Here is a 44,247-nt window from a genome sequence, read left to right on the forward strand (position 1 = left end):
TGACGGAGCGCAGCAGAACGTTGCGCTTGTCGCTGGTATTGGCCACCAGCGCCTTGTCGAGCTTGATGGTGTCGAAGGGGAAGCGGGTGAGATAGGCAAGCGACGAATAGCCGGTGCCGAAATCATCCATGGCGAGGCTGAGGCCTGTTTCCTTGAGCTTGGAAAGCACCAGCCGCGCCTGTTCCGGGTTTTCCATGACGACCGATTCCGTCAGTTCCAGCTTCAGTTGCTGCGGATTGCATCGCGTGCGGGTCAGCATGCCGCGCACATCGTTGTACAATTCGTTGTTCAGCAATTGCGCGCTGGAAATATTGACGGAGATGAAGATCGGCATCTTCTCGATGGCATGCTGCCAGTCCATCAGATCGGTGGCAGCCCGTTCCAGCGCGAACATGCCGAGCGGCTCGATCAGGCCGGAGGCCTCTGCAATCGGAATGAATTCGCTTGGCGGAATATTGCCGCGCTTGGGGTGTTCCCATCGCATCAGCGCTTCGAAACCGGCCAGCTCGCCATCGTCAAGCTTGACGATCGGCTGGTAGGCCAGCGACAGCTCCTTGCGCTCGATGGCGCGGCGAAGATCGCTTTCCATCTGCAGGCGGTCGGTGCCTGAGGTGCGGAAGGCGGGGCGGAACGGCTCGACGCGGTTGCCGCCGGCGCGCTTGGCGCGATACATTGCGAGTTCCGCATCGCTAAGCAGTCCGGCCGCACTTTCCTGCTGGTCGATCCATGAAACGAGGCCGATTGAGGCGGTGAGGATGATTTCGCGATTGGCGAAATTGATCGGCACCATGATCGCCTTGTTCACCGCATCGGCAAAATCGGCCACACGCTGCGGATCGCGCTCGGAGGTCAGGATCAGGCCGAACTCATCACCGCCGAGGCGCGCCAGCGTATCCTGCGGTTTCAAGAGGCGTCGCAGACGCCGTGTCAGCGCGATGAGGATATTGTCGCCGGCGGCAATGCCGAGCGTATCGTTGACCAGCTTGTAACGGTCGATATCGATCGCCATCACGGTCGGGCGCACGCCCTCGCTGTCGGGCGACAGGTTGAGGATTGATTGCAGGCGGTCGAGAAATACCTGCCGGTTCGGAAGCCCGGTCAGATTGTCGTTCATCGCATCCTGCAACAGCCGCTCCACCGAGTTCTTCTGCTCGGTAATATCGGTGATGGTGCCGACGCAGCGGATGATTTCGCCGTTGGAGCCGAGAACCGGACGGGCGCGGATTTGCAGCCAGTGGAAATGCCCGTCTTCGGCGCGAATGCGGAATTCATGGTTGAGGCGGCCCTTGCGATGGTCGAGCAGCACGTCGAGCGTCGCCTTGAACCGGTCGCGATCGTCAGGATGCAGGCGCGGCAGCCAGTTGCGCGCAGCGCCGTGCATGGCGCCGGGTTCCAGCCCCAGCCGGTTGGAAATGTCGGGTGTGGTGACGATGCGGTCACGCGTCACGTCCCAGTCCCACACGGTATCGCCGCTGCCCGTCAGCGCCAGCGATTGACGCTCGAGATCGGAGAAGAGACCCTGTTGATAGGCGCTGCCGGCAAAGGCGTGCTGGATGACGGTAAAGCCGATCAGAAGCACGATCAGCACCAGCCCGCCGCCAAGTGCGGGCTGCACGATGTCGTTGTCCAGCTGCCCCGTCACCGTCAGCCAGCTGCCGAACAGCCAGACGAGGATGAGCGCCCAGGAGGGAACGAGCAGGATCGCCCGGTCGTAACGGTTAAAGCCGAGATAGATGATGAGCGCGATGCCGGCCGTTGCGGTGAGCGCGAAGGACACGCGCGCGATGCCTGATGCGACCGACGGATCGTAGATCGCCACGCCGAACAGCAGCGCCAGACCCACCACCCAGGCAAAGGTCGCATAACCCAGATGCGCATGCCAGCGATTGAGATTGAGATAGGTGAACAGGAAGACCACGAAGCTGGAGGCGAGCGCCACTTCCGCGCCCGCCCTCCATATTCGCTGATCGCTTGAGGTGACGGTTATGAGCTTTTCAAGGAAGCCGAAATCGACGCAGATATAGGCAAGCACCGCCCAGGCGAGCGCGGCCGAGGCCGGCAGGACGGAGGTTCCCTTGACCACGAAGAGAATGGTCAAGAGCACGGCGAGCAGGCCGGCAATGCCGAGCACGATGCCGCGATAAAGCGTAAAGGCGTTGATCGTGTCCTTGTAGGCCTCCGGCTCCCACAGATAAAGCTGCGGCAGCTGCGGCGTGGAAAGCTCGGCGACGAAGGTGATGACGGAGCCGGGGTTGAGCGTGATGCGGAAGACGTCGGCATCCGGGCTCGGCTGCCGGTCAAGCGCAAAGCCTTCACTCGGCGTAATCGCCATGATGCGCTGCGAGCCGAGATCTGGCCAGAACAGCTTGGAATTGACGAGGCGGAAATGCGGCGCGACGATCACGCGCTCCAGCTGCTCTTCGGAGACGTTGGCGAGCGCAAACACCGCCCAGTCGCCCTGGTGATCGGTGGAACTGGCGCGCACTTCGATACGGCGGCGGATGCCGTCGGGGCCCGGCGCGGTCGAAACCTGAAAGGCTTCGCCCTGATTGGCGTAGATATCCGTGGTGGCCGTCAGATCGAGCGCCGTGTCGTCACGGGAAATCTTCACCGGCTCAAAAGCAAAGGAATGGGAAGCAAAAAGCAGGAACAGCAGGAAAAACGGCGCAGCCAGCGCGATTGCCGCCAGACGTTTCGCAAGGCACGGCGCAGAGTGATTGTAGGTCATGTATCGTACTTCGTTCCGCCGGAGCTTTGCTTGTCGGCAAGAAGGGAAAACATCATATGATCCCGCCATTGGCCATTGATTTTCAGATATTCCCGCAAGAGACCTTCCCGCTGGAACCCGGCGTTTTCGAGAAGCCGGATGCTTTTGAAGTTTTCCGGAATACAGGCTGCCTCGATACGGTGCAACTGAAGTCCGTTAAAGATGTATGGTATTACCAATTTTAATGCGGCAGACATATGGCCTTGCGCGGCGTGGCGCTCGCCGATCCAGTATCCGATCATACAGCTTTGCGCCGCACCCCGGCGGATGTATCCGATGGTGATGCCGCCCACCAACAGCGTCTCTTTTTCAAACAGCAGGAAGGAGACTGCGGTGCCGGAGGAAAACTCCTGGCCGTTGCGCACCACGCGCATGCGGAAGGCGCCCTCCGTCAGTTCGTCCGGGCGCCAGGTCGGCTCCCAGGGCTGAAGAAACTGCCGGCTTTCCGAACGCAGCACATGCCATTGCTTGAAATCGCTGTAGCGCGGCAGTCTGAGAAGGTGATTGGCGCTGCGCAGTTCGGGCGTGTCGCTATGTCGGGAAAGAAAACGCAGCATTCACGATCCCTGTGCGGCAGACATCGCCATCCGCAAGCGGGATGGCGAAAAAGGTGAGCGGACTTCGCCTTTAAATCCCGCCCTCATATCGGTTTATCCGTTCGCCTTTATCCTTGCGGGCTGCTGCGCGGAAAGCGCGGCAGTGATGTCGGAAAGAGGCGGCAGATGTTCGAGCGGGCCAATTGCAGACAATGTCGGAACTGTATCGAAAAACAGCCGTCCTGCAAGATCGGTCAGGCGCGCGCGGGTGATGTCGCCCAGCCGTTCCATCATCTCCTCATTGGGGATGGGCCGGCCGTAAAGCATCATCTGCCGGGCGATCTGTCCGGCGCGGGCGGCCGGGCTTTCCTGGCCCATCAGCAATTGGGCGCGGATCTGCGCGCGAGCACGGTCGATTTCCTCCTGGTGGATGACCTGAGAGGACTTGCGCAGCTCCTCGACAATGACGGGCACCAGTTCCGGCAGGTCGTTGCCGCCGGTGGCCGCATGGACGCCGAAGATGCCGGTATCGGAAAAACCCCAATGAAAGGCGTAGACCGAATAGCACAGGCCGCGATATTCGCGCACTTCCTGGAACAGGCGGGAAGACATGCCGCCGCCAAGGATGTTGGCGAGGATCTGCGAGCAATAGAAGTCGCGGGCGTGATAGGCCTTGCCTTCGAAGCCGAGAAGCACCTGCGCGTCCATGAGGTCGCGGGTCTCGCGGATTTCACCGCCGGTATAGATTGCCTTTTCCATGACCGGTGTTGCCGCCGGCAGCTGCGGCAGCGAGGCGAAACGCTCTTCCACCTGCTTCACGAAGCTTTCGTGGTCGACAGCACCTGCCGCCACGACGAAAATGCGGTCCGTCGTGTAGTTGCGGGCGAGATAATGCCTGATCTGGCCTGTCGTGAAGGATTGAACGGTTTCCGGCGTGCCGAGGATCGGGCGGCCGATGGTCTGGTCGCGATAGGCGACGCCGGAGAAATTGTCGAAGATCACGTCGTCGGGCGTGTCGGTCGCTGCACCGATCTCCTGCAGGATGACGTTTTTCTCCCGCTCCAGCTCTTCTTCGTCAAACAGCGATTCCGTCAGGATGTCGGCAAGGATATCGACGGCGAGGGGGACGTGGTCTTTCAGGACGCGGGCGTAGTAGGAGGTGGTTTCCGTCGATGTCGCGGCGTTGACTTCGCCGCCGACATTTTCGATCTCTTCGGCGATCTGGCGGGCGGTGCGGCGCGCCGTACCCTTGAAAGCCATATGTTCGAGAAGATGGGCGATGCCGTGTTCGGCAGTCGTCTCGTTGCGGGATCCGGATTTGATCCACACCCCAAGAGCGACGCTTTCGAGATGCGGCATTTTTTCCGTGACAACGGTCAACCCGGACGAAAGCCGGGTCACATTAACTCTCATACTCAACGTCTTTCCGCGTCTCTATTTGCCGGCGCGTGCATGGCTGCCGATGAAGGTTTCCACGGCTTTCAGCTCTGCATCCAGAATGTCGAAACGCTCCTCCCGGTTCATAATGTCAGCTAACCATACTGGAAGCGCAGGCTCGATTGCGCAAGCGGATTTTACAGCGGCCGGGAATTTAGCCGGATGGGCGGTCGACAGGACAACCATCGGGCTTCCCGCTTTTTCGTGCTTTTCCGCCACGAAAACACCGGTCGCGGTATGCGGATCGATGAGGTAGCCGGTTTTCTCAAGCGTGTCGCGGATCGTTGCCGCCACCTGCTTTTCGGTGGCGCGGCCGGCGCGGAAATCCTTCTTGATGAATTTCAGCGCATGCGGCGGAATTTCAAATGCGCCGGACTGCTTGAGGCCGTCCATCGATGCCTTTACCGCAGAGGAATCACGGCCATAGGCTTCAAACAGCAGCCGTTCGAAATTCGAGGAAATCTGGATGTCCATCGAGGGCGAGGTGGTGGGCTTGACGCCGCGCATCTCGTAACGGCCGGTCTTCAGCGTGCGCGCCAGAATGTCGTTGTCATTGGTGGCGATGACGAGCTTGTCGATCGGCAGGCCCATCTTCTTGGCGACGTAACCCGCGAAAATATCACCGAAATTGCCTGTCGGAACGGTGAAGGAAACCTTTCGGTCGGGACCGCCGAGTGAAAGCGACGCGGTGAAATAATAAACCACCTGCGCCATGATGCGCGCCCAGTTGATGGAATTGACGCCGGAAAGCTTCACGCCATCACGGAACTTCACATCGTTGAACATCTCCTTCACCAGCGTCTGGCAATCGTCGAAATTGCCGTTGATCGCCAGCGCATGCACGTTGGAAGCGGTCGACGTCGTCATCTGGCGCTGCTGCACCGGCGAGACCTTGCCGTTCGGGAAAAGAATGAAGATGTCGGTGCGCTCACGCCCGGCAAAGGCGTCGATCGCCGCACCGCCCGTGTCGCCCGATGTGGCGCCGACAATGGTGGCGCGCTCGCCGCGCTCGGAAAGCGTATAATCCATAAGGCGGGCGAGAAGCTGCATCGCCACATCCTTGAAGGCGAGCGTGGTGCCGTGGAAAAGCTCCAGCACGAAAGTGTTAGGGCCGGTCTGCGTCAGCGGCACGACGGCGGGATGGCGGAAGGTCGCATAGGCGTCATCGATCATCGCCTTGAACTTGTCGGCGGGAATTTCGCCGCCGGTGAAGCGGTAGAGAACCTCGAAGGCGACATCCTGATAGGACTTGCCGCGCAGGTTGCGGATTTCCTTCTTCGACATGGAAGGCCATTTGCGCGGAACATAAAGCCCGCCGTCACGGCCAAGGCCCGCCAGAAGCGCGTCGCAAAAACCAAGCGAAGGGGCCGCACCCCTGGTCGATACATATTCCACGAGATAGTCCCTTATCCACTACCGATTGATCGGCGTCTTTTCCGCAGCACCTTACCGGAATGAAGCGATTGGGCAGCTAATGAAGGGCTTTTTTGAAAATTCAAGCAAAACCGAACATGCCAATCGATTTTTTCCGGCGTCGCTGCTATAGACCATCGCCAACCTGCGTGAAAGGTCAATAAACAGCGTCTCCGGTTCTGTTCCGGGACAATGGAGAGGGATTTAGAAGAGTGTCAGGGAATTTCTTGCGTTTGTCCGCCGCGATGTCGCTTCTCGCCGTTGTTGCAGGATGCAATTCCTCCAACCCGTCGGACTCGCTTGCCGTCAACCCGCCGGCGGCGCAGGCCAATGCGGTCACCCCGGTGGTGCAGGCCAACTGCCCGACGGTCACGGTTCTAGACGCCAACGCCGTGCATCGCGTCTATGCCGGCGGCGCAAAGGATGATCCGCAGAAACTCGCCTATCAGGTCTCGCTGTCAGACACGACGCGCTCCTGCACGGCCAATGAGTCGACGCTGACGGTGAACGTGCTGGCCCAGGGCCGCCTGGTTCCCGGCCCGATGGCCAAGCCCGGTCGCGTCACCGTGCCGATCCGCGTGACGGTGAAGGACGGCGACGGCGAGATTTTCGGCGAAACGACCAACTTCGCCATCGATCTGCCCGCAGGCGGGGCCGGCACCCAGTTCATCTTCAACAACGACCATGTCGCCATCCCCAACGGACCGGGCGGCGCGCCGCGGTCTGTCAGTGTTTATATCGGCTTTGCCGAGCAGGGCGCGAAGGCCAAGACCAAGCGCCGGTGATCTGACGGGCGAAATGTAAAAACCGGAGGCTGCTCTGCCGTCTCCGGTTTCTTGTTGCATGGCAACGAGTTCAAATGCCTGCGGCCTTCCGCAAAGCATCATTGATGCGGCTCTGCCACCCTTTGCCACCCTCGCGGAAACGTTCCACGACATCCTCATCAAGGCGCAACGTTACCTGTTTCTTGGGCTTATCCACCGGCGGACGGCCACGCGTCTTTCTGTATTCATCAATTGCTTCGAAAAAAGCAGGTGGCAAAACGTCTCGGGCGGGGCGCGCATTTTCGAGTTCTTGATCCGTCATTTCAGGGAAATCAACGGCGTTCCAGTCCGCTTCGGTGTAGCCGCGTCCGGGTTTGAATTTTTTTAGTTTTGCAGCTTTGGCCATGGCAACCTCCTTCTTTCCTTGGAACTCGCCCTTCGGAAACTGATAATGGATATCGCTTCTGTTCCGACAGTCGCAAAAACGATAGCCATCGTACCGTCCCGAAAATATCCGATCGCTTTGAAGCGCGAATTTCCGGTCCGGTCAGGCTTTTCTCGATGATGGCGTTCTCCCAGTCGAAGCCATCAATATCTGCGAAGTCGAAGCCGTGCTTCTCGATATTGGCGAGCCGCTTGGGCTCGTCCCATATGATTTTCATGAATTAATGTAGCTACATTTATTAAAATATCAATGCTGCCACTCAGATCACGAAAGAAGTCCCATCACAACTTAAAAAGCGCCTTCCCACTCCGCCATCGCCGCAATCACGGCCGGCAGGTCCTGCATGCGTGAGATCACCGTTTCGGCGCCCGCATCGGTCAGCCGGTCGGCGTGGCTCGGATAGGTGTGGGATGCGCCGGTGAAGCCCACGACCCGCATCCCGGCCGCTCTTGCGCCATGGATGCCGTGCACGGAATCCTCGACCACGACCACGCGGTCAGGGGAAACGCCGAACTGGGCCGCGCCATGCAGGAAGATATCCGGTTTCGGCTTCACGCGGTCGGCCCCGAGATCCTTGGCGGAATAGATATGCGGCGCGAAATAGGGCTTGAGGCCCACCTTCGTCAGCATCATGTCGAGGCGGTGGCTCGAGGAGTTCGAGCAGATGCAGCGTGGCGTGGTCAGACGCGACAGCGCGAATTTCACGCCCTCGATGATCTTCACATCGCGTTCCAGGCGCATGTCGAGCAGCTTTTCGGACTTGTCGAGCAGCGAGGCGGAGAGCGGAATGCTGGCTTCACTTTCCACCTGCAAAAGAATGTTCTTCCAGGTCATGCCGGCGAAACGCTCGCCCATTTCCTCGACGGAGATCGGATAACCGGCCTCGGTCAAGAGGCGGGATTCCACCTGCGCCGCGATGATTTCGGAATCGACCAGAACGCCGTCGCAGTCGAAAATAATGAGGTCGAAGCCGCTCATGGGCGCTCCCTGTATCGGATTTGTTTGGAAGAAAATGATGCCGGGCTTTTAGACCATGTCTGAGCCAAGCTCAACCGGTTCACCCGCAAGGGTCGGTCCCGTCAGGCTCATGGCTGGCAGGGATGCGGCAATTGAGCGGTTTCGAATATTCGGCGTTGCGCCATGCGATGGCGCAAAAACCGCTACACACGGCCGCGCCATATGAGTTATGGGATGTTATGCCCAAGACAGTGAAAAACGCGCCCGAAGACACCATTGCAGCACGCATCAGCCGCACGCTTGCCGACCGTATCGTTCGCGGTGAACTTTCCCCGGGCGAACGTCTGAGGCAGGATCACATCGCCGCCGAATTCGGCGCGTCGCATGTGCCGGTGCGCGAGGCATTCCGCCGGCTGGAGGCGCAGGGGCTGGCGGCCAGCATCCCGCGCCGGGGTGTCCGGGTAGCGGATTTCGGCCTTGACGATGTGCGCGAAGTGGCGGAAATGCGCGCCGCCCTTGAAGTTCTGGCGCTACGCCACGCCATTCCAAACATGACGCCTGCCATTCTCAATCAGGCGGAAGCCGCAACGCTCGAAGGCGATAGCGCCGTTGATGTGCAGCATTGGGAGGAGGCCAATCGCCGCTTCCATCGCCTCATCACCGCGCCTTGCAACATGCCGCGCCTGATGGAGGCGATCGACGGCCTGCATGCGGCAAGCGCCCGCTTCCTGTTTTCCGCCTGGCGCGCCGGCTGGGAACGCCGCACCGATACCGACCACCGGGCCATCATCGATGCGCTGCGCGGCGGCCGCGCCGAGGAGGCGGTGCGAATCCTTGACGGACATGTGCAATGGATTGGCCGCAAGGCCATCCGCACCTCGTCCGGCTCGGTGCGCGACGCCTTCGCCATCGTCGGATAGGGTGGCCCCTTGACCGTCCGTCTCCGGCCCCACCACCTTCTCTGCATGCTCACTTATGTGGGCAAGGGCTATACGTCAGGCTTCGTCGAGAACTACGACGGCGTCGCCGTCCGCCTGAATGCCGGCGAGGAAGATATCGAGCTGGTGGATGGCCCGGACGATATCTGTGAGGGCCTGCTCTGTGAAAGCCATGCCCACTGTTTTAACGAAGGCGTGGTGCAGCGGGACGAGATGGCCCGCCTTTCGGTCTCGGCGCTTTTGGGCGAGACGCTGACCGCCGGCAAGCGGCTGCAGGCGACACCGGACTTTCTTGCAAAGATGCGTCTGGCTTTTGCCGCCGGCGAGATCAGGCAGGCCTGTCGCGGCTGCCAGTGGATAAGGCTGTGCGACCGTATCGCGGCGTCAGGGTTTGCGGGTGTGAAAATCGGCGAGCCGTTAACAACCGTGGCGAAGGATGCGGCGCGTTTTTCGAAGCATCCGATGCTCAGGCCCAAATATGGGTCACCTGGCCGGAAACACTGATGACGTTTTCTCCATCCTCATTCCTGTGCTTGTCACAGCAATCCAGCCAGCCCAAGTCTTTGGGCTGAAAGAACTCTTCCCGTCGCGCAGGCGCACGTCGGCTGGATTCGTGTGACAAGCACAGGGATGAGGGAGGGAGGCAGGCGGAATGAGGAGAGGGGCCGCGCCGTGCCGATTACTCCGGCACACTCGTCTCGGTTCTCTCGGCGGCCTTGACCGTCGCCTTGATCTCCTTCGGTTCGCGGCCGGATTTCTTGTCGTAGCTCACCTTCACCGAATAATCGCCGGGATGCAGGGTTTCCTGATGCTGCGTACCGTAACGGCCGGAAATCTCCTTCTGCGTGCCCTGAAGATCCCTGGTCGTTTCAACGATATCGATCCGTTCAGCGCCGGGGGCCTTGATTGCAAGAACACCCGCGTCGAGATCGATTGTAATTTCGGTTCGTTTTCCGGCGGTCACGGTGAATGGCTGTTCCACAGTCACCTTGCCGAGGCGCGCGCGCATGACGAAATCACCGGCAGGCATTTCCATGATCTTGCCGGCGCCGTAAATGCCGTTGATGGTCTCACGCGTGCCATCCAGCGTTTCCCTGGCGGACATGGCTTCGAAGCGGATATCATCCGTTTCCACCGCCCTGCCGCCTTGCGCATAGACGGCCTTCGCGATCACCACGCCGCTCGGAATGACCAGTTCGTGGCTGATCTTCTCGCCTGCCTTGATGGCCAGCGTCTCCTCAGCCTGCGCCGGGCCGATGCGGCCGGTAAGGAGGACTTCGCCCGCCGGCACGAAGACAGTATTCTGGCCGTAGACGCTATCCTTGAAATCATCCCTGGTGATTTCGGTTTTCGCCTGCGTTTCCACATCGCCGCCCGGGCTGCGTTTCGGCACGACCGTCAATTCCGCCGCATCGAAATTCACCCTCGGCCTCGCAACACCTCCATCCTTCACCTCGAAGGACACTTCGCGGGTCACATTGCCCAGCGCCGCCACGCCGACATATTTGCCCGCCGGCAGCCTCGCCTCGAAGGTGGCGTCATACGAACCGCCGGCATTGTCGTCGGTGCGGCCGCCGGAGCGGTCTGCCTTGTAGAAATCCCAACGCACCTTGTCGCTGTTACCGAGCGAGGGGCCGCCATCGAACAAAACCGCATCGGTGATGACGTTATATTGCGGGGCCGGTTGCTGCGCCTGAGAGGGCGCCGGCAGCGCCGTTGCGAAAAGCGCGGCGCAAGCGACATTCATGGAAAAAGAAGCCATTTTCATCACGGACCCCATTGCGGATTACCCCCTGCCATAATGGCTCTTCCCGCCGCGCCGATATGCGGAGACAGGAGAACCCATTGTGCACAACGTTTTTGCCCGACTTCGGGTTCCCCCGCCGGCCGCCGCAAATCGCGCCTGCGTGCCGCGACAGCCATTTATTTCGCATTTTCCGTGACTTGTTCAGGCTTTGATAACCATCTTCGGTAACCATAAGCATCAGTAGAGAGTAAGCGTATGGAGCGAGTACCAATGGCAGCAGTTTTTCCGCTGGCCGATTTTCGGCGTGCCGGTTTTGATCGTGCGGGCGAGAGTGACGCCTGGAAAGACAGCATCATCAAAGGTGATTGTGTCGCTGCCTTGGATGCCCTCCCGAGCCAGTCGGTGGACGCGATTTTCGCCGATCCGCCCTATAATCTCCAGCTTGGCGGCACGCTTCACCGGCCCGACCAGTCGCTGGTCGATGCGGTCGATGACGAATGGGACCAGTTCGCCTCCTTCGAAGCCTATGACGCCTTCACCCGCGCCTGGCTGCTCGCCTGCCGCCGCGTGCTGAAACCGAACGGCACCATCTGGGTCATAGGCTCCTACCACAATATCTTCCGCGTCGGCTCCATGCTTCAGAACCTGGATTTCTGGATCCTCAACGATATCGTCTGGCGCAAGACCAACCCCATGCCGAATTTCAAGGGCCGCCGGTTCCAGAACGCCCACGAGACCATGATCTGGGCCAGCCGCGATCCGAAAGCCAAGAACTACACCTTCAACTACGATGCGCTGAAGGCCTCCAATGACGACGTGCAGATGCGTTCAGACTGGCTGTTCCCGATCTGCAGCGGCCATGAGCGCCTGAAGGGCGACGACGGCAAGAAGGTACATCCGACCCAGAAGCCGGAAGCTCTGCTGGCGCGCATCATCATGGCTTCCACCAAGCCGGGTGATATCGTGCTCGACCCGTTCTTCGGTTCCGGCACCACGGGTGCCGTTGCAAAACGCCTCGGCCGTCACTTCGTCGGCATAGAGCGCGAACAGGATTACATCGACGCGGCATCGGCCCGCATCGCCGCCGTCGAGCCGCTCGGCAAGGCGGAACTGACCGTCATGACCGGCAAGAAGGCCGAGCCGCGCGTTGCCTTCAACACGCTGGTGGAAAGCGGTCTCGTCCGTCCCGGCCAGGTGCTGACCGATGCCAAGCGCCGTTATAGCGCCATTATTCGTGCGGATGGTACGATTGCATCCGGCGGGACCGCCGGCTCCATTCACCGCCTCGGCGCGAAGGTGCAGGGTCTCGACGCATGCAACGGATGGACGTTCTGGCACTTCGAGGACGGCGACGCGCTGAAGCCTATCGACGATCTCCGGACAATCATCCGCAGTGAACTGGCAAAGGCCGAATAGTCAAAGGTCCCAAAGACCGAAGGCAACGATCCACCGCCCGACCTTGTCAGCATATGTCTCCGTCCGGTTTAGTACCTTCAGTCCCGGATGGAGAACGACCAACGCCCGGCACTTCGGTGTCGGGCGTTGGTATTTTCGAGTATGTTATTTTAGCTAGACAAGTTTCGCGCAAGAGACGAGCAATACTGTCTCAAATCAGAGCAGTGGTTGTGAAAATCCAGTCAGGACAAATCACAAAAAACATTGCGTCCGATGCCGCTTGCGGCAGGACTGGCGCAGGCCGGAGACCGCCATTTCCGCCTGCGCCAATTTCTTTTCCCGATATGTTTTGACAAACTTTGCCAAATTCTTCACTCTCCCATCAAAGGGAGATGAATATGGCGACCATGAACATATCGCTGCCTGCACCCATGAAAGAATGGGTCGAGGCCCAATCCAGGACAGGCCGTTATTCCAATGCGAGCGACTACGTGCGAGACCTGATCCGCAAGGATCAGGAGCGAGGCGAAAAAATCGCGGCGATGCAGCATTTTGTGGATGAGGGATTGCAGAGCGGTGCCGGGCATCGCTCGCAACAGGCCTTGTTCGCCGAGGCTGAAGCTCGTTCCATGAAACGCAAGATCGGTTGATCGTGGGCTTTCGCCTGTCTCTGCTCGCGGAAGAAGACGTCATTCGCATAGCCGAAGAAGGCATCGCGATATTCGGGCTGGCGCAGGCGCAAAAATATCACCGGGAACTCTATGAGATATTTGAGCTGATATCTCTCAACCCACGCATGGCACGCGAGCGGCACGAGTTGTTACCGCCGCTGCGTATCCATCGGTTCAGGGCACACCTGGTTGTTTATGGCGTGGGAGCGGACGATGATGTCTTGATCGTCCGCGTCCGTCACGCACATGAGGACTGGGTCAACGAGTCGTAGCAGGCGGGGCACGCACGTCACCATTTTGCACGGCAGCTCGCTTACGCTTCCACCCCATAGGCCCGCAAATCCTGCTTCAGCTTTTCCGCACCGGTGAAGTGCACGGCCTGCCAGCCCGCCGCCTTCGCGCCTTCGACATTGGCGAGCGTATCATCGATGAAGATGCTTGCGGCGGGGTTGAGGCCGAATTCCTTGGCGTGCAGATCGTAGATCGCCACATCAGGCTTCAGTAGCTTTACATCGCCGGAGACCGTCACGCCGCGCGGCAAAGTGAGGAAGGGGAACATTTTCTGCGCTTCGCGGAAGGTGTCGGAGGCGAAGTTGGTCAGCATCGTCACGTCGTGGCCGCTGTCGATCAGGGCAACCATGATCGCGACGCTGTCATCGTAGGAATGCGAGACCATCTCATGCCAGAACTTGCGGAAGGCGCGGATATGCTCTTCCCGCTCGGGAAACTGCTCCATCAGCAGCGCTTCGGCATCCTCCCAGCGGCGTCCGCGATCCTGTTCGAGGTTCCAGTCATGGGTGCAGACATTCTCGAAGAACCATTGGCGCTCGTCGGCATCGGGAATGAGGCGGCTGTAGGGAATATGCGGATCGTAATGGATCAGCACCTTGCCGATGTCGAATACGATATGCTCAATCTTGGTCATCGAAATTTCCTGCGTTCATCGAATGCGGATGGAATAGCTTGGGCGATGACTTTTTTCATCACCGTTGGCAGCGCCTGCGCGTCAAGATTTGTAACCGGCTCCCACCATCCGTCATCGGGGCCGGTTTCAAGACAGTCCGGCACCTGCGCGCGATAGACCGTGAGCCTGAGTTCGAAATGGGTAAACACATGCACGATGACGCCTGCCGCCTGCCAGGCGGCAGCAAAGGGCGCGTGGGCCGTGTCCGTGCCGCCATCCATCCGCGCGGTCCATGCCGTTGTCGGCACCTCGGTCATGCCGCCGAGAAGCCCGCTTTCGATGCGCCGCCGGAGAAGGATTTCGCCGCTCGCGTTCACCGCCACGAAGGCGGCGCCGAGCCGCACCGGTTTTGCCTTCTTTGCGGCCTTGACCGGAAACCGCTCCGGCTCGTCATGGGCAAGCGCAAGACAGTGGCCGTTGAAGGGACAGAGCGCGCAGGCTGGCCGTTTCGGCGTGCAGATCGTCGCGCCAAGGTCCATCATCGCCTGGGCAAAATCGCCGGGCCGATCAGGGGGCGTAAGCTCGGCCACCTTCGCTTTCATCGCCGGTTTGGAGCCGGGCAGGGGAGCATCGATGGCGAAAAGGCGGGAGATGACGCGCTCGACATTGCCGTCCATGACAGCCGCCTGCCGGTTAAACGCGATGGCAGCGACAGCCGCGGAGGTATAATCGCCGATGCCGGGAAGCTTCTTCAGGCCTTCTTCCGTATCCGGAAAGACGCCGCCATGTTCATTCGCCACGGCTTCCGCGCATTTCTTCAGGTTGCGGGCGCGGGCGTAATAACCAAGCCCCGCCCATGCGGCCATCACATCTTCCACCGGTGCTGCCGCCAGATCGCCGACGCTCGGCCATGCGGCGAGGAACTTCAGGAAATAGGGCTTCACCGCCTGCACGGTCGTCTGCTGCAGCATGACCTCGGAGAGCCAGACATGATAGGGATCGGCGCGTTTTCCCTGTGCCGCCCTGGCGGGAGACGTGCGCCACGGCAACTCGCGATGGTGGCGGTCATACCATGCGAGAAGTCGTTCTGCCGTTGGATGTGATAGGTCTTGGCGAGCATATGTGTTCATTGCCGCTGAACATAGTCGCGACGCGGCAATCTGCAACAGGGCGCGACTGCGGCGAAGTGGAAAATCGCGTCCGGCGATGAATACCGTCGACACCCGTCGTCCAATTTCGAAGAAAGGAAAACCGATGCCGAACGCGCCTCTCGATATGATACCCCAGCCACTCCTGTCCGTTATCGGAGTTCTGCTTTCCCTCTACATTATCGGGCGGCTGCTGAACCATCTTGGCCGTATGTATTTCGGGCTGGAAAACGGCGTGGCTTTTGTGGTGGCGCGCGTGATCCGCGAAATTGGCGAACTGGAGAAAATGCGCTCGAAGCCCTCGCGGCGCTTTCGCATGTTTGAATCTGGTTTCTGGGCGCTTTTTTGTCACGTCCTGTGGATATACATGTTTGTCGTCTTGGCATGCATGTTGGTGATCGCCCTTATGTCGGATAAGCCCGGGATGGCGCATCTGAAGATTTTGGCGGTGGCCTATTTCCTCTTTGGATGTTTGGTGGCGCGAATGATAAGCTTGGGCGCCCGCAGGGACTGGCGGCGATTCCGTGCGCTCCTGCGCGGTGAAGGAGATGACGATGGCGCGATCGTTTGAGGTCGGTTTTTCGCCTCTGCCGAGGAAAGCATGAAAAAACCTGCAAATTCGTTCCGCAAGGGCGTCGTACAGATCGCCGAAGTCGCCAATGGCATCATGGATCCGGTCCTGTCGAAACGGGCGGGCATCAACACGGCGCTGCTCGGCTCGTGGGATGAGATCGCCGGCGATGACTTTGCCGATTGCACGCGGCCGGAGAAAATCACCTGGCCGCGCCGCGACGAGGGGCCGGATCGCGGCGGTTACCAGCCGGGCGTGCTGACCATCGCCTGCGAAGGTGCGCGCGCCCTGTTTCTCACCCATGCGCAGGGCGAGCTCATTGCCCGTATCAACGGCTTTTTCGGCTTTCCAGCGGTGCGCCAGATCAGGATAGTGCAGAAACCGGTCTCCCAGACCATTAACCGTCGGCGCAAACCGCAGCCCCTGCGTGGCGATGCGGCAAAACGTCTCGACGATATGATGGAGGGCATCGAGAGCGAGGCGCTTCGCAAGGCAGTGGAGAGGCTCGGCACGGCGGTCTTGCAGAAGAAGCCTGGGGGCCGGACGATTTGATCGGTCCGGTTGTCCTTGACTGGTCACAATTCTTTGACAAGAAGAGTCCAAAACCCCGCTTGTGATGAACAGGCCGTCGCTATATCGGAATCAACGGACAATAGAGTCTATTACCAACAGGTGCTTTCATGCATTTTCCCGAACTGACCATTTCCCGTCGCAGCCTGCTTGGCGGCGTTGCTCTTGCTGCCATTGCCACGGCCCTGCCGTTTGCCTTCACGCCCGGCGTTGCCGAGGCGCAGGAACTGCCTGAATCCACCGGTGACGTGGATATGGCTGCGGTGATGAAGCCCGGCCCGCTGCCGGAAGCGGCGCTCGGCGATGCCAACGCACCCGTCAAGATCGTCGAATATATGTCGATGACCTGCCCGCATTGCGCCAATTTCCACAACAAGACCTTCGAAGAAATCAAGAAGAAGTACATCGATACCGGCAAGGTTTATTTCGTGCTGCGCGAATTCCCGTTCGATCCGCGCGCCGCTGCCGCCTTCATGCTGGCGCGCTGCGCACCGGAAGGACAGTATTTCCCCTTCGTTTCCATGCTGTTCAAGCAGCAGCAGAGCTGGGCTGTCGCGCAGGATGCACGCGCCGCCCTGCTGCAAATGTCGAAAATGGCCGGTTTCTCACAGGAGTCTTTCGAGGCCTGCTTGACGAACCAGAAACTTCTGGATGATGTGAACGCAACGATGCAACGCGGTGCGACGGAATTCGGCGTCAACTCCACGCCGACTTTCATCATCAACGGCAAGAAATACGCAGGAGACATGTCGGTTGAATCCATGTCGGCTGTCATCGACAAGCTGCTCTGATCGCCGAAGCCTTAAAGGAACGGGCGGCGGATATTTCCGTTCGCCCGTTTTTTATTGCCGTTTTTCTGTCTGGAGCATGGCGGCATGAAGTTTAACAAGCTCCGGGTCGTCGGTTTCAAGTCCTTCGTCGAACCCTCCGAATTCATCATCGAGCCGGGCCTGACCGGCGTTGTCGGCCCGAACGGCTGCGGCAAGTCCAATCTGGTCGAAGCGCTGCGCTGGGTGATGGGCGAAAACTCCTACAAGAACATGCGCGCATCCGGCATGGATGATGTCATTTTCTCCGGTTCCGGCAACCGCCCGGCCAGAAACACCGCCGAAGTCGGCCTCTATCTCGACAATTCCGACCGTACCGCGCCTGCCGCCTTCAACGATGCCGATGAAATTCAGGTGACACGCCGCATCGAGCGTGAAAACGGCTCGGTCTACCGCATCAATGGCAAGGAGGCGCGCGCCAAGGACGTGCAGCTTCTGTTTGCGGATGCCTCCACCGGCGCGCGCTCGCCCTCGATGGTGGGGCAGGGCCGTATCGGCGAGCTCATCAACGCCAAACCGCAGGCCCGCCGCCAGCTGCTGGAAGAGGCGGCCGGCATTTCCGGCCTGCATTCGCGCCGCCACGAGGCCGAGCTTCGCCTGCGCGCCGCCGAAACCAATCTGGAGCGGTTGGAGGATGTGACCGCCCAGCTGGAAAGCCAGATCGAAAGCCTGAAACGGCAGGCGCGACAGGCCAACCGCTTCAAGATGCTGTCAGCCGATATCCGCGCCCGCGAAGCGACCCTGTTGCATATTCGCTGGGTAGAGGCGAAGGAAGCGGAAGGCGAGGCGGAAAGCGCGCTCAATCAGGCCACCAACATCGTCGCCGAAAAGGCTCAAGGCCAGATGGAAGCGGCCAAGCAGCAGGGCATCGCCAGCCTGAAGCTGCCGGAACTGCGCGAGGATGAAGCGCGGGTGGCCGCCGCCCTGCAACGCCTGCAGATTGCCCGCACCCAGCTGGATGACGAGGCGAACCGCCTGCTGCGCCGCCGCGACGAACTGGCGCGCCGTCTCTCGCAGCTTGGCGAAGATATCGTCCGCGAGGAACGTCTTGTTTCGGACAATGCGCAAATCCTTGCACGGCTCGATGAGGAAGAGGCCGAACTCCTCGAAATCCTCTCCGATTCCGGCCGCCATGCCGAGGAGATGCGCGAAGCTTTCGAAACCGCCGCTATCAAACTGGCGGAAAGCGAAGCCGTCTTTACCGCAATCACCGCCGAGCGGGCCGAAGCGTCCGCCGCCCGTCAGCAATTGGAGCGGACGATCCGCGATCTTTCCGATCGTAAGCTGAGGCTGGAACGGCAGTCGCAGGAGGCCTCCGCCGAGATCGAGGCCATCGATGAAAAACTCTCCGGCCTTCCCGATCCTTCGGAACGGCGGGAAGCTGTCGAGGCGGCAGAGATTGCGGTCGAGGATGCCCTGATCGTCGCTGACGAAGCCGAGGCCGCTGTCGCCGAGGCGCGTTCCGCCGAAGCGCTGGCGCGCGGGCCTCTGGAAACGGCGAAAAACCGGCTGAACGCGCTCGATACGGAAGCACGCACCATCACCAAAATCCTTGCCTCCAGCGCCGCCGCCAATGGCAGCTTCACGCCGGTGGCGGAAGAAATGACGGTGGAGCGTGGCTTTGAAGCGGCGTTGGGTGCCGCCCTCGGCGACGATCTCGAAAGCCCGCTTGATGCCGCCGCCCCCGCCTATTGGGCCGGCAATGGCGACGGGGCGGGTGATCCCGCCTTGCCGCAGGGCGTGACGCCGCTGCTCGATTACGCCCAGGCGCCAGCGGCTCTCCGGCGCGCGCTTGCACAGATCGGCGTCGTCTCCGGCACGGCGGAAGCCCAGAGACTACTGCCATCACTCAAGGTCGGCCAGCGGCTGGTGACGCGCGAAGGCGCGCTGTTCCGCTGGGACGGCCATATCGCCAGCGCCGATGCGCCGGGTGCTGCAGCACTTCGCCTGTCGCAGAAGAACCGTCTCGCGGAAATCGAAGCCGAACTGGATGAGGCCCGCTCCATTCTGGAAGAGGCCGAAGACCAGCTTGCCGCCAGAACCGAGGACATAAGAAGCAGCGAGTTGCGGCTTTCGGAAGTTCGTGACAGAAGCCGGCTTGCGACCCGCCAGCTTGCCGAGGCGCGCGAGGCGCTGACATCAGCCGAAAGGGCTTCCGGCGATCTTCTGCGCCGCCGGGATATCGTCTCGGAAGCGCTGAACCAGATCGGCGCGCAGATCGACGAGATCGCCGTTCAGGAAGAAAACGCCCGCATCGAAATGGAGGACGCGCCTGATCTTTCCGTGCTCGATCTCCGCCTGCGCGAAAGCCAGCTGGAAGTCGCGACCGACCGTGGCCTTCTGGCGGAAGCCCGTGCCCGCCACGAAGGCGTGAGCCGCGAGGCGGAAAGCCGTCAGCGCAGAATTCAGGCGATAGGGCAGGAGCGTTCCACCTGGCAGTCGCGTGCGGCAAGCGCCGCCGACCATATCGCCACGCTGCGCGAGCGCGAGGAAGAGGCGCGCGAGGAAATCGCCGAGCTGGACATAGCGCCCGAGGAATTCGACGAGAAACGCCGCAACCTCCTCAATGAATTGCAGAAGACCGAAGACGCCCGCCGGGAAGCCGCCGACCGGCTGGCCGAGGCGGAAAACCTGCAGCGCGCCGCCGACCGGGTGGCTGCAACGGCGCTTTCGGAACTGGCCGAAGCCCGCGAAAAGCGTGGCCGTGCCGAGGAGCGGCTGGTCTCCGCCCGCGAGAAGCGGCAGGAAACCGAACACCGCATCCGTGAAACGCTGAATACCGAGCCGCATATGGCGTTTCGCCTGACGGGCCTTGGTCCTGACCAGCCGAAGCCTGACATTCGTGATGTCGAACGCGATCTCGACCGGCTGAAGATCGAGCGGGAGCGGCTTGGCGCCGTCAACCTGCGCGCCGAGGAAGAGCAGGCCGAGCTCTCGGCCAAGCTCGCGGCGCTCATCAAGGAACGGGACGACATCATCGATGCCGTTCGCAAGCTGCGCGCCGGCATCCAGAACCTCAACCGCGAAGGCCGCGAACGGCTGATTGCCGCCTTCGATGTGGTCAATTCGCAGTTCCAGCGGCTGTTCACCCATCTTTTCGGCGGCGGCACGGCGGAATTGCAGCTGATCGAATCCGATGATCCGCTGGAAGCGGGGCTGGAAATCCTCGCCCGTCCGCCCGGCAAGAAACCGCAGACCATGACGCTATTGTCAGGCGGCGAACAGGCGCTGACGGCGATGGCGCTGATCTTCGCGGTTTTCCTCACCAATCCCGCGCCGATCTGCGTGCTGGACGAAGTGGATGCGCCGCTCGACGACCACAATGTCGAGCGTTACTGCAACCTGATGGACGAGATGGTGGCTTCCACGGAAACCCGCTTCGTCATCATCACCCACAATCCCATCACCATGGCGCGCATGAACCGCCTGTTCGGCGTCACCATGGCCGAACAGGGCGTGTCGCAACTGGTGTCTGTTGATTTGCAGACCGCCGAACAGCTGCGCGAAGCCGTCTGAGGCGGTTTTCCGGGATCCAGTCCCGACTTTTGCTCAATGTGAATTTATCTTGCCGTATCACCCATTCGGGTGAGCGACATCACGCGGCATTTTGCTATGTTTTCCGCAAGAGCCAAAGGTTCTCTCCAGACCCCACCATCCGGTTTCCTGTACCGGATGGAATGCCTTGCGAGGCCGCTGCCGTGGCCTCGCAAGGCTTTCTTTTCCGGGTTCACAGAGTGAGATGGCTGTATGGCTGGTAATCGTTTCCGGGGTGCAAACCTCCTCCGTCATACCGGCCTTGAGCCGGTATCCAACCAGCCCAAGTCCTTGGGCTGAAAAGACTCTTACCGTTGCGCAGACGCATGTCGGCTGGATTCCGGCTCAGGGCCGGAATGACGGAAGGAGGAGACGCAGCGAATCCCTGTAAACACTTGGCCTGCTGCAACTGCCAATGGCGCAGTTTGCGAATTTCTCCACGCATGATGCATGGAGGCCCACCATCACTCACCCCGGCACCAGCCGCAGCCGCGTGCCCCAGGGGTCGATCGCTTCCACGACATTGTTCTCCATCTCCACCAGCACATAACCGGCCGCCCGCAGTCGCGATTTCTGCGCCTCGAGATCAGCAGGCTCTCGAACGGTGATTGAAAACCAGTCGAGGCCGGTTTCCATGGCGTTGCGTTCCTTGGCACCCCGGCTGTTCCATGTATTCACCGCCAGATGATGGTGATAACCGCCGGAAGAGAGAAAAGACGCGTCCGAGCGCGCATCCTGCGTCGGCCGCAGGCCGATCGCTTCTTCGTAAAAGGCGCGGGCGGTGGCGATTTCGCCGACCCGCAGGTGAACGTGTCCGATGCGCATCCCCGCCGGGGCTGTCTCATAGTCGCTTCTTTTGGTGTCGGTCAGCTTCACGAGATCATCGATATCGAGCTGTTCGGTGCCCATTTTCACCACGTTACCGCTCCACACCCATGTGTCCTTCGGCCGGTCGCTGTAAACCTCGATGCCGTTGCCTTCGGGATCGTTGAGATAGATCGCCTCGCTGACATTGTGGTCGGCAAAACCTGACAGCGGCACCTGCTTCAGCGCCGCATGCACCAGCCAGCGCGCCAGATCCTTGCGGGAAGGCATCAGATAGGCGATGTGGAACAGGCCGGCGGAGGTGGGGCTTTCGAAATCCGCGGCCGGCTTGTGGACGAGATCGAGCAGCGAAACAGTGCCAACGCCGAGCGTCACGCCTCTGGCCGTGCGTTCCACCTCGTTCATGCCGAGAACCGTACGGTAATAATCGATCATTGGATCGAGTTCGCGCACCCGAATTGCGGCCTGGCCGATATGCATCGGCGTCGTCAGCGCAAAGGGAAGGGCAGAGGCGGCCCCTGCGACGGGTACTGCGCCTTCGGCTCTGAGCGCCCCGGCAAGCGCGCTGGCGGCGCAGGAAATTCCGGCAAATTTAAGCGTATGGCGGCGGGTAAATTGCATGAATAATCTCTTTGTCGGCGATTTGAATGGCTTAGGCAACACTCCGTTTCAGCGCACTACACGAATGCGTCAATCATGGCGTTATTCGGCCTTTGCGGCAATTCTGGCGCGCAATTTGCCGCAATTATGCTGCACTGCGATGTAAACTGCACGTTGCGGCGTTCCCAACATGCCGGCAATGCTGTAGATGATAGAAAAATGACAACGCTTCTGGGTGGAGAGCGTGGAATGAAAAAATGGGTTTATACCTTCGGCAACGGTGCTGCCGAAGGCAGGGCAGGTGACGTTGCGATATTGGGCGGCAAGGGCGCGAACCTTGCCGAAATGGCAAGTCTCGGCCTTCCCGTCCCCCCGGGCCTCACCATCATAACCGATGCCTGCGCCCTTTATCACAAGAATGGCCCCGATCTTCCCGAGGACCTGAAGCTGCAGGTCATGGCCGGCCTGCACGGCATGGAAACCGTGACTGGCAAGACCTTCGGCGGCAGCCAGTCGCCGCTGCTCATCTCCGTCCGTTCCGGCGCGCGCGCTTCCATGCCGGGGATGATGGATACCGTTCTGAACCTTGGTCTCAACGACCGCACGGTCGAAGCGCTCGGCCATGATGCGGGCGACGCCCGTTTCGCATGGGACAGCTATCGTCGTTTCATCCAGATGTATGGCGATGTCGTCATGGGCCTCGACCATGAGCTGTTCGAGGAAATTCTCGAAGACGAAAAAGGCCGCCTCGGCCATGAATACGATACCGACATGTCGGCGGTCGAATGGCAGCACGTCGTTTCGCTCTACAAAAAGCTGATCGAGGATGAACTGGGCGAGGCCTTCCCGCAGGACTGTCATGTCCAGCTCTGGGGCGCGATCGGTGCCGTTTTTGCCAGCTGGACCAACCACCGCGCCGTGACCTACCGGCACCTGCACAATATTCCGGGTGATTGGGGCACGGCCGTCAACGTTCAGGCCATGGTCTTCGGCAATCTCGGTTCGTCCTCGGCAACGGGCGTCGCCTTCACCCGCAACCCTTCGACGGGCGAGGCAGAGCTTTACGGCGAATTCCTCGTCAATGCTCAAGGGGAGGACGTGGTGGCGGGCATCCGCACGCCGCAATCCATCACCGAAGCCGCGCGTCTGGCCTCCGGCTCCGACAAGCCTTCGATGGAAAAGCTGATGCCGGAGGCTTTCGGCGAATTCCTGGCGATCTGCAAGCGGCTGGAAAACCACTATCGCGACATGCAGGATCTGGAATTCACCATCGAGCGCGGCAAGCTCTGGATGCTGCAGACCCGTTCCGGCAAGCGTACCACCCGTGCCGCCATGAAGATCGCCGTCGATATGGTGGAGGAGGGGTCGATCTCGCAGGAGGAAGCCGTCTGCCGCATCGAGCCCTCATCGCTCGACCAGTTGCTTCATCCCACTATCGATCCCGGCACATCCCGCCCCATCATCGGCTCCGGCCTGCCGGCCTCGCCGGGGGCGGCGACGGGTGAAATCGTCTTCACCGCGGAAGAGGCGGTTGCAGCGGAGGCGGAAGGTCGCCGCGTCATTCTGGTGCGCATCGAAACCAGCCCGGAAGATATTCACGGCATGCACGCCGCCGAAGGCATTCTGACAACACGCGGCGGCATGACCAGCCACGCCGCCGTAGTCGCTCGCGGCATGGGCATTCCCTGCGTCACCGGCGCGGGCTCCATGCGTGTCGACATGCGCAACAAGGTGCTGATAGGCGTCGGCTGCATGCTGAAGCGCGGCGATGTCATCACCATTGACGGCTCATCCGGCCGGGTGCTGAAGGGCGAAGTGCCGATGACGCAGCCGGAACTCTCAGGTGATTTCGGCAAGCTGATGCAATGGGCCGATGGCCTGCGCCGCATGACTGTGCGCACCAATGCCGATACGCCGGCTGACGCCCGCGCCGCCCGTGCCTTTGGCGCTGAGGGTATTGGGCTGTGCCGCACCGAACATATGTTCTTCGAGGGCGACCGCATTCATGTGATGCGTGAGATGATCCTTGCGGAAAGTGAAAAGGGCAGGCGGGCAGCGCTCGACCAGCTTTTGCCGATGCAGCGTTCGGATTTCACCGAACTGTTCCAGATCATGCACGGCCTGCCGGTGACGATCCGCCTGCTCGATCCGCCGCTGCACGAATTCCTGCCGAAGACCGATGGCGAGATCGTCGAGGTGGCCGCCGCCATGGGCATGCCGCAGACGGTGTTCCGCCAGCGGCTGGATGCGCTGCACGAATTCAACCCCATGCTCGGCCATCGCGGTTGCCGTCTGGCGATTTCTTATCCCGAAATTGCGGAAATGCAGGCGCGTGCGATTTTCGAAGCGGCCGTTGCGGCGGCGCGCATCACCGGGGCTCCTGTTGTGCCAGAGATCATGGTGCCGCTGGTCGGTCTTCGCTCGGAACTGGATTACGTCAAGGCCGTCATCGACACGGTGGCGGCCGAGGTGGCGGAAGAGACCGGCATGACGCTGGAATATCTGACCGGCACGATGATCGAGCTGCCGCGTGCGGCCCTGCGCGCCCATGTCATTGCGGAAGCCGCGGAGTTCTTCTCTTTCGGCACCAACGACCTGACGCAGACCACCTTCGGCATTTCCCGCGATGACGCGGCGCGCTTCATCAATACCTATCAGCGCAAAGGCATCATCGAACGAGACCCGTTCATCTCGCTCGATTTCGACGGTGTGGGCGAACTGATCCGCATTGCCGCCGAACGCGGCCGCCAGACGCGGCCGGAGCTGAAGCTAGGCATTTGCGGTGAACATGGCGGCGACCCGGCCTCGATCCATTTCTGCGAGGATGCGGATCTTGACTACGTCTCCTGCTCGCCTTTCCGCGTGCCCATCGCTCGCCTTGCGGCGGCGCAGGCGACGCTGGCCGCAAGGTCGAAGCAGGGGCAAACGCCAAGCAATGTCGCCTTCATCCCTGTCAGGGGTTCTGTTGGACGATGATGCGCCGCTCCACCACCACCGGGCGGTAGAACATGTCGCGGTTCATCTGCGCCTGCCAGGCGCGGTTGTCGGCGCGACGATCCATTTCCAGATCGAGAAGGCAGCCCGCCATCGGGTCGGTGCCGGGGCGGAAACCATAACCCCGGCATGTCGCCTCATCCCGCGCCCGGCGCTCTTCCGGCGTCAGCGTCTGGCAGGCGGTGAGCGCCAGTATCGTGGCAAGCGAACCGAGGACGATGGAAACACGCATCTTGTTTCTCCCTTAACATGACAGCCGTACGGCACTTTTATTGCCGCGATTGATACGCCTGTTTTGATGTGGGGAAAAGCCGCGTTGGGGCGGAAAGTTGCATCAATCCGCGATGGGGAGAGGCCCAGCAAGCGGCGATAGCCGGGTCGGCTCCGACGGGCAGAGCGACGTTGCAAAACCTGTTCAGGAAAAGCGAAGAAAAGAGGGTGGGAACAAACCCTGTTGAATGAGCCAGTCGCCAAGCAGAACCGTAAGGATGGCGACGAGGACGATGCCGCCGATAAATGCGAAGAGGCCGAGCGTGGCCTGCGTCCACCGGCGGGTTTGATAGAGGTAAATCGCAAGCCCGATGGGTGCGAGCAGAATGGTCGCGAGTTTGGCGGCAGAACTGCGCCGAAGGTCCCGCTTTTCGGCATCCTCTATCTGCCACCAGGCAAACAGCGTGATGATGCCGACCATCTGCACCAGATCATTTGCGGTAAAGGAACTTGGAGGTCCGGCAGGCCAGACGGCCGCGTCGATGAGAAGCCCGAGGGATATGAAGGCGAGCAGGCCGACATAGATCCAGTTACGTTTCACCATGCACAGGTTCCGCCGAAAGATGCGTTGTTGTCTGTGCCGTTATCGCTATCGATCGAACCATCTCCGTCAACCCCAAACTCTCATGGAGCAGCGGACATGGCCCTCGTTGGGGCGTCTCCGTTTTACCGGAAACGCCCCATGATGATCGCGGTCAGGCCGCCACGACTTCCCGGTCATCGAGTGCATCGATGTCCTTGGTGTTGTTGTAGGCGGCCTCATTGAGGATGCCCTCGCGCTTGGCGACGATGGTGGGCACCAGCGCCTGACCGGCGACGTTGACCGCCGTGCGGCCCATGTCGAGGATCGGGTCGATGGCGAGCAGCAGGCCCACGCCTTCGAGCGGCAGGCCGAGGGTGGACAGCGTCAGCGTCAGCATGACCACAGCACCTGTCAGGCCGGCCGTTGCGGCGGAACCGAGCACCGAGACGAAAACGATCAGCACATAGTCCTGAATGCCGAGCGGCACCTGGAAGAACTGCGCAATGAAGATCGCCGAAATCGCCGGATAGATGGCGGCGCAGCCGTCCATCTTGGTGGTGGCGCCGAGCGGCACGGAGAAGGCGGCATATTCGCGCGGCACGCCGAGGCTCTTTTCCGTCACGGTTTCGGTGACGGGCAGGGTGCCGATGGAGGAACGCGACACGAAGGCGAGCTGGATGGCCGGCCATGCGCCCGCAAAGAAGCGTGACGGCTTCAGGCCGTGGGCGATCAGCAGGGCCGGATAGACCACGAACAGCACCAGCGCCAGACCGATATAGACGGCGGCCGCATACCAGCCGAGCTGCGACAGCGTCGTCCAGCCATATTGGTCGACCGCGCGGCCAAGCAGGCCGATGGTTCCGATGGGGGTGAGGCGGATGACCCACCACAGGATTTTGCGCACGATGGCAAGCAGCGACTGGTTGAAGGCGAGGAACGGCTCCGCCGCCTTGCCCGCTTTCAGCGCGGCAACGCCGAAGGCGATCGACACCACGAGAAGCTGCAGCACGTTGAAGTTCAGCGAGGTGCTGCCGGCGCCGTTGTTGATTTTGGTCGAGGCTTCGAGGCCGAAGACGTTGGCCGGGACGAGGCCTTTCAGGAAGTCGAGCCAGGAGCCGGTGGAGGAGGGTGCCGCCGCTGCCGTATTGGCAATCGCCGTGTTGACGCCCGGCTGGATGACGAGGCCAAGTACGATGCCGATGACCACGGCGATCAGCGCGGTGATGGCAAACCACAAAAGCGTCTGCCAGACGAGCTTTGCCGCATTGGAGAGGTTCTTGAGATTGGCGATGGAGGCGACGATGGCCGTGAAGATCAGCGGCGGAACCAGAGCGCGCAAAAGCTGCACGAAAATGCTGCCGATAGTCTGCAGCGTCACCGAAAGCCAGTTCGGGCTGCCGGCGGCATCGGGACCGATGTTGCGCGCAACGAGCCCGAGCAGCAGGCCGATGACCATGGCGATCAGAACCTGAAAGCCGAAATTGCGATAAAAGGGTTTAGGCCCGGAGGGGCCGGCGGACGTCGTTGCCTGTGACATGACATGTCTCTTTATTGTGCAAGAAAACGAGAATGTTGCACTTTTTACACGCATTCTCGAGGGAGGTCGCCGAGGATACGCCGATTTCCTCAGCAATTAAGGGATGAACGTGCGTATTTGTTGCGTTGTCGGGGAATTATTCTCGCAAATGGCGAATTCTCAGAAAAATGTTTCGCCCCATCGCGCTTCCGTTCCCGGCCCCTGACGTGAGGTTTTCGCATTTTGGCTTGCGGATCAAACCCGTCCTTTGTTTTCCTCGCCGTAAATCCGGTCTATGACATCATATGCAGGTGATTCCCTGCCAGAATTCGGGTGCAACGCTTTTTAGCCAATGCGATCTAACGGATATCCGCTTTCATGACTGTGCGTTTCGTCCGGCCTTTTTCGGTTGCAGCCTATCTTTCCCGGTATCTGGGTCTTGCGGCGCTTGTGCTGTTTCTCATCGCCGCCGGCATCCATCGTTTCGGGCCGCTGACGACGCCTGACCTCGTCGGTCTGCTCGTCGTTGCCGCCGGCATCGCTCTTGCGGCCGTACTTCTGGCGCTGATCGGCCTAGAGCGGCTGTGGACCAAGGGTGCGCGCGGCGGCCTTTCGGCGCTGGCGGCGTTGCTTCTTTCGGCGCTGCCGCTCGGCGTGGTCGGTTATGGCGCCTTTCTTTATTGGCAGCAGCCGAAGATTTACGACATCTCAACCGACCTGAGCGATGTGCCGGAATGGCTGGTGACGCCCACGGCCAATCAGCAATGGCTGGTGCGGCCCGCTGTCATCACCAAGGCCGACCGCGATGCGCAGATGGAGGCCTATGCCAGCCTCGCCGGCCGCCGTTATGAAGGCGCGATCGACCGCATCTATGCCGCCGCCAAAAAAATGGCCGCCGCCCAGACTATTCGCATCACCCACACGAAGGGGGTGATCGGGGCGGAAGATGCGCCCTCTGCCGGCATTCCCGAGCAGGACAGGACGCAGCCCGCGGAAGAGGGGCCGGTGGAGGACCTGCCCTCCATCGTGCCGGTGCCCATGGCCCGCCCGACTGACGCGCCATTGCCCACCTTTTTCAATGGCAGCGGTGTTGTGCTGATGCAGGGTGAAACCCGTACCCGCATCTGGGGCCTGCGTTTCGATATCCTCATTCGCCTGAAAGAAGAGGCGGAAACCACCATCGTCGATGTCCGGGTCGCCTCCCGCTACGGTCCACACGATCTCGGCATGGGGGCGGCGATTGCGGAAGCCTATCTCGATGCGCTGGATGCGGAAATGCAGGGGCTGAACGACAATTGATGTGTAGCTGACGCTGCGTGTCGTCTTGATGGGGACGAGCGCGTGCCGCCTGTTTCTTCTCCCCGGCGGGGAGAAGGTGGCCCGAAGGGTCGGATGAGGGGGGCACGTTGCCGAATATCTCTACCCTTGCCCCCTCATCCCGCTGCCGCGGACTTCTCCCCCTCGGGGAGAAGAAACAAGTGGCACCCGCTCGATCCAATCAAGGGGTGAAGTGAGAGGTGAGCTCACAACGCGCCCTGAAATCTCGCGTGCCAGAAATATTCGCTATGCCGGAAAATATTCGCCCAGCAGCGAAGGCGCACCATCCGTCCTCACTTCGCCCTTTTCGATCAGGTCCTCTATATGCGCCAGCACGGAAAGTGCGGCCGCGCCGTGCAGGCGTTTGTCGGTGCTGGCATAGATCACCTTCACCATATCGGCGATCCGCCGGTCGCCTTCGCGGATGCGCTTCAGAACCGCCTTTTCCCGCATACGTCGATGGGCGCGCAGCCCGCGCATGAAGGCGGCGGGATCGGTGACCGGGCCGCCATGGCCGGGCAGGAACAGCCGGTCGTCGCGGGTGAGCAGCCTCTCCAGCGAGGCCATGTAATCGCTCATCGCCCCATCCGGCGGCGCGACGATGGTGGTGGCCCAGGCCATCACATGATCGGCGGAAAAGACGATGCCGCTGCCATCAAGCGCGAAGGCCGCGTGGTTGGCCGTGTGCCCCGGTGTATGCAGTGCGGTCAGCGTCCAGCCGTCGCCGGAAAGGCTCTGCCCGTCGCCAAGCGCGATATCGGGCGCAAAAGCCGTATCGGAACTTTCGGCAAAGGGATTGGTTTCGCCCACATGCAGCGGCCGGGCGGCGCGGTGAGGACCCTCCGCCACCGTCAGCGCGCCGGTTGCCGCCTTCAGCCGCCGGGCGAGCGGCGAGTGATCGCGATGGGTATGGCTGACGAAGATATGGGTGACCTCGCGGCCATCAAGCGCCGCCATTAGCGCCTGAAAATGCGCCTCATCCTCAGGGCCGGGATCGATGACGGCGATGGAGCGGTCGCCGACAATATAGGAGTTGGTGCCGTGAAAGGTGAAGGCGGAAGGATTATTGACGGTGATGCGCTGGATCAGCGGGGCGACAGGAACCGCCTCGCCATAGGCCGGCTTAAAATCGAGATCGAATGCCGGGTCCGCCATCGAGACCTCCTGAAAAATGCCATGCCAGCTTGAGCCACGGCCTCAACCGCGCCGCCGCCCAAGCCCTAACATGCGAACTTCGCCACGGCACCCAAAAAGCTTGGGTTTTGTGAAAAAATTGGTCGCCGGGTCATTGCCGGGGCGGGCAGGCTTTGATAATCAGGCGCGGTTCGGGCAGCGGCGTTTCGCTTCACTGCCCTGTTGGGGCGTCGCCAAGCGGTAAGGCACCGGTTTTTGGTACCGGCATTCCCAGGTTCGAATCCTGGCGCCCCAGCCAAGCTCTCCACTATATTGCTTGAAATCAGCTAACGCCTTTGATTAGCTTATACTGGTTATATTCCATAAATCACCTTTCAGAGGTCAGTATGATAACACGCCTCGTCGTTTGTCTTTTTACAGGACTACTCCCTCTTTCCAGTCTCAAAGCTGAACCGCAAGTAAATATAGAATTTAAGACGGACGCCTATAACGAAGCAGACATGAAAAAGGCAATGGAGATTTTTTGGGAGAGCTGCAAACCGCTTTCTACGATCTATTTCACAGATATAGTTTCGATTTCAATCACCGCATCCAACGAGTTTGCGCAATATCGGATGGACCGTGGCTGGAAACACTCAATTCATCTTGCGGTAAAGATGTCTGATAATCCTGTAAAAATGCCTGCTGCCGATAATGAGATTGGAATAATGGCTGGACACACGCTCCACTATGACCTTGGCGGTGGTCAGGATTCTGGATTTTTTGCTTCCAAACGTGTTTCCCAGAAAGTTTGCGGACTCAAAGTGCGGAATGATGGTGTTGACGCCTTTAAAAAGATCAAAGCCTTTGATTTTTTAAAAAGATAGCTGAGTGATGATCAACTTAGAAAGGGCATGAGGCGACATCACTAGGGGGCACGCTTATTAGGCGAAGCCAGTTCTGCACCCGCTTCATCGAGCATCTCGTCAAAATCCACTTCGGTTGAACCGCCACTGGCTTTGCCCTCGCTCCACAACGCGCGCAGCTTGGCGATGTCGTCGCGTCGTTGAACCCATTTTGCCGACCAGTCGCGCATCGCTTCCCTGATGACTTCGCTACTGCTGGCATAGGCACCGCTTTCCACGGCGTCGCGCAATATTTCGGCGTGCTGGGGTGTTACCGAAACGCTGATCTTTTCAACATTGGCCATGTCATTTCTCCATGGATATCTGGTAGGAATTATTACTACCAAATGGTTTTTGACACGAGATATTTTTTCGACGCCTTTAATGGCAATGGATCGGTGTGCACTGGATGTCGGGAGGTCGGAAAACCTCTCCTTCGTCATGCTCTGGGCTGTCCTGAGCATCTGCGAATGATTGATTTTATTGAATGTGTCAGTCCTTGACACAAAGCCGAGGACGACGGTGCGGGCGAAGTAGTAATCTCCAACAAAAACGCCGCGCATCCGGAGACACGCGGCGTCCAATCCTAAATCGCACCTAAGCCTTAAAGCGCGATATCCGGCACCTTCTTCACCGGCGCGCCCGCAGGCGCCGCACTGGCGCCCTTCAGCGCCTCAAGATCGATCTGCGGCGGCGTCGGCAGCTGCAGATGCTCGGCCGTGTAGGCCCATTCCTCACGCACCTTTTCCGGGTCGTCATTAAGCTTGGTGCCGTAGCTCGGCACGATCTGGCGAAGCTTCGTCTGCCATTCCGGCGTTGCAACCTTGTCCTTGAAGACCTTTTCGAGAACGCTGAGCATGATCGGTGCTGCGGTGGAAGCGCCCGGCGAAGCGCCGAGCAGGCCGGCGATGCTGCCATCCCCTGCGGCGACGACTTCGGTGCCGAGCCGCAGCACGCCGCCCTTTTCGTCGTCGCGCTTGATGATCTGCACGCGCTGGCCGGCCTGCCACAGACGCCATTCGCCCTGCTTGGCGTTCGGGAAATATTCCTTCAGCGCGGCAAAGCGGTCGTCATCCGACATCATCAGCTGGCCGGCGAGATACTCCACCAGCGGATATTCGTCGATGCCGACGCGCACCATCGGCCAGGCATTGCTTGTGGTGACCGAGGAGACGAGGTCGAAATAAGAGCCTTCCTTCAGGAACTTGGTGGAGAAGGTGGCGAAAGGTCCGAACAGGATGACGCGCTTGCCGCCCAGCACACGGGTATCGAGATGCGGAACCGACATGGGCGGCGAGCCGACCGAGGCCTTGCCATAGGCCTTGGCCAGATGCTGCATCGTCACATCAGGGTTTTCATTGATCAGGAACGAGCCGCCCACAGGGAAACCGGCATAGTCGTCCGCTTCCGGAATGCCGGACATCTGCAACAGATGCAGCGCGCCGCCGCCAGCGCCGATGAATACGAATTTCGCGTCCACCACCTGTTCGGCATCGGTCTTGGTATTGGTGTAGGTCACGCGCCAGCTGCCATCGGCATTACGCTGAATATCGGAAACCTCGCTATTGACCTGAAGGTCGAAATTCTGGTCGCTCTGCAGATGCGATACGAACTGGCGGGTGATTTCGCCGAATTCCATGTCGGTGCCGAGCGGCGACCAGGTCGCGCCGATCTTCTGGGAAGGATCGCGGCCTTCCATCATCAGCGGCACCCACTTCTTGATCTGCTCGGGATCGGTGGAGAATTCCATACCGGCGAAAAGCGGGCTGGCCTTGAGCGCCTGATAACGCTTTTCCAGATAGGCGACGTTCTCGTCACCCCAGACGAAGCTCATATGCGGCGTGTGGTTGATGAAGGAGCGCGGGTTCTTCAAGACGCCGTTGCGCACCTGCCAGGCCCAGAACTGCCGGGAAATCTGGAAGGATTCGTTGATGTTGACTGCCTGGGTGATCTTGATGTTGCCGTTGTCGTCTTCCGGTGTGTAGTTGAGCTCGGCAAGCGCCGAGTGGCCGGTGCCGGCATTGTTCCAGCCGTTCGAGCTTTCAAGCGCCACGCCGTCCAGCCGCTCCAGCATCTGCATCGACCAGGTGGGCTCCAGTTCGCGCAGCCATACACCGAGTGTCGCGCTCATGATGCCGCCGCCGATCAAAAGCACATCGACCTTCTTGGCGGCCGTATTGGCGAGAAGCGGAGAAGAGGGCAGCGCCGCTGCGGCAATTCCGGCGAGCGCGCCGCCCAGAACCTGTCGGCGGTTCAGCGGAAATGCATGGGAGAGATCAGTGAGCTGGGATTTGTCTTGATCGATGGGAGTCACGGCCATACCTGATTCTTGTTTTGTGTTAAAAACATTCCTCCCGATCGCCCCGTTACAACAAAGCGTAAATCGGCACAACCCGGCCCCATTCACTCCAGTTCAAGCGTTTTTGCAGGGATTTGGCCGGGGCATATGGTCGCGTCAGCGAATTTTGCATATTTGCGGATCGTCATTTTTAGGGCGGTGAAGATTAGGCGATGCTTTCAAACGGTTGAAAGGGTTCTCTGCGCCCGATATCGCAAAAAGCCCGCCCGGCTGCACCTTGCCGGGCATTACGGCTGGCGCAGTGCCGCTGCGGGCTGAATTTTTTTCAGAAAAATGACAAAAATCCCGAAAAAGTGAAAAGGCCCACCGGTTCGGGCGGGCCTTGGCGCGTTCGGTTTATGACCGAAGATCAGTTTGCGGCGAGGAATTCCGCGCAATAGCTCGGGCCGTTGACGCCGGGGCGGTCGGAGACGGTGCGCACGGCGGTGATCTTGTAGTCGCTGGAAACGACGAGCTGCACGGTGCAGGAGAGCGAGGCGGTGCGGGCCGGCGAGATCTGGCGACCCTTCTTCCCATCCTTGCCTTCTTCGAACCTGGCCGGAATGGTGGCCTTCTTGTAGCCGCCACGCCAGTTATAGACGGTGGAGCTGCCGGTTTCCGTATCGCTCAGCGGCGGGCCGAATTTTGCGAAGAAAATACCTGCGGACTGGCCGACCCAGCGGGTCTCAACGGGGCTCTTCTGGGTGAAAGAAGGAGTGGAGCCGCCCGTGGAAGTGGTGCAGGCCGAGAGCGCAATGGCAAACGCTGCGAGCGTTACGCTGCGAGATAGCATGATGAAATGTCCTTTGTGCCGTGTCCGGCTTCCCGCCGGTCATTCCGTTCCCCTAGCAGATTTGGAGACGGCGGGCAGGGGAGGTGGGCGGCTTGACGAAAATTTCCTGCCACAATTGCTTTTTTGTAACGTTTTGAGGGCGTCCAGGCGGTGCCGCAGGCGCTTGGCAGGGCTGTTTCAACGGATGGGGAAAACTTGTCACAAAAAATGCAATAAGCCGCTTGTCGAATGCCGGAGGCTGGTCTATAGAAGCGCCGCTGGTCACGGAGTGTAGCGCAGTCTGGTAGCGCACGTCGTTCGGGACGACGGGGTCGGAGGTTCGAATCCTCTCACTCCGACCAGCTTGAAATATATGATTTAATTGCATTTTTTCGAATTTATCGGTGCTTTACAAAGTTCTCTCGCCACCGTTATCGCCACCGATACGATTAGATTTGTCGTGAGCGCCGCCAAAAGCGATCCTTGTTCAAAGGAGATCGCTATGCAGCACGAGCTTACGCCCGAACAAAAATCCAAAATCAAAAAACAGGAAGAGCGCCGTGGTCGCAACCGACGGCAGCGCGAGGCTGAATATCGCCGCCGTATCGAACGCCTACGCCGCCAGATCGAAGAAGCTCGAAAACGACGGCAGCGATTCCTGCTGCTTTTCCTGACGGCGGTACTGGCGATGCAGGAATCGTTTCTGGCCGCATTCCAGCGCTCTTTCGCGTACCGACCTGACCACGGTCTAGAGCCAGAAAATTGGACGCCCGATCCAAACGGCGACTATGCACCACGACTCGGCCACGACGATTATATAGACGGCTACAGCCGCGACCAGTGGGACCGGATGACCACCAAGCGCGGTATCCATATCAGTCGCAAAGATGAACTAAAAGCGGAATGGATGGCTGATCCAGAGCGCGAACTTTTCCCGACACGATACAAAGATTGGGGCTATCGACCATTTCTTGGGGAGATCATGAACGACCTTTCCGAGCCACGCTATCAGCCGGACGCGCTGAAAGGCCTTAAGCTTCGGTCACCACCCGAGACGCACCAGTATCTCGATGAAGTCTACGCGATCAACCCGCTCGACCTTCTGCATTGCCGTTCAGAATTGAGCGCAGACATCATTCACAACATTAAAAGCCGTGCAGTTTTGTGGGCGGAGTGCAAGCGGAGAGAGGCGGAAGAGCTGCGAAAGGCGAAAAAAGATAAAAAACCGGATGACGACGAAAAAAAATTCGACTTGTGAGAATTCCTTGGTCGCGAAATTTTAAATCGTCAAAAATTATGCGCACGATTTAAAATTACTCGCTCAAAGGATTTGTTTTTAATCATAGTAATGTTGACATTTTACTTTCAATTCAGCCTGAAACGCCACCTATTTACAAATATAAACTCGCATGATTTGTTCATGTTGCTGTCGAATTGGCAGATGGAAATGGAGTTTAAATCAATGGCGAAGATTGTCAGGCTTAACGGTAAATGGGAAAAGAACGGCGACAGCGAAGAAAAGCTGGTTGATATAAAAGGTACTCCATTTGCTGTTTTATTGGATCAGCAAAAATTATACATTGGTCGTCACGTATTTACTGCCGATTTGTTCACCTACGACGAACACGGCAATTTTACTGAAAGAACATTGCCTCTTATGGGCATCGAGACAACCGCTCGCGAAGCAAGACTTGCGGCTGAGCGAGCGCTGAGACGCTACCTGTCCAGAACGATTGAAGCCGCGTAATTTCAGGTGTGGGGGATTGCTCTAATATTCCCCCACACCCTGCGCTCCGAGCCACGGAGCGTGTCAGGAGACGGTAAGTGACAGCACCAAATCAGCGTAGTAGCCGTCCTTTGCCGCCCGAAGAGTGATATCGTGGTTTCCCGCAACGGCTGCGACACCGACGATTCTTCCAGTTTTCGAATCCAATATCAGGCCGGGCGGCAACGTCTGTTTGAGCGTAAACGTATGGCCTGACACATCACCAATCGGTTTGATAACCACTGATGTGCCAACGGAAACGCTGATCGGCTCATAGTAAATTCCGGCACTTGACTGTTCTGGCTCGGTCGATGGCGTTGCAGGAACAGTAACGGCAGTCAGCGTGCCGCTCGCTGGGGATCGCCAGACTATTTCACCAGCGGACGCACTGGACACAATCAGGATGGCGATTGAGATCGCTTTCAGCATTATGATTTTTCCTTTTTCTTGAAATCAGGTTTCAGCACGAGTTTCGGGCTGGGCGATAGCTCCGGTGTGTCAGGATCGCTCACAGGCGTCAGGATGGACCGCAACCGATCACGTTCAATGCCCGCCTTAAAAGCCGCATCCTGCGCTTCACGGGCTTTCCGTTCCGCGTCGTATCTCTGGCGTTCTGCTTCAAGCTGCTCCCGCTCGGCGTCTTTAGCTTTGTCGCGCCAACGTTCAATTTCGCCGGTGAAATCCATCCGGACTTTTTCGACAAGCTTGGATTTCCTGAGGCCATCCCAAACCGCCCGGATGCGACCGGCCCAACCGGAATATCGTTCGGCATCGGCAATCGCTGCCTGTGCTTGTACTCGTTCTTGCTGTGCACGATCCCGCGCCACATTTGCGGCGGCTGTGGCCTTGCGGGCCGCATCCGTCTCTTTTGCAGCATCGGCAACGATCTTCGCGGTTTCCGCTTTCGTTCGCGCTACGAAATTATCGCCATCCGCCTTGACCTGTCTTGCCCGCTGGACGACCTTTTGCAGGGCTTTGGCCTGCACTTGTTCCCGCTGCCATTCATCGCGTGATAGGCGGCGGCGTTGTGGTCCGAGGCGCGTTAATCCGCAAGGTATTGCTACGGCCTGATGATAGGAATCCTGCCACTCCCGCATTGTCGCCTTGTAGGCGGCATTCGCACGCTTCATGAGTGCCTTTTGATCCTCGCCTTCGGCTGGACCAGCATCCATTACTGCGCGCTTCACGGTCGCGCCGGGATGATACTTCTGCGCTTTCAACTCAGGATCAGAAATAGGCACGACATAAGCGTGGATATGAAAATGGGATTCGTCTTCGTGACGGATCACGGATTTCAGATCATCACCATACTGATCTTGCAGCCATGCGATTGTCCGGCGCTCCCACGCTTCTGCCTCGCGCCGCTTGTCGGGTTCGGAGCGGATTTCATTCATGGTGAATGGATGCGAGGCGACAATCGTGTGAAGTGTCTTTTGATCGGATCGGAGTTTACGGGTCTTTCCGCCCTTCACTGAGACTGTAGCCGAGGCCACGGCGGAATCGTGCAATTCCTGCACTTCTTCGATGCTGAGGCCATGCACAATGACAGGTGGTGCAGGACTCGCAACATGAACCGAAGCTTCAGGGCGGCGGGATGCCTCACCAAAGATAAAATTCGTGTCTCGACCCTTCGCGTCCGCCTTGCGAGCATAGCCTTCCAAATGAATAAACTGGTATCCCACGGCTCAACCACCGAGGGTTTGAACACAGGCCGGTTCTAGCCATTCCTTTACAAGATCACGGCCATCCGGTGCGACAAGTGAAATCCGTTTGGCCGTGAGCGACTTCACGACAGGCGGCTTTGTAAGAGGGAAAAGGATCAAGACCCGATTGCGCGAGACGTGGATAACATCGACGGATGCGCGAACACGCAGGAGAGATTCCTTATATCTGAATTCTCTAAACTCAGCGCGTACACCTGAAACTTGTTCGCCGTAGGCCATCAGCTACCCCCTACGGATACTCAGTTCGTTGCAAAGTCGGCGCTCAAGCTCCGCCCAGTCGTCGCCGAACTCAGCAACTAGTTCATATTTCAGTTCGCAGGATCGGCCCTCTACGTCCCAGAGCCATTCTGCGACGGGTCCGTACTGCGGATGTGTACGAAGATCGCGCCATTCGCTTGCATCGGGCCGCTTCCAGAATTTCGTAATCTCGGGATCATTTGCCCGCACCGTTCGATGCAAAGCCGACAGGGTGGACGCCCGCACTATGTCGAGGTCGACAATGGTCGCGATTTTTCGCGAAATAGACTCGCTCATTGCTTGGCCCTCCGCTTTTTCGTCGCCTGCGGAGCCACGGCGTCATAGAGAAAGTCGATACCCTGTACCAAGGACGCCACGAGTTGGACCCGGCTTAAAAATTCGTCATCGGTCATATGCTCATGACCGCCGTTGAGGTCGGTGCGATCTTGCGAGAAGGTTGCGTATCGTTCACGGTTTTCCCAGATCACGGCATACCAAGACATCGGTAGGCGAATGACCTTCAGCGCTGCTTTAGTCGGGAGACCTTGATTGATGACCGTGACAATTCGTTCGTACTCCTGCACCGCTACGCTCCATAATTAGGAAAACCTTCCTTTAGTGTTGGAGCAAAAGCCGTCGGCGGAAAGCAGATTTTGGTGCCGGAATCAAAGATATAGTGACCGACTGGCACTATCTTTGATAGTGTCGGCCCCTTCAGTGAGACCATTCCATGGAGGGTCTGCTGACTGCCCCCTTCGTGGCCGGGGATGCCATCATGCTGCCGCGAGCCAATCGGTTTCGGACACCCCGAAAAGCTCGGCAAAGATGCGGTCATTTTCGTCGTGGCAGGACGTACCGGCGACTGGCAATCGAGCCTCGTCGGATGCAATGGCGCTCCTCAGCAATTGTGCTGGCAATGCCGTCGACAAAGGAAATTCACGGTCAATGAATTTCTTGCCGACCTCATAGCTACCCGCTGGCAGCGTCGTCAGCCGGTCCTCAGCGGCCTTTCGGCTCTGTTGCTGGAGTACGGCTGCGTCCGTGGCGATCTTCTCAATCCGTTCTCGGGCATTTGGTGCATCCAAAATCGAGCGGATTGATATTTCTGGATCAGGTATCTGATCCTCGAAAATCGTTTCGTCAGGTTCTTGGTACGGTATCGAATCCAAATCAGGGACAGTTGAGCTACATGTGTGAACTATATAGCAAGCGGCTTTCGCCGCTTCCCATATATCAACGGAAGTCATATCTGCGCCGGACTTAACGGCCTCCAGTGCCACGCGGGCGACTTCCAAAGCTTCTTCAGGTGATGGCGCATTGGCGGTATTCCACCATTCCCGCGCCTCTCGCTGCCACTCGCGAATGTGATACCCGTCCTCTTCGGACAGCGTTCGCGCATCGTAATTTTGCACCATGATCATCGGCTCTGCCCATGGCGAGTGTCGCCACTGTGGGAGCGTCAGGCCGATTACGATGTTTTTGACAAGTCCACCATTAAGCCCCGGCAGAGGCGTTTCCCTCAGGTCTAAAGTCGCTTCCAAGGACGCAATGCTGCTTTCATCCTCGTCCTCGTCCTCGTCCTCGTCCTCTTCCTTGTCAGCCGCGATTTCTTTGTCTTGATCCTCGTCATCTGCCATCTGGCCACCGCGTTTGCCTTTTTTGACGCGCATCAATTTGCTGTCGCCGCCCTCACGGCGGACGCGGACGACCTTCTCGCGCCGGGCCTTAAGGCCACTCATCCACTTCATAAAGTCGCCGAGCGGCTGACAGATTTTCAACCTCTCCGTTTGCCGGTAGAGCCATACAAGTTCTTCTCCCGATGCCTTTTCTGTGTCAGCGGGCTTGGAACAGTATTTGACGATCTCTTCCACCTTCTCAACAGTGCCATTATCTTTCCATTCCGCGCCGATGAATTTATGCGTATCGCGAAGGAAATCCGTCCAATCCTCAATCACCCGCGTCGGCCAATACAAGACGTTCGCGTGGAGATGATACAGGACTGTCTCAGCCCCATACCGCTCTGAAAGGTCAGATTGCCTCCCCTGCTTTTTGGCCTCGTTATCTCTCTCGACAGCAGTCGCACGCGTGAATTCAATGCCGCGAAATAGCACCTTGATTCCTTGCTCCTTACAGACTTCGTCTGCCCATTTTGAAATCTTCCGTGACAATCGCTGAATAGGTCCTCGCATGTCTTTGAACGCGGGAATAAGTTCGTTGCAGGTCATCACCGCATAACGAAAATGATGGGCGTTACGATGTTCGGTCATGAACAGCTTCAAACCGTTCACCAGCGGCTTCCTATCGCGAGCGGCGACAAGCGGGAGGAACCGCACGGCGCGGTACCTCCGATGGTTCTCGACAATATTCGTCACGGCTGAAATACATGTTAGGCCGCCGTTGAGGATCACTTCCTCGCCAGCATCCTGAAGCGCTTGTGCGATACGGTCGTTCTGACCTGCGAGAACCTTCGATGCAGTCGCACGCTTCGCCCACGCGGCTGGATCAATTGACCATCCGCAATTGCCTTTCAAAACCGCATTGTGGGTTTTTGGGCCGCGTGCCGTCTTCGTGGCAGCAGCAAAAGCGCGTGTTGCAATTCCGCCAACTGGCGACCCCGGATCAATGTCAACATTTCTTTTTGAAAAATGGTCTGACTGTTGTTTTTGGGCTGGGCTATGTGCCAGCCCGGCGCTCACTTAATTGTCAATGGGAGCTTTACAATAAACATGAAATCGTTCATCTTTTCTAAACAGTGTTTAAGAAGACGCCGGAGGGTTCCAGCCCTGTGAAGGCGTCTTTTTTAATGGTCAGATGAAAATCAATCGGCGTCAACCGATCAAACGCCGAGAGTATCATCTATTGCTATGGCTCTGAACTTCGGGTGGACGCCATGGTCGAAGACCGCGAGACGCTGCCACCGGTCGAGCTTCTGCCATATAGCCTCGTCGGTCCAATTTCTGTTCCAAACCCTTGCCCCGACGACGAAAGCAACCGCCATCTGCACCGTCGGTGAGCACGCGAGGTCATGGACCGGCGTGCCACACGCAACAGAAGCCACGCAACGCCCTATCTCCAAATATACGCTGTCGTGGCGTATAGCTCGGTCATCTTCTGAAAGTTGCATGAACATCAATTCAAATCCTCGTCGTGCAACAACGCCATTAGCTCATCCATGGTGATTGTCTCATCAGGGGAGTTATCGAGCTTTTCGCCCACAGCCTTCCAAAACTCGGGCGGTTGCCCCGCGACGAGCTTGGCTAACCGATCTGCGCGCCAGCGTGCGAAGAATTCGTCGAAGTCGATAGCCTCTTGGCCGGTTGAATTTACTGGAGCATGATCTGTCATAACTGGTCCTTTCATGGCATGGCTTCGCCCTCTCCGTTGAAACGGAAGCAAAAATCAATGGTGATGGTTGGGAGTGGGAGCGCATAAATGCGCTCCCTGACTCTGCGTTTGCAGAGAAAGGCGACTGTCGATGACAGAAGCGGGACATCCCTACCGAAGCAGGGAATAAAGAGCCGCCTATTCGGCGGTAAACCACGACCTATTCAGGGCCGCATATGCCTTCAGAGCCACCTATCCGGCGGAAGAAGTCAATTCGTTCAAATCCACGCCCCATTTGGACTGGAGCGAGCAGGACGGCCGATCAACCCAGCCGAATAAAAGTCCGAAAACTTGAATTCCAATCCCCTATAGGGCGAACAAAAATCCAAGTTGCTCGGCCGTCCTGAAACCAAGATGGTGCATTAGATTCAAAATCGCAAGCTTTTTTAATATGATCACTGATCGTATAACGATTTGAAATCACTAAGAAATGTTGACATCGGTATTTGTCAGAAATTTTAAAAATGTTGACATTTTAAAAATCACTTAAAAATCAGAAACATCTGACGGAAATGGATTTTAGGTAAAATTCCGTTAACCATATTCTTTATTGGATATGAAATCGTTCGGATCAACCCGCGATTGGCTATCGTCACTTTATGAGAATACGGAGGATGTCATGCAGTTTGCGCTTGCTGATGACCAGCGGATCGAAGCCCGGTCTGGCTTAAAGGGTGCTTGCCCGACTTGCGGGGCGACCATGGTCGCCAAATGTGGGCCTCGCGTTATACATCATTGGGCGCACGCCTCGCGTCGCGACTGCGATCCTTGGTGGGAAAACGAAACTGAGTGGCACCGCAAATGGAAGAACCTCTTTCCCGCAGAATGCAGAGAGCAAACGCGGATGGCACCAGACGGCGAAATTCATCGTGCTGATATTATTACGCCGACAGGGATTGTAATCGAGGTTCAACATTCGGCGATGACTGATGCGGAACGCCAATCACGCGAGGCGTTCTACCAGAACCTTGTCTGGATCGTGGATGGTAGAGGATTTCAAAAACAGTTCAATCTGCACCATCTTTTACCCGATCCAGACAACGACGAAGCTCAAGACCTGGTTTGGTTCAAGGCCGCTCATGGAAAAAATGGGGCAAACGGTGGCATCTTCTGGCGACGTTCTGAAAATCCCGATTACAAGGACGGTGATATGGTGGAGATTCATGGCTTGCACAGGGCGAAGCATCTTGTTGCAACGTCTCGCGGACATCAGCAATACAGTTGGATAAAGCCGCGAAGGACATGGTTGGACGCTGAATGTCCAGTTTATATCGATTTCGGCGACGAGTGGCTTCTACAGCTTCAACGATACGGTTCTAATCGGCTCGAATGCGTATACCGGGTGTCGAAGAGAAAATTCCTTCATGACGCAATGACCGAAACTCAAGCACGTAATATCGCCACGAGATTCTATCCCGTCTCTTCTACGGACTAAAACGCTCATTGGCGCTGGCCTAGTCCGGGGCAGGTACAAGGGTACGGCCTGCGGCCTTTTCTCCCTTCTATCTGCCCCGGTTGCGGTAGGATTGGGTCGCTCCGGTCAGTAAATGGAAATAGACGCGACCGGATCGCTGGCGCTCTCGCACCACTCGCATCGATTTCCATTGACAGCCCTCCCGCTCTCTCTGGCCTCGAAACCATGGCAAACGATCCCTTCCCAAAATCGATAAAATCCGACCAATCCGGTTAATGAACGCTACCCCATTCAAGACATCATTTCCGCCGCAAGGATTCTCACGAGTCCCAATTTCTGCTATGTATTTCTCAATAAATTCAATGAGTAAGCGGAGATTTCAATGCGCCAGACGATCACTAGAATTCGCGGCTTGACGGTTAATATCGAGGTGCTGGAAGTCTATCAGCAGGACGCAAACGGCGGTACGATTTGGTATTATGCAGCAATCTACGTCCGGCCTCACGGAAGCGCAAAAAAGACGCTGGTCCGCAAATCGCGGCTCCCCGGCGCGGCGGCTGAGTTGAAAAAGGAAATCCAAAAAGATGGGATGCAAGCTTTTCGCAAACTAATTGCTTGAAGCTGCCAGAACCATGTCTCTATATAAATTGTCGCAACCAGAGGGCGACACATGATCAAAGACATTGACGCGGTAGATTTTGATGATGTCGATGACATTATCGCGATGATTGATGCGGATCGTATTGCATTTGAAGCGAATATGGACGCCGTCATCGCTTGCATTAAAACCGCGATGACCTCGCTTCAGGTTTTCGATCCCGCCCTCGACACACCGCTAACCCTAGCCAAGGCGGTCTGCCTGCCGGAGCTTGGTGGCGTGCTGTATCGATGGATGGAATCAGAGCCATCAACGATGATTACGGTGAAGACGTTACGTCTCGCCATTGAACGCGGCGAGCTGGTAGCAACCCGCCTTAATACAAAGAATATCCATGTAACGCGACGACAAGTACAGGAGTGGATCGCATCATGCCAAGACATCAGAAGGAACCGCATCTCGTCAAACGTTCGGCCCGCTATGACAAGAACGGCAAGCTCACTCACGTCGCAACTTGGATCATCTATGACGGAAAAGCGAGAACGAGCACGGGATGCGGCGCTGATGATCTTGAAGGAGCTAAAATAAAGCTCCACGAGTATAACGTCTCCAAATATGCGACGGCTCCACTGCCCGAAGGCAAGATGCCTCACGAAGTGCTGATTGGCGACCTTATCCGATTTTACATCGAACGGAAAAAGGAGAAGATTCTTGATAAATCACATACCGACAAAAAGGACTATTTGAGAAATATACAAGCCCTTGTTGATTTTTGGGGTGAATAGCCCCTAGATTTGTAGACACCTTCTTTCCTAATTTTGAGGCAAGAAGAGCATCATGAGCAAATCGAATTTCAGCGAAGAGTTTAAGCGTGACGCGGTGCGGCAGATCACGGAGCGGGGCTATCCGGTTGCTGAGGTTTCGCAGCGTCTCGGCGTCAGCCAGCATTCGCTGTATGAATGGAAGAAGAAGTTTGCTGGGTCGGACTCCAAGGGTAACGACGAGGCCGAGGAGATCAGGCGGCTGAAGAAGGAACTGGCTCGCGTCACTGAGGAACGCGATATCCTAAAAAAAGCGGCCGCGTATTTCGCCAGGGATGCAAAGTGAAGTACGCGTTCATTGCTTTGCATCGCTTGCAGTTTTCGGTGCGGACGATGTGCCGCCTTCTGCGGGTTCACCCGAGTGGATTTTACACCTGGCTGAAGAACCCGCTGAGCAGGCGAGCCAATGAGGACAAGCGACAGACCGATCTCCTCCTGAAGGCATGGGAAGAGAGCGGCAAGGTCTACGGTTATCGCAAGCTGCACGACGACCTTCTCGATCAGGGA

General features: G+C 58.5%; 42 protein-coding genes, 2 tRNA genes and 2 pseudogenes (1 of these 46 cut by a window edge). 21 read left to right on the plus strand and 25 right to left on the minus strand.

Annotation, left to right across the window (positions count from 1 at the left end; all coding sequences use genetic code 11):
* From CFB10_RS12030 to thrC, 4 genes are all read right to left on the minus strand, one after another.
* Positions 1–2,728 carry the 5' portion of an EAL domain-containing protein gene (locus CFB10_RS12030; RefSeq protein WP_020010620.1) on the minus strand. Its footprint begins 188 nt before the window's first position, so only the first 2,728 of its 2,916 coding nucleotides appear in the window; its start codon is at positions 2,726–2,728; its stop codon lies beyond the left edge, outside the window.
* Positions 2,725–3,324 (minus strand): GNAT family N-acetyltransferase, encoded by a 600-nt coding sequence (locus CFB10_RS12035; protein ID WP_020010621.1) that lies wholly within the window; start codon positions 3,322–3,324, stop codon positions 2,725–2,727. Before CFB10_RS12035 ends, CFB10_RS12030 begins: the two co-directional genes overlap by 4 nt.
* A gap of 93 nt (positions 3,325–3,417) precedes the next feature.
* Positions 3,418–4,716: a pitrilysin family protein gene (locus tag CFB10_RS12040; RefSeq protein WP_020812170.1), complete on the minus strand. Its 1,299-nt coding sequence runs from the start codon at positions 4,714–4,716 to the stop codon at positions 3,418–3,420.
* A 21-nt stretch (positions 4,717–4,737) separates the two neighbouring features.
* Positions 4,738–6,135: a threonine synthase gene (thrC, locus tag CFB10_RS12045; protein WP_020010623.1), complete on the minus strand. Its 1,398-nt coding sequence runs from the start codon at positions 6,133–6,135 to the stop codon at positions 4,738–4,740.
* Positions 6,136–6,398: 263 nt separating this feature from the next.
* Between thrC and CFB10_RS12050 the strand changes: the two genes are divergently transcribed.
* Positions 6,399–6,938, plus strand: a complete 540-nt coding sequence (locus CFB10_RS12050; protein ID WP_003509103.1) for a hypothetical protein — start codon at positions 6,399–6,401, stop codon at positions 6,936–6,938.
* Positions 6,939–7,008: 70 nt separating this feature from the next.
* On the opposite strand, the gene CFB10_RS12055 is transcribed toward CFB10_RS12050, so the two are convergent.
* From CFB10_RS12055 to CFB10_RS12065, 3 genes and pseudogenes are all read right to left on the minus strand, one after another.
* Complete coding sequence (locus tag CFB10_RS12055) at positions 7,009–7,323, minus strand: BrnA antitoxin family protein (RefSeq protein ID WP_003509102.1); 315 nt, start codon at positions 7,321–7,323, stop codon at positions 7,009–7,011.
* Positions 7,302–7,579, minus strand: a pseudogene (locus CFB10_RS12060) (BrnT family toxin). The gene CFB10_RS12055 and the pseudogene CFB10_RS12060 overlap by 22 nt, the downstream one beginning before the upstream one ends.
* A 71-nt stretch (positions 7,580–7,650) precedes the next feature.
* Positions 7,651–8,340 (minus strand): HAD family hydrolase, encoded by a 690-nt coding sequence (locus CFB10_RS12065; RefSeq protein WP_003509098.1) that lies wholly within the window; start codon positions 8,338–8,340, stop codon positions 7,651–7,653.
* A gap of 218 nt (positions 8,341–8,558) precedes the next feature.
* Here CFB10_RS12065 and CFB10_RS12070 point away from each other — a divergent pair, with 218 nt between their 5' ends.
* Complete coding sequence (locus tag CFB10_RS12070; RefSeq protein WP_020010625.1) at positions 8,559–9,239, plus strand: GntR family transcriptional regulator; 681 nt, start codon at positions 8,559–8,561, stop codon at positions 9,237–9,239.
* Positions 9,240–9,284: 45 nt separating this feature from the next.
* Complete coding sequence (locus tag CFB10_RS12075; RefSeq protein ID WP_020010626.1) at positions 9,285–9,761, plus strand: DUF1284 domain-containing protein; 477 nt, start codon at positions 9,285–9,287, stop codon at positions 9,759–9,761.
* Positions 9,762–9,936: 175 nt separating this feature from the next.
* Here the strand turns inward: CFB10_RS12075 and CFB10_RS12080 are convergent, their stop codons facing one another.
* The gene (locus tag CFB10_RS12080) at positions 9,937–11,037 is read right to left on the minus strand and encodes a hypothetical protein (RefSeq protein WP_026363703.1); all 1,101 of its coding nucleotides are present in this window, start codon (positions 11,035–11,037) and stop codon (positions 9,937–9,939) included.
* 237 nt (positions 11,038–11,274) lie between these two features.
* Here CFB10_RS12080 and CFB10_RS12090 point away from each other — a divergent pair, with 237 nt between their 5' ends.
* The 3 genes from CFB10_RS12090 (at position 11,275) to CFB10_RS12105 (ending at position 13,342) form a co-directional block, all read left to right on the plus strand.
* Positions 11,275–12,420 (plus strand): site-specific DNA-methyltransferase, encoded by a 1,146-nt coding sequence (locus CFB10_RS12090; RefSeq protein ID WP_020010628.1) that lies wholly within the window; start codon positions 11,275–11,277, stop codon positions 12,418–12,420.
* A gap of 377 nt (positions 12,421–12,797) precedes the next feature.
* Positions 12,798–13,049, plus strand: coding sequence for a type II toxin-antitoxin system ParD family antitoxin (locus CFB10_RS12100; RefSeq protein ID WP_003509084.1), 252 nt, complete (start codon positions 12,798–12,800; stop codon positions 13,047–13,049).
* A gap of 2 nt (positions 13,050–13,051) precedes the next feature.
* Positions 13,052–13,342, plus strand: a complete 291-nt coding sequence (locus tag CFB10_RS12105) for a type II toxin-antitoxin system RelE/ParE family toxin (protein ID WP_026363704.1) — start codon at positions 13,052–13,054, stop codon at positions 13,340–13,342.
* A 41-nt stretch (positions 13,343–13,383) separates the two neighbouring features.
* On the opposite strand, the gene CFB10_RS12110 is transcribed toward CFB10_RS12105, so the two are convergent.
* Together CFB10_RS12110 and mutY are read right to left on the minus strand one after the other, a co-directional pair.
* Entirely contained in the window at positions 13,384–13,995 is a 612-nt protein-coding gene (locus CFB10_RS12110) for an HAD family phosphatase (RefSeq protein ID WP_020010632.1), read from the minus strand.
* Entirely contained in the window at positions 13,992–15,104 is a 1,113-nt protein-coding gene (gene mutY, locus CFB10_RS12115; protein ID WP_051091640.1) for an A/G-specific adenine glycosylase, read from the minus strand. Before mutY ends, CFB10_RS12110 begins: the two co-directional genes overlap by 4 nt.
* A 76-nt stretch (positions 15,105–15,180) precedes the next feature.
* On the opposite strand from mutY, the gene CFB10_RS12120 reads away from it, so the two are divergent.
* From CFB10_RS12120 to CFB10_RS12135, 4 genes are all read left to right on the plus strand, one after another.
* On the plus strand, positions 15,181–15,693 hold the full coding sequence (locus CFB10_RS12120) for a hypothetical protein (RefSeq protein WP_244559862.1): 513 nt from the start codon (positions 15,181–15,183) through the stop codon (positions 15,691–15,693).
* A 30-nt stretch (positions 15,694–15,723) separates the two neighbouring features.
* Positions 15,724–16,245, plus strand: coding sequence for a DUF721 domain-containing protein (locus tag CFB10_RS12125; RefSeq protein ID WP_020010635.1), 522 nt, complete (start codon positions 15,724–15,726; stop codon positions 16,243–16,245).
* Between the two features lie 128 nt (positions 16,246–16,373).
* Positions 16,374–17,054 carry a DsbA family protein gene (locus tag CFB10_RS12130; RefSeq protein WP_020010636.1) on the plus strand — a complete coding sequence of 227 codons (681 nt, stop codon included), beginning with the start codon at positions 16,374–16,376 and terminating at the stop codon, positions 17,052–17,054.
* Between the two features lie 84 nt (positions 17,055–17,138).
* Positions 17,139–20,606 carry a chromosome segregation SMC family protein gene (locus CFB10_RS12135; RefSeq protein ID WP_026363705.1) on the plus strand — a complete coding sequence of 1,156 codons (3,468 nt, stop codon included), beginning with the start codon at positions 17,139–17,141 and terminating at the stop codon, positions 20,604–20,606.
* 486 nt (positions 20,607–21,092) lie between these two features.
* Here the strand turns inward: CFB10_RS12135 and CFB10_RS12140 are convergent, their stop codons facing one another.
* Positions 21,093–22,070 carry a VOC family protein gene (locus CFB10_RS12140; RefSeq protein WP_020010638.1) on the minus strand — a complete coding sequence of 326 codons (978 nt, stop codon included), beginning with the start codon at positions 22,068–22,070 and terminating at the stop codon, positions 21,093–21,095.
* Between the two features lie 228 nt (positions 22,071–22,298).
* Between CFB10_RS12140 and ppdK the strand changes: the two genes are divergently transcribed.
* Positions 22,299–25,025: a pyruvate, phosphate dikinase gene (gene ppdK, locus CFB10_RS12145; RefSeq protein WP_020010639.1), complete on the plus strand. Its 2,727-nt coding sequence runs from the start codon at positions 22,299–22,301 to the stop codon at positions 25,023–25,025.
* Here ppdK and CFB10_RS12150 read toward each other — a convergent pair.
* The 3 genes from CFB10_RS12150 to CFB10_RS12160 form a co-directional block, all read right to left on the minus strand.
* Positions 25,003–25,275, minus strand: coding sequence for a hypothetical protein (locus tag CFB10_RS12150; protein ID WP_020010640.1), 273 nt, complete (start codon positions 25,273–25,275; stop codon positions 25,003–25,005). The two genes, ppdK and CFB10_RS12150, sit on opposite strands and share 23 nt — an antisense overlap.
* A gap of 183 nt (positions 25,276–25,458) precedes the next feature.
* The gene (locus tag CFB10_RS12155) at positions 25,459–25,857 is read right to left on the minus strand and encodes a hypothetical protein (RefSeq protein WP_020010641.1); all 399 of its coding nucleotides are present in this window, start codon (positions 25,855–25,857) and stop codon (positions 25,459–25,461) included.
* Positions 25,858–26,008: 151 nt separating this feature from the next.
* Entirely contained in the window at positions 26,009–27,373 is a 1,365-nt protein-coding gene (locus CFB10_RS12160; RefSeq protein ID WP_020010642.1) for a dicarboxylate/amino acid:cation symporter, read from the minus strand.
* A 357-nt stretch (positions 27,374–27,730) separates the two neighbouring features.
* Between CFB10_RS12160 and CFB10_RS12165 the strand changes: the two genes are divergently transcribed.
* Positions 27,731–28,651 (plus strand): DUF1499 domain-containing protein, encoded by a 921-nt coding sequence (locus CFB10_RS12165; RefSeq protein ID WP_020010643.1) that lies wholly within the window; start codon positions 27,731–27,733, stop codon positions 28,649–28,651.
* Between the two features lie 264 nt (positions 28,652–28,915).
* Here CFB10_RS12165 and CFB10_RS12170 read toward each other — a convergent pair whose 3' ends face one another.
* Complete coding sequence (locus tag CFB10_RS12170; RefSeq protein WP_020010644.1) at positions 28,916–29,824, minus strand: MBL fold metallo-hydrolase; 909 nt, start codon at positions 29,822–29,824, stop codon at positions 28,916–28,918.
* A 202-nt stretch (positions 29,825–30,026) separates the two neighbouring features.
* Between CFB10_RS12170 and CFB10_RS12175 the strand changes: the two genes are divergently transcribed.
* Both CFB10_RS12175 and CFB10_RS12180 read left to right on the plus strand, forming a co-directional pair.
* A tRNA-Gln gene (locus CFB10_RS12175) sits at positions 30,027–30,101 on the plus strand.
* Positions 30,102–30,303: 202 nt separating this feature from the next.
* Positions 30,304–30,669 carry a hypothetical protein gene (locus CFB10_RS12180; RefSeq protein ID WP_141097714.1) on the plus strand — a complete coding sequence of 122 codons (366 nt, stop codon included), beginning with the start codon at positions 30,304–30,306 and terminating at the stop codon, positions 30,667–30,669.
* Between the two features lie 41 nt (positions 30,670–30,710).
* Here the strand turns inward: CFB10_RS12180 and CFB10_RS12185 are convergent, their stop codons facing one another.
* The 3 genes from CFB10_RS12185 to CFB10_RS12195 all read right to left on the minus strand — a co-directional run bounded on the left by CFB10_RS12185 (position 30,711) and on the right by CFB10_RS12195 (position 33,818).
* Entirely contained in the window at positions 30,711–30,992 is a 282-nt protein-coding gene (locus CFB10_RS12185; protein WP_026363707.1) for a type II toxin-antitoxin system ParD family antitoxin, read from the minus strand.
* A gap of 299 nt (positions 30,993–31,291) precedes the next feature.
* On the minus strand, positions 31,292–33,007 hold the full coding sequence (gene mqo / locus CFB10_RS12190) for a malate dehydrogenase (quinone) (RefSeq protein ID WP_020010647.1): 1,716 nt from the start codon (positions 33,005–33,007) through the stop codon (positions 31,292–31,294).
* A 388-nt stretch (positions 33,008–33,395) separates the two neighbouring features.
* A complete protein-coding gene (locus CFB10_RS12195) occupies positions 33,396–33,818 on the minus strand; it encodes a hypothetical protein (protein ID WP_003509022.1) in 423 nt (140 codons plus the stop codon).
* A 264-nt stretch (positions 33,819–34,082) separates the two neighbouring features.
* Here CFB10_RS12195 and CFB10_RS12200 point away from each other — a divergent pair.
* The 3 genes from CFB10_RS12200 (at position 34,083) to CFB10_RS12210 (ending at position 35,544) form a co-directional block, all read left to right on the plus strand.
* Positions 34,083–34,159 (plus strand) — tRNA-Pro (locus tag CFB10_RS12200).
* A gap of 140 nt (positions 34,160–34,299) precedes the next feature.
* Entirely contained in the window at positions 34,300–35,055 is a 756-nt protein-coding gene (locus CFB10_RS12205; protein ID WP_141097715.1) for a hypothetical protein, read from the plus strand.
* 204 nt (positions 35,056–35,259) lie between these two features.
* Positions 35,260–35,544 carry a hypothetical protein gene (locus tag CFB10_RS12210; protein WP_141097716.1) on the plus strand — a complete coding sequence of 95 codons (285 nt, stop codon included), beginning with the start codon at positions 35,260–35,262 and terminating at the stop codon, positions 35,542–35,544.
* A 63-nt stretch (positions 35,545–35,607) separates the two neighbouring features.
* On the opposite strand, the gene CFB10_RS12215 is transcribed toward CFB10_RS12210, so the two are convergent.
* The 7 genes from CFB10_RS12215 to CFB10_RS12245 form a co-directional block, all read right to left on the minus strand.
* Positions 35,608–35,991 (minus strand): putative Ig domain-containing protein, encoded by a 384-nt coding sequence (locus CFB10_RS12215; RefSeq protein WP_020010650.1) that lies wholly within the window; start codon positions 35,989–35,991, stop codon positions 35,608–35,610.
* A complete protein-coding gene (locus CFB10_RS12220; RefSeq protein WP_141097717.1) occupies positions 35,991–37,244 on the minus strand; it encodes a plasmid recombination protein in 1,254 nt (417 codons plus the stop codon). Before CFB10_RS12220 ends, CFB10_RS12215 begins: the two co-directional genes overlap by 1 nt.
* A gap of 3 nt (positions 37,245–37,247) precedes the next feature.
* Positions 37,248–37,505: a hypothetical protein gene (locus CFB10_RS23720; RefSeq protein WP_141097718.1), complete on the minus strand. Its 258-nt coding sequence runs from the start codon at positions 37,503–37,505 to the stop codon at positions 37,248–37,250.
* Between the two features lie 3 nt (positions 37,506–37,508).
* Positions 37,509–37,820 carry a hypothetical protein gene (locus CFB10_RS12225; protein ID WP_026363709.1) on the minus strand — a complete coding sequence of 104 codons (312 nt, stop codon included), beginning with the start codon at positions 37,818–37,820 and terminating at the stop codon, positions 37,509–37,511.
* Positions 37,817–38,107: a hypothetical protein gene (locus tag CFB10_RS12230; RefSeq protein ID WP_020010652.1), complete on the minus strand. Its 291-nt coding sequence runs from the start codon at positions 38,105–38,107 to the stop codon at positions 37,817–37,819. The genes CFB10_RS12225 and CFB10_RS12230 overlap by 4 nt, the downstream gene beginning before the upstream one ends.
* 189 nt (positions 38,108–38,296) lie before the next feature.
* Positions 38,297–40,219, minus strand: coding sequence for a hypothetical protein (locus CFB10_RS12235; protein ID WP_141097719.1), 1,923 nt, complete (start codon positions 40,217–40,219; stop codon positions 38,297–38,299).
* Between the two features lie 433 nt (positions 40,220–40,652).
* Entirely contained in the window at positions 40,653–40,883 is a 231-nt protein-coding gene (locus CFB10_RS12245) for a hypothetical protein (RefSeq protein ID WP_020010655.1), read from the minus strand.
* Between the two features lie 643 nt (positions 40,884–41,526).
* On the opposite strand from CFB10_RS12245, the gene CFB10_RS12250 reads away from it, so the two are divergent.
* From CFB10_RS12250 to CFB10_RS12265, 4 genes and pseudogenes are all read left to right on the plus strand, one after another.
* Positions 41,527–42,342, plus strand: a complete 816-nt coding sequence (locus CFB10_RS12250) for a competence protein CoiA (protein WP_026363711.1) — start codon at positions 41,527–41,529, stop codon at positions 42,340–42,342.
* A gap of 361 nt (positions 42,343–42,703) precedes the next feature.
* A complete protein-coding gene (locus CFB10_RS12255) occupies positions 42,704–42,940 on the plus strand; it encodes a hypothetical protein (RefSeq protein WP_020010657.1) in 237 nt (78 codons plus the stop codon).
* Positions 42,941–42,991: 51 nt separating this feature from the next.
* Positions 42,992–43,507, plus strand: a complete 516-nt coding sequence (locus CFB10_RS12260; protein ID WP_020010658.1) for a hypothetical protein — start codon at positions 42,992–42,994, stop codon at positions 43,505–43,507.
* Positions 43,508–43,756: 249 nt separating this feature from the next.
* A pseudogene (locus CFB10_RS12265) lies at positions 43,757–44,247 on the plus strand (transposase); the annotation flags it as partial.

The sequence above is a fragment of the Agrobacterium sp. 719_389 genome, assembly GCF_900188475.1.
GTDB classification, from domain to species: Bacteria; Pseudomonadota; Alphaproteobacteria; order Rhizobiales; family Rhizobiaceae; genus Agrobacterium; species Agrobacterium radiobacter.

Coding starts and splice junctions, on each gene's coding strand:
- CFB10_RS12035 (WP_020010621.1), bottom strand. CDS start 3,324: ATGCTGCGTTTTCTTTCCCGACATAGCGACACGCCCGAACTGCGCAGC.
- CFB10_RS12040 (WP_020812170.1), bottom strand. CDS start 4,716: ATGAGAGTTAATGTGACCCGGCTTTCGTCCGGGTTGACCGTTGTCACG.
- CFB10_RS12050 (WP_003509103.1), top strand. CDS start 6,399: ATGTCGCTTCTCGCCGTTGTTGCAGGATGCAATTCCTCCAACCCGTCG.
- CFB10_RS12055 (WP_003509102.1), bottom strand. CDS start 7,323: ATGGCCAAAGCTGCAAAACTAAAAAAATTCAAACCCGGACGCGGCTAC.
- CFB10_RS12065 (WP_003509098.1), bottom strand. CDS start 8,340: ATGAGCGGCTTCGACCTCATTATTTTCGACTGCGACGGCGTTCTGGTC.
- CFB10_RS12070 (WP_020010625.1), top strand. CDS start 8,559: ATGCCCAAGACAGTGAAAAACGCGCCCGAAGACACCATTGCAGCACGC.
- CFB10_RS12075 (WP_020010626.1), top strand. CDS start 9,285: ATGCTCACTTATGTGGGCAAGGGCTATACGTCAGGCTTCGTCGAGAAC.
- CFB10_RS12080 (WP_026363703.1), bottom strand. CDS start 11,037: ATGGGGTCCGTGATGAAAATGGCTTCTTTTTCCATGAATGTCGCTTGC.
- CFB10_RS12090 (WP_020010628.1), top strand. CDS start 11,275: ATGGCAGCAGTTTTTCCGCTGGCCGATTTTCGGCGTGCCGGTTTTGAT.
- CFB10_RS12100 (WP_003509084.1), top strand. CDS start 12,798: ATGGCGACCATGAACATATCGCTGCCTGCACCCATGAAAGAATGGGTC.
- CFB10_RS12110 (WP_020010632.1), bottom strand. CDS start 13,995: ATGACCAAGATTGAGCATATCGTATTCGACATCGGCAAGGTGCTGATC.
- mutY (WP_051091640.1), bottom strand. CDS start 15,104: ATGAACACATATGCTCGCCAAGACCTATCACATCCAACGGCAGAACGA.
- CFB10_RS12120 (WP_244559862.1), top strand. CDS start 15,181: ATGAATACCGTCGACACCCGTCGTCCAATTTCGAAGAAAGGAAAACCG.
- CFB10_RS12125 (WP_020010635.1), top strand. CDS start 15,724: ATGAAAAAACCTGCAAATTCGTTCCGCAAGGGCGTCGTACAGATCGCC.
- CFB10_RS12130 (WP_020010636.1), top strand. CDS start 16,374: ATGCATTTTCCCGAACTGACCATTTCCCGTCGCAGCCTGCTTGGCGGC.
- CFB10_RS12135 (WP_026363705.1), top strand. CDS start 17,139: ATGAAGTTTAACAAGCTCCGGGTCGTCGGTTTCAAGTCCTTCGTCGAA.
- CFB10_RS12140 (WP_020010638.1), bottom strand. CDS start 22,070: ATGCAATTTACCCGCCGCCATACGCTTAAATTTGCCGGAATTTCCTGC.
- ppdK (WP_020010639.1), top strand. CDS start 22,299: ATGAAAAAATGGGTTTATACCTTCGGCAACGGTGCTGCCGAAGGCAGG.
- CFB10_RS12150 (WP_020010640.1), bottom strand. CDS start 25,275: ATGCGTGTTTCCATCGTCCTCGGTTCGCTTGCCACGATACTGGCGCTC.
- CFB10_RS12155 (WP_020010641.1), bottom strand. CDS start 25,857: ATGGTGAAACGTAACTGGATCTATGTCGGCCTGCTCGCCTTCATATCC.
- CFB10_RS12160 (WP_020010642.1), bottom strand. CDS start 27,373: ATGTCACAGGCAACGACGTCCGCCGGCCCCTCCGGGCCTAAACCCTTT.
- CFB10_RS12165 (WP_020010643.1), top strand. CDS start 27,731: ATGACTGTGCGTTTCGTCCGGCCTTTTTCGGTTGCAGCCTATCTTTCC.
- CFB10_RS12170 (WP_020010644.1), bottom strand. CDS start 29,824: ATGGCGGACCCGGCATTCGATCTCGATTTTAAGCCGGCCTATGGCGAG.
- CFB10_RS12180 (WP_141097714.1), top strand. CDS start 30,304: ATGAAAAAGGCAATGGAGATTTTTTGGGAGAGCTGCAAACCGCTTTCT.
- CFB10_RS12185 (WP_026363707.1), bottom strand. CDS start 30,992: ATGGCCAATGTTGAAAAGATCAGCGTTTCGGTAACACCCCAGCACGCC.
- mqo (WP_020010647.1), bottom strand. CDS start 33,007: ATGGCCGTGACTCCCATCGATCAAGACAAATCCCAGCTCACTGATCTC.
- CFB10_RS12195 (WP_003509022.1), bottom strand. CDS start 33,818: ATGCTATCTCGCAGCGTAACGCTCGCAGCGTTTGCCATTGCGCTCTCG.
- CFB10_RS12205 (WP_141097715.1), top strand. CDS start 34,300: ATGCAGCACGAGCTTACGCCCGAACAAAAATCCAAAATCAAAAAACAG.
- CFB10_RS12210 (WP_141097716.1), top strand. CDS start 35,260: ATGGCGAAGATTGTCAGGCTTAACGGTAAATGGGAAAAGAACGGCGAC.
- CFB10_RS12215 (WP_020010650.1), bottom strand. CDS start 35,991: ATGCTGAAAGCGATCTCAATCGCCATCCTGATTGTGTCCAGTGCGTCC.
- CFB10_RS23720 (WP_141097718.1), bottom strand. CDS start 37,505: ATGGCCTACGGCGAACAAGTTTCAGGTGTACGCGCTGAGTTTAGAGAA.
- CFB10_RS12225 (WP_026363709.1), bottom strand. CDS start 37,820: ATGAGCGAGTCTATTTCGCGAAAAATCGCGACCATTGTCGACCTCGAC.
- CFB10_RS12245 (WP_020010655.1), bottom strand. CDS start 40,883: ATGAAAGGACCAGTTATGACAGATCATGCTCCAGTAAATTCAACCGGC.
- CFB10_RS12250 (WP_026363711.1), top strand. CDS start 41,527: ATGCAGTTTGCGCTTGCTGATGACCAGCGGATCGAAGCCCGGTCTGGC.
- CFB10_RS12255 (WP_020010657.1), top strand. CDS start 42,704: ATGCGCCAGACGATCACTAGAATTCGCGGCTTGACGGTTAATATCGAG.
- CFB10_RS12260 (WP_020010658.1), top strand. CDS start 42,992: ATGATCAAAGACATTGACGCGGTAGATTTTGATGATGTCGATGACATT.